The following is a 57,671-nucleotide window of genomic DNA, read 5'->3' on the forward strand; positions in this document are numbered from 1 at the left end:
TACGAGCAAGGCCATAATGATGCTCGCCTAGCAAAGAGGCCCTTGTGTCATTGATATTAAAAACATGAAGTTTATACTTTTCTTCCAGAACCAAAGCAAGTGATTTATTCTCTTTATTGAGGTTTTGATGAGTATAGTTTAAACCACTTTCTGTTTCAATCAAACCTGGTGCAGAGATACCAATGGCCCAGGGTTGATCATTTATTTTAAGAAGCTGATCTACCTCACGGATAATCTCTTTCAGGTAAGTTTCTTTCTCAAGATCTATCTCAAAAGAGGTTTTGGTAATGATTTCATTATTGAGGTTAATGAAAATGAAATTGGTCTCATAAAGGTTTATATCAAGAACCAAAGCAACTTTTTTTGACCCATTTATGCCATAATTAACCGGTCTTCTACCTGATTTGGTTTTTGAGGCTCCTTTCTCCCTGACCCACTCATGCTGTTTTAATTCGTCAAGCATTGCTGTAACCGACGGCACACTGGTATGAATTTCTTTAGCCAGTTTGGCAATAGAGTTACTCCCATGCTCAAAGAGGTGGTTTAAGATTCGTGTATAGCTTAGGATTTTTTTTCGGTCAACCAGTGATTCCTGGGAGTCAAAAAGAGGATCTGAGGGCATTATTTCAATAATCTTAAAAAGTGCAGTCCAAATCTACCGATGGAAGCTGATTAATACCCGATATTTTTAAAGTTTTTAAAGAAAAGCTAGTATTCCATGATAGCTTTTAAACTATGTGCCCCTCTTGGTACATAAATTTTACCTTTCTGAAGCTCTAAAACACTTTTAGCATTTGGATCAAACTTATAAAACTCAATTCCTCCGAAAGAGTAACCGAAGGTGAGGTATTGAAAAATAGAAACCGCAAGATTTTGCCCGTTTTTGTCAAAAATGGCTGAAGACGGTAATATGCCATCAATTTTCTGGGTTTTGATACTTTCAAGTATACCATCAAAACTCAGGCTTAAGACCGTCAAAGAAGATTCCCCGTCATCCATATAATGTTCCGGTGGCATAAATGAGTGCTCCAGATTGTTGACTACGATGTAGTTTCCGGAAGGGTGAATGTCAAAATTACATGGATTTTCGCCGACCTCAGCTTTTGAGATCAGGTAGTGATTAGTTTCTCTATCCTCAAGGTTAAGTTTGATAACAAAGAGCTCGCCTTTTGAGCGGTTCTCCATGTCGGTTTTATATTTCTTCTTGTCAAGGGCAATGAAATATTTTTCATCCGGTGTGAACTCTCCTTTGGTAGGCATACCGCCAATCTTTACCGGATCGCCGTATAATTCAAGTCTTATAATCTGCTGTGTTGGGCCATCTCTGTGAACTTCAATAATACCAAGATCAGCCTCATCCTGATTAAGGTAAATCAGGAAGTTGCCACTGGAGTGCCATTTGATTTCAACGATTCTTCCCGGAGGAAGTCCACTGGGCTTTTTAATAACTCTGACCGGCTTTCCACTGTTATCAAGTTCGTAAAGCTGAATTTCTTTGCCATACTCTTCAGTAGCAATAGCGAGGTATTTATCGGATGGGTCAATAGAGATGGAAGAAGGATTTCTCCCGACCGGAAAGCGGTATAAAGACTTCGGCTTTTTGAGGTCAGTAACGTCAATTACAGTTACATACCGTCCGGCAGGGAACTCCTCTTCAATGTCTTCATAACTGGTGTCATCATATGCCGTTTCACCTTTAGTTTCCAGAACATAGGCCAGTTTTTGATCAGAAGTGAAGCAGATGTTTTTTGCCTCTTTGAATATAGAGTTTGAGGCCTTGTCGGTTTTTATTTGCCCGGGATCTCCATAATCTAAAGGGAACTCCAGAGTAGAAATGACGTCTTTTGAGTCCTCCATTTTACGGAGGTTACCATCCATGATACTGAAAGCAGACATGTCTGCATCTGTCAAAAACAGAAGGCCTTTTGCATCAAAAATGATGTTTTGAGCCGAAGCGATAAAACCTGAAAAGAGAAAAAGGGAAAAGGCGAGTCTTTTAAGCATGATTAACTTTCGGCGTCGTAAACCAATACTTTCTGCCAGTATTGCGAACAATTGTCAATAAACTCAAGGTGCTTCGGGTGAGTTTGGTAAGCATCCTGATCTGCCTTGTTTTTGAAAATAAAAGTGATGGAAAAGTCATAAGAAGAGTCAATCACTTCTCTGTTTGTATCAGCTGGCTGGCCAACGAAACCAGTGGCTATCAATTCATTTTCGGCAAGTTTAAGTAATCCGGCGTGTAAGCCCTTTTGGTGATCTTCGTTATTTTTCTCTTTAAGCCAGAAAAAAACAGTGTGAACAAATCCTTTTTGTATTGACATGGTTTGGGTTTAAGTTTTCACAAAAATAACCAGTCTCAATGAATTACAAAGAACCCTAACCTTTGTTCACGGTAAAAAGCTCAAGGACTCCGAAAATATAGCTACCAATAGTGCTACCGTGTGTGCCGCCTTCTTCAGTGAAAAGTTGAATATTACTTCCCTTGAGTTTCATTTTTTGCTCGGCAGATACTGAGTTTGAATAAGGCACATACTGATCAGCATCACCATGATAAAGCCTGATTTGGGCGTTGGCTTTCCAATCATCCACGTCATTATCTGCAAGGGCGTCAATTAAATCAGTAAGCAATCCATTATTATAATCATTTATGAATTGCTCGGTTAAAATCGCATTTAAGCTGGTGTCTATTTGAGTAATATACCCCTGAGCTTTGATGGCTGATGCCCAGGGTTCTTTGAAGATATCGGAATAGTTCAAATTGAGATTGTAAGCTTTATTATAGGTGTCCAGAACCCATAAATACGACCTGTTATGCCCAATGTCTCCTGAGCTGGGTTCATTGATCAACAGATCAAAACTACCAGTTTTGTCGTAGGCTCCGGCACCACAAATGGAGATGGTAACGGGTAATTCATTGCTTAGGTTTTCCTGCAGGTACTTGTGGGTAGCCATAGTGGCATAACCACCTTCTGAGTAGCCGGCCAGCATAAGCTTGTTATTCCATTCCAGATTTTTCTCCCGCATAAACTCGCGAACGGCCTGAATGAAATCGGCATTAGCTTTCGCAAGTCCCTGACGGTGTTCGTAAGGGTGGTCAGAATCTTTTGATGCTCCATATCCGACGTAATCCGGCATTCCTATCAAAATGCCAGTTGATGCAAAAAAGGAGCCCATAAGCGACTCAGAGCCCGGGTTGAAATAAGAAGGAGCATCTTGTTCATTAAAAAGAGTACCATGCTGTATACTAGCCAAGGCTATTGCTCCGGAGATGTCAGTAGGTACTACCACCGCACCTGAGGCCAGAACTTGTTGTCCGTAGAGATCTTCTGTAAGGTATGTAATTTTGTACTGCTCTATACCTGACTGAGCGAAAATCAGAACCTGATCCGCATTTTGTCCAAAACTACTCGTTAAGAAGTTTTTCCATTCTTCAAGGCTGTAAGCGGCTTCCAGCGAACTTTCCTGAAGAAAAACGTTTTCCTGGTTTTCAATATTCTTATCCTCACATGAAATAAGGAAAAACCAGCTGAGAGAGAGAAGAATAAAAGGGCGAAATTTATGCATCATGATCAGAACATCTAAATCTGTCGAGTAGACTATTTAATTGTTCTAACTCACTTTCACTAAGGTTTGATATACTTTTCTCGTACTTTTCTACCTCTGACGTGACATTTTTGATAAACTCTAACCCTTCTTCTGTAATTGTTACATCACAGGCCCTACGGTCATCAGCCCTGTAAGTGCGGGCAACATATCCTTTTTGAAGAAGTTTATCAACCAATCTCGAAGCGTTTGACATTTTATCCAGCATTCGGTCTATGATCCCATTGATGGTAATGGGTTCAGGATGATGACCTTTGAGGATACGGAGAACGTTGTATTGTTGAATAGTGAGGCCGTGATTTTTTAATAGCTTGTATTGTCGATCACAAACCCAGTTGTTTGTGAACATAATATTTACCAAAGATCTTTCAATCTGTGACTTGAAAGGCTTGGTCTGTTTAATGTCCTTTTCTAATGTCATAACTTTGCAAAGATATTACTTATTTGTAATTACATTAATTGCACTTACAGATATTTAACGGTCGAAAATTTAAAAACGTTCTGAATATGATCATGTTAACCAAGCCATTAGTGCTGGGCTCGGGCTCTCCGAGAAGGAAGGAAATATTGGAAAAGGCTGGTTTTCAATTTAGTGTGGAGGTGAAACCAACAAATGAGTCTTTTTCAGAGTCCATGCCAGTAGGAGAGGTGGCTTCTTATATATCAGCTCAAAAGGTCAACGAATTCGGAGATGAATATAATGACAAAATCGTGCTTTGCTCTGATACCGTAGTGATTCTTAATGGCGAAATAATGAACAAACCGATCGATGTTTCGGAGGCGGCAATGATGCTTAAAACACTTTCCGGTAACCAACATAAAGTAATTACGGGAGTTTCGGTTAAAGTGAATGGTGAGGTCAATAGTTTTTCAGACGAGTGCTTTGTCAATTTTGAGGAATTAAGTGATGCGGAGATTGACTATTATATCAAAACTTGTAAACCTTTCGACAAGGCCGGGGCTTATGGTATTCAGGATTTCATTGGAATGGCGAAGATTTCAAAACTTGAGGGCTCTTTCTACACAGTGATGGGTTTGCCGGTTCATAAAGTGTATCAGGCCCTGCAACCTTATATTCGATGGAATTCCTAAAACCTTCTTGATTTCTGATGAACGCATTGCATCTTTGCGATGATGAACAGAAAAGACGATATCGTAATTTATCTCAATGAGGAGGACGCCAAGGTTTACGTAAAAGTACCCAAAGGACCAGAAACGCACTTTCAATTGCAAAACCTGCCTGGCAAAATTCTGCAGGAGGCTGTTCATGACAAGGGACTTCATGATTTTGACCTCGCCGGTCTGCCTGACGGCAATTATTTCGTGATTGTAAATCAAGACGATTATATCCGGTCAAAAAAGATAGTATTGGGTTACCAACCTTGATTTTTTATGCTAAGCCGCCTCCCACTTCTTTATCTATTACTGATTTCCCCTCTTGTTTTCTCACAGATACAGAATTCTAAACCTGAACCTAGATTTCTACTTAAAGCCGCGGCAACTTTCAATGCTGATTTTAATTTCGAAAGCAGTACAAGCGGTCTTTTTAATGCAGAAACGGAAATCCTGTTGAACTCAAAAAATGCCATTCGCTTGGGCATTGAGGCTTCTGCTGGCCAGACGATTAACGAAATGGAATTTAAGTTTCCTTTTTTAGCCTATCGCCGCTACTTTGAGCCAGTGACTGGCTCAGGTGTTCCCAATTTTACAGCGGCTTATCTCGGGGCAGTTGCGTATTTAAGTGGCCGTAGCGGTGTTCCAAAGGGAGAAGAGCCAACAGTCTGGAATACTGAGTTTTTTATTACCAATCGGCCATTTCTTCCGAATAATGGATTTGGTTTTGAATATGGTCGCCAGAGTTTCGGAATCGTTGATTTTGGTGTTTTTGCCGGTATAGAAAGCCTGGATGAGAAAGTTGCAGTCAATGGAAGCAGTATCCAACTGAAAAGTGTCTTCAGTCCAATGATCCGATCCTATAATCGGTTCACTATCCCAATTGCTTTGAGTACTGACTTTTATAAGAATATTCAGGCCTATTATAAACCATCTTTTGATCGAAATAAGTTACTGAGAATAGGTCTCGATGATGTTTTCGCTTTTTCAAAGAAAGGATTGTTTTTCCACCCCAAAATTGCTTACGAGCAAAACATCGGAAAATCATATTTCAGCGGTTTGGCAAAGGTTAGTGGCTTAATGTCTCGAGCAAAATACTATGATGTTAACGATTTTGATAGTGTAAGCGAGGTTTCTGAAAAGCCTTATTTGAATCAAATTGTAGCTTTTTTGGGTGCCGCCCAAATAAGATACTATGCTTCATCTGCTATAAAGAAAAATCAAAATTTCCTCAATGGAATCTATCTTTTCGGCGAAGCTTCAGTAGAGTCTGGTTCTATAGAGGTGAAACGTCAGTATTGGGAGTTCGAGAAGTTTTCAAATCATTTCTTAGGGGGTGGATTAGGCCTTCAGCAGCAATTATTTAACGATTTGCTGGTTGATGCCTACATCGCAAGCGGTTTGTCCACCGGCCCGGCCCTACTTAAAGCTGGACTTGAGCTTTATTGGGTCAAGTAACCTAGACTTCAGTCGGCTTTTCTTTGAGTTCTAGCTCTTCGTTGTTGAAGGAGTCGTAAAGCTTCTCCGCCTTTTCGAGTGATTCTTCCAGATTGTCATTGAGTAAAATGACATCAAACTGGTCTTTGAAAGTCATCTCAAATTTAACTTTGAAAAGTCTTTTTGAGAGACTGTCTTCGGTTTCGGTGCCGCGTTCTCTTAATCTTTTTTCGAGTTCTTCTTCAGAAGGTACTTTCACAAAAATGGCTAAGGCTTTGTCACCAAAGTATTTTTTGAGCTTTAAGCCACCTTTAACATCGACATCGAAAATGACGTTTTTACCCTCGTTCCAGAGTCGATTGACCTCAGACTTTAATGTGCCGTAATAGCCACCAGGGTATACTTCTTCCCATTCCACAAACTGGTCTTCGTCTATACGTCTTCTGAAGTCTTCAATACTCAGGAAGTAGTAATCTTTTCCATCAATCTCATTTCTACCCCTGCGATCTCTGGTACATGCAGAGATGGAGAACCCAAGGTCGTCACGGTTTGCCAAAAGGTGCTTTACGATAGTGGTTTTTCCTGATCCGGAAGGTGCCGAGAAAATAATGGCTTTACCCATGAGTACTTTTTTTGAGGTGCAAAAATAGAAAAATCCATCGAAACGGATTTCGATGGATTTCAGGAATTACCAAGTTCTATTTCAGAAATAAATGTCAATCAGCTTGATTTCGGCTACCAGCAATAGCAAAAGTAGCGAAGCCACTGAGAGCTTTGATTTAATTTGAGAGATCGTCTGCTCGGGGCAACACTTCTTCTCAATTTTAGCATTCAAAGCATGTTTTATACTTTTTTGAAGTTCTTCTCCTTCAATACACGGCAGGCATCGGTTCATTTCTGTTTTGTAATGCTGCATCTCTTCAGGGGTGGCTGATCCGTCTAAAACTGCCTGGATCATCTCCATACATCGCTCATGATTTTCACAATGATGTTTCAGGCCATCCTTTAATTCCTCACTCATTTCAAAAAAAAGTTAATCATTTAATCAAAGAACTACCGCAGCTCCTTGTATCCCATGTTTGTAGCGTAAGAACGCAACTTCTCTTTCAATAAGTTCCGAGCTCTGTGTAATCTGGACCTTACCGTTCCGATAGGGATGTCCAAAATCTTGGCCATCTCTTCATAGGTAAAACCTTCAATATCACAAAGGATGATCACCGTTCTAAAGTCTACCGGCAGCCCGTTAAGTGCCCGTGTTACTTCATCACCAATCAGGTCTTGAACCATTTCTGTTCTCAAATCCACCGTACCGTTGTATTGAGGCTCATCGGCGGAGTTGTAAATGGTCTCTACTTCCTGATAATCAACCTTTGCAGGCTCCTTACTCTTTTTACGATAGTCGTTAATGAAAGAGTTTTTCAGGATTCGGAACAGCCAAGCCTTCGCGTTGGTTCCTTTTTGAAATGAATTAATAAATCTAAATGCCTTTAAATAAGTATCCTGTACCAAGTCATTGGCGTCATCTTCGTCGTTTGTCAGGCGATAAGCGAAGTTGTACATCGAGTCAATGTGAGGCATAAATTCAGAATTAAATATGCCGTATCGTTCGGTGTCACTGTAGGTCGGTTTTTTCTCCAATACTGCTTCCATGTCGTTTCCTGTTTCTAAGTTAGTCACTTTTTCATCTAAACCTGCGGATGTTGATAAAGTGTATTTAATGTATCTACATCTAATTCTTATTCGAAGATAGTTACAAATGATTGTAAAACAAATGTATATACATCTATTTTCTACGAATGGCCTTTTTTTCATGATTAATGGCCTCAATTCCGCATCTTTGTAATTCTCAAAACGTCAAAAACAATACCTTATGAGTACAAAATGGTCTGATATGCCAGAATTGCCGAATTTCTTTGATCGCTACATCCGTAAAGTGGACGATATGCCACTTATGACGGCTTTAAGGCATTACAGCCCGGCTGTCATCTTGTCTGATTTGTCGGCTTTGAATGCTCTTGGTGATCAGGTTTATGCTCCCGGTAAATGGACAATCAAGGTGATCATACAACATATGATTGATACAGAAAGAATCATGACTTACAGAGCACTCTGCTTTGCCAGAAATGAAAAAGGTCAGTTGCCCGGCTTTGCAGAAGACGAGTATGCTGCCAGTTCAGATCCCTCAGTCAGAACATTGGATGAACTTCTTGAGGAATGGACGGTTCTGAGAAATTCTACGCTGCATCTTTTTGACTCTTTTTCGGATGAAATGTTACAGAAAAAGGGAAATGCAAATGGCATTGAAATTAGTGTAATGGCACTTGGCTTTGTGATTTGCGGTCATCCTATTCATCATCAACAGGTTGTAAAAGAACGTTATTACCCACTTTTGGGTAGTGCCTTAAATACGGAATTATAAGCTTATCGGTTGGTTATGACCAGAATAAATAAATATCTGAGTGAAATAGGCTACTGCTCTCGCCGTGAGGCCGATAAGTTAATAGAGCAGGGGAGAGTGACAATTAACGGAAAGGTGCCTGAAATGGGGACAAAAATCGCTGATGGAGATGAGGTGGCAGTTGACGGTAAGCTTGTTTCAAAACCGAAGGATGATTTCATTTATATTGCCTTGAATAAGCCTGTTGGTATTGTGTGTACTACTGATACTCGTGTTGAGAAAAACAATATTGTTGATTTTGTCAATCATCCTAAACGTATTTTTCCAATAGGAAGACTTGATAAGCCAAGCGAGGGTTTGATTTTTCTAACCAATGACGGCGATATGGTCAATAAGATTTTACGGGCCCGAAATAATCATGAGAAAGAATATCTGGTGACGGTCAATAAGCCGGTTACCCGCGAATTTATCTACAAAATGAGTAATGGTGTGCCTATACTGGATACCGTTACCCGAAAATGTAAGGTAGAAAAAATTGGGCCTTTCGAATTCAAAATTGTTTTGACTCAAGGATTGAATCGTCAGATACGGAGAATGTGCGAGTATCTTGATTACCGTGTTACTAGGCTCAAAAGAGTCAGAATTATGAATATCAAACTGGATATTCCCACAGGTAAGTGGCGGTATTTTACGAAAGAAGAACTGGCAGAGATTAACAGGCTAACGGCTGGGTCCGCCAAAACTTTTAATTAGTCATAAATATGCTTTGATGGAATTCTGATTAGTAGAGCGAAGCCGATAATAAATAGTACCAAAATCAGTAAAACTGAGTTTCTCATACTTCCGGTCTGTTGAATGATAAAACCAAAAAGGAATGTACCTAAAGCAGTTGCAAGACGCTCACTAACGTCGTAGAAACTAAAGTAAGAGGCTGTATCCGTTGTATTTTCAGGAATTAGCTTAGCGTAGGTTGACCTGGAAAGTGATTGAATTCCACCCATAACTAATCCAACCACTGCGGCAATTACATAAAACTGTTCTGCCGTGGTGCAAAAATAAGCAGCCAGTGGTACTGTAGCCCATATGGCAATTTCTATTCTCAGGGCGATGGTGTTTCCGAATTTTTTTGAGAAAAATGAGGCCAAAAAAGAACCTGGAATGGCAACTAATTGAATTAATAATATAGTAATGATCAGTCCCTGAGTAGGAATGTGTAGTTCTTTGTCAGCAAATAGAGCAGCAACATAAATAACGGTCATCACTCCCATGTCATAGACAAAAAAGGCTGCTAGAAAACGCTTCAAAAGAGGCATCGTTCTCACCTCTTTAAACACTGTCTTCAATTCTTTAAAGCCCTGTGCTATCCAGGAAAACTTGAATTTATTGGTCTTTTGATCTTTTGGTAAATAATAAAAGGGTATCTGAGCGAAAAGTGCCCACCAGACACCAACAGTAATAAAGGCGATTCTGGAGGTAAAGCCGGAGTCAGAATCTGCCTGAGTAAGACCGAACAGCTCAGGCTTCATAATCATGGCCAGATTGAAAATCAACAATAAAACCGAGCCCACGTAACCGTAGGAAAAGCCTTTGGCCGAGACTTTATCAAAACGATCCTCCGTAACTATATCCGGTAGAAAACTATTGTAAAAAACCACGGAACCACCCCAGCCAATCAGTGAAAGACCAAAGGCAATAACCGCCATGGTGATATTGTCTTTAGTGAAAAAGTAGAAATAAGCACAGCTGGCTGACCCTAGATAGCAGAAGAACTTCATGAAAAACTTTCTTCGGCCACTATAATCAGCGATGGAAGTCAGAATCGGGCTTAGCACAACTAAAATCAGTGTAGCTATTGAAAGTGTATAAGAATATACGACATCATTATTCACGTCAAAACCGAGAAAATTAATCATGTCACCACCGTCTTTATTAACCGCAGTAGCGTGATAATAGATGGGGAAAATGACTGAGGTGATTACCAGATTATGAACTGAGTTTGCCCAGTCATACATGCACCAGGCGTTAATCACTTTTTTCTGATTTTTCAGAAACTCCATGGGGTAGGGTTAGATTTGAAAAGGTCTGGCAAGATAAGGGATATTCTTTATAAACAACTTTATCTGGAAGGGCCAGATAATTTTAAAGGACAATCAAACGAAATGTAAAGAGTGTACGTTGGTTTGAAGATGCGTTTAAGTGTTATCCTTCTTCTAATTTTCAATTTTAGTTGTCAAAAGTTTGAAAACTTCCCCGAGGTTTTTACCGACGAAGGCCGGACTTTGCTTTTAGCTCACCGTGGCGGTGGAGATGGTCTGCACCCTGAAAACAGCTTTGCTGCAGCTCGTAAAGGTCTAAAGGTATTAGACGGGATTGAACTCGATATTCAGGTCAGTGCCGATGGTACACTTTGGATGGCTCATGATGCCGATTTGCCTGATTGTGAATTAGGGAAGTTTAATTGCTTTAGTCAGCATACTGACCAGGAAATAACCGATCTTTCTAAATGTCACGGGAAGGATTATGCACCGGGTCAATTGGAGGACGTTCTTGAGATCGCTACCCGAAATTATCCGGATGCGGTAATTTCTTTAGACGTAAAGCCATGGTTTCCCTGCTCGCTCGGAGACGTCTTTATACATGCTAAAATGAAAGAGCTGGCAGATGAATTAGCTTTATTGGCAAGTAGACATCAGTTGGGAAGTCAAATCTTTGTAGAATCTGAAAGTGTAACTTTTTTGAAATACATCAAAGAGGTTAGCTCTCAGATTGAATGTCATATTCTTGCCTTTTCTGATTTGGAAAAAGCAGGTTTGGAGGCTTTGAGAAATGGTTTGGACGGAGTTTCCTATAAGTTTGATCCGGATGAAGAAATCGATCTGGAACCTTTGAAGGCCAAGGGCTTGACCATCCAACTCTGGACGGTCAACACCCCGGAAAGTCTACAGAAAGCTTTGGCACTGGAGCCACGTACCATTCAAACCGATAATCTCCAATTGCAGGAATTTATGCCATAATACGTGTTCCTACTTCGAGACCGTGAACTATATCAAGAATGACGTTTTCGCGGTTTCCATTTGCAATAATCGTCGGGATATTCTTTTTGGCAGCGTTTTTTGCCACATTTAGTTTAGATGCCATACCCCCACGGCCTTCCCCTTCCTCTTTTTCTTTGTCATTTACAAATTTCTCAACGTCCTGACTAACGTGAACGGTTTTTATCAGGCGGGTGTGCTCATCTTCGGGGTCACCGTCATAAAGGCCATCAGTACTGGTCAGTAGAATGAGCATATCAGCATCAATAAGTTCGGCAACTAAACTTGCCAGTTCATCATTATCAGAGAACATTGATTTTGTGACCGAAACCGCATCATCTTCATTGGCTATAGGAATGACGCCTTCGGCCAGTAATCCTTCATAGCAGGTAATCATGTTTTCACGGTGGACTCCCGGGTTGAAGTCGTTTTTTGTAGCCAAAACCTGGGCACAGTTCAGACCATAATCCCTGAAGAAATTATAATAAAGACGCATCATCCGAGGCTGGCCCACGGCAGAGTAAACCTGTCTTTTTTGATCTTTATCTTTGATTTTAATTCGGCCAAGTACCTCTCTGCCGGCAATAACAGAACCGGATGAGACAAGAACGCAGATTACGTTTTCTTCAAAGAGCTCGGCAACTTGTTTTACTAAATTGTGGAGAATAGGCCTTACAATTCGATTGGCTTTGTTGGTCATCACGTTGGTGCCAACTTTAATAACGATTCGTTTGTCGTACATGATTTTAATATACTGATCACAGCAAGTTTTGGTTGAATTACTCAGTAGGGGGTGATCAAAAAGTTTTTGATGAAAAGAAAAAAGACGCCGTCCCCTGACGACGATCGGGAGTGATGGAATATCAGTCCCATTGTGAATAAAATGCAGAGAGGAAGGGATTCGAACCCTCGATACGCTTGCACGTATACACGCTTTCCAGGCGTGCTCCTTCAACCACTCGGACACCTCTCTGTATCGGGCTGCAAAGTAAACGCTTTCTTTTTACAACAGAAACTGATTGAAGAGCTTTAGTCAATAATTTTATTTGATTTGAGCCAGTTTCGACCTTCAAGGGATTTGAAAAATTGTTCTCGTTGATAAGCCTCTGATCGGGTAATGAATTCTTCTTTGTAATGGAGGGTGAAAGGCTTTCTAGCTTTTGTACTTTTCACTTTCCCGGCATTATGCTTTCTAATTCTTTCGTCCAGATTTTGAGTTTGTCCAAAATAGAATCCCTGATCTTTTTTTGATCTTAAGATGTAAGTGAAGTAAGGCAAGTGGGATAGTTTTTTAGGAGTTTCAAGGATTGCAACCCTCGATACGCTTGCACGTATACACGCTTTCCAGGCGTGCTCCTTTCCGCAGGATCCCGTGGACAACCACTCGGACACCTCTCTGTATCGGGCTGCAAAGTAAACGCTTTAGGATCGAATATGAAAGATTAATCTGCCATTTCGCCTCTCAGATTTTTCTGAAGAAGACTTTCTATTTCTGCTTTGGGCAGGTTTTGACCCAACAGGAACATTAGTTTTGTCAAAGCGGCCTCTGTAGTCAGGTCTTTTCCACTGATGACGCCAATATTTTGTAAACCGAGCCCTGTAGCATAGTCCTGTTGTCTCACGCTACCTCCCTGGCACTGAGAAACATTTAGAATAATGATGCCATCGTTTGAGGCTGCCTTTAGGACTCTTAGGAAACCCTCATTGCTACTTGCATTGCCTGAACCATAAGTTTCAAGTACAAGAGCTTTTAAGTCCTTGATTTTGAGCATTTCAGCTAGCATTTCATTGCTTAGGCCAGGGAAAAGTTTGATAATCAAAACCCTGGTGTCGAGCTGATGATAAACTGTGAAAGGGCCTGAGGGTTTTTGGAATAAATAGGGGTAGTTGTACTCACAATAAACACCCACTTCTGCCAGCATGGGATAGTTCTCCGATTGAAAAGCATCAAACTGTGAACTCTCTTGTTTTTTTGCCCGGTTACCTCTCAAAAGCCGCCCATTGAAATAGATACAAACTTCATGAAGGATCGGTTGATTCTCTTTTTGATCAGCGGCCAACTCTATAGCCGTAATCATGTTTTCACGGGCATCTGTTCGGGCAACGCCTAAAGAAAGTTGGGCACCAGTGAATATGACAGGTTTACCGAGGTTCTCAAATAAAAAGCTAAGGGCAGAGGCCGTGTAAGCCATAGTGTCAGTGCCATGCAGAATCACAAAGCCGTCATACTCGTCATATTTCTGCTCAATCAGAGAGGCGAGATCCAACCATATTTCTGGTCGCATGTCGGATGAGTCAATGGGCGGTTCAATGGGAATAACGGTAATCTCAGCCTGCACACGATTAAGCTCAGGAATGTGGCGGCTTAGCTGCTCAAAATTCATTGGAACTAGCGTATGATCTTCCTGATCATAAATCATTCCCAAGGTGCCACCCGTGTAAATCACCAGAATTTTTGCCGTGGCTAAACCTGAGATATTTTCAATATGATATTCCTTATGCCCCATGTTACCAGTCTTCAGCTTCGTCTTTCATTCGTTGAAATGCTCCTTTCAGCTCTTTGAGTATTTTATCATTTTCTTGTTTTGTTGCTAGAGAAATTCCCTCTAAATAGATTTTTTCAGCCTCTTCATAATTTTCATTCTCTGTGAGAATGCCGCCCAACTGATAGTATGTAGGCAGATAGTTAGAGTGCTCATTTTTAATATTTGTCAAAAGTGTTAGAGCTTCTGATTGGTCAATATTCATGTACTCCATGGCCAAAGCATATTTATTGAACGGCTCATTCGGCTCTTCTGCTACCAACTGCTTCAAAATTTTCAAACGGGCTTCTTGCATTGCTTTCGTCGCTTCCTTAGATTTGTAATGTTATGCATGCATAACAATTTTGATCATTTCAACGCTAACATAACATAAATATGAATATACTGGTTTGCATTTCGAGTGTTCCTGACACTACCGCGAAAATTACTTTTAAGGATGATAATACAACTTTTAATAAAGACGGTGTGACTCATATCATCGGGCCTTATGATGACTATGCTTTGGCAAGAGCCATTGAACTCAAAGAGGAATTGGGTGGTACGGTAACAGTTCTTAATGTAGGAACAGCCGAGACTGAGCCTCAAATAAGGAAGGCCTTGGCTATCGGGGCCGATGAGGCGATTCGTGTAGATGCTGAACCGACGGATTCGTTTTTTGTTGCGGAGCAAATCGCTGCAGTTGCCAAAGAAAATTCATATGATCTGATTATGATGGGTCGGGAGACCACCGATTATAATTCAGGAGTTGTTCATGGTATTGTAGGTCAATTGCTTGGTATGCCTTCACTTTCTCCGGTTATGGAACTTAATATTGATGGTAATACAGCTAAAATTTCAAGGGAAATTGAAGGTGGAAAGGAAAAGCTTGAAGCTACTTTACCTTTAATACTTGGCTGTCAAGAGCCTATTGCCGAATGGAAAATTGCCAGCATGCGAGGTATTATGACCGCTCGTAAAAAGCCTTTGAACGTAAGGCCAGCTGTGGGTGAAGGACTAACTTCGGTAAGTTCTTACAGTTTGCCCCCAGAAAAAGGCGATTGCAAAATGATACCGGCTGAAGAAGCCGAGAAGTTGATTGATTTGCTTCAGAATGAGGCAAAAGTGCTCTAAATCTTTATTCAACAAACCTAAAAAACGAAAACAATGTCAGTATTAATATTTGCAGAATTAGAAGAAGGGAAAATAAAGAAGACCTCTCTGGAGGCTATTTATTATGGTAGCAAAGTGGCGGAAATGACCGGTGGTGAAACGGTGGTCCTGGCCATCGGTGAAGCGGATTCCGCGGAGCTGGAAACTGCGGGAGCCTACGGTGCGGTTAAAGTCATGCATGCCGGCGGGCAAGAACTGAAAGAAGCCAATATAGTCGCTTATGCTGATACGCTGACTTCGGCTGCCACTCAAATTGGAGCCAAGGTGATAGTAACGGCTAAATCATCCCTGGCTGATGCGGTAACGGCAAGAACAGCTGGAGCTTTGAAGGCAGGTGTGGCAGGTAATGTGACAGAGTTGCCTGATCTTTCAAATGGTTTTGAGGTCATCAGAAGCGTGTTTACAGGAAAAGCTTTTGCAAAAACATCCATAAATTCGGAGGTAAAAGTTCTGGCGATAAAGAAAAACGCAATTACGCCGGAAATCTCAGGAAACAAAGCGGCTGTCGAAGACTTTATGGCTCCTGTAAGTGAAGAGGCTGGCAAAGCTAAAGTTATTAAAACATTGAAAGAAACCGGTACGGTATCACTACCTGAAGCCGACCTGGTGGTTTCTGGTGGACGAGGTATGAAGGGACCTGAGCATTGGCAGCCTTTACTTGACCTGGCCGAAGCCCTGGGAGCCACAACGGCCTGTTCAAAACCAGTTTCTGATATGGACTGGAGACCTCATCACGAGCATGTGGGTCAAACCGGTGTCAAGATTGCTCCAAATCTTTATATCGCCTGTGGTATCTCGGGTGCCATTCAACATTTGGCCGGAGTAAACTCATCGAAGGTTATTGTGGTAATAAACACTGACCCTGAAGCACCATTCTTTAAGGCGGCTGATTACGGAATTGTGGGCGATGCCTTTGAAGTTCTTCCAAAATTAACGGCGGCTGTTAAGGCTTTGAAGTAGAGTTAATTACACCGTTTAATCAATAAAAGCCCTCACCTTAGGTGAGGGCTTTTTCATCTTTGATTCCTTGAGTTCTTTCTGCAGGGGGTGTAGGTTTAGGTAAATTTTTAAGCCATTAAAGTGATGAAAATAAGACTATTCGTTCTCTCCTTCTTCCTAATGAACCTATTTGCCTGTTCAAAAGTAGAAGTAGCTCAGAATGATCCCGACAATAACAATTCGGATGAAACTGCAAATATGATCCCCGATAAATATGAATTATTTCTTTCAATAGGGACTCCTTCAGAAACAAATTTAGATAGTTTGGTGTTCGAGGAGTTTTTCTTTGATTTGGAAGCAAATCAAAGAAATGCTAAGCTTGGAAGCTTTTTTGAAGAAGAACTTCCAGAAATATTTCACTCCTATCTTGTGTATACAGATGATTGTGAATTTGTCGCTGCAGAGTTTTCTTTCGCTTTGAAGAAAACGGGAGGAGAATCTAATCAAATAGAGCTTTTTGGATTCAAAGTTCCCAATTTACCCTCTGATCTAGAGATCATTGATACCAAAACAAACCAACCAATAGTTCAGAACGAATATTATAACTTTGAAATCGATCCAAATGATTTGTCGCAATCAAATTATACAATCTCACTGAAACCGAAATGTGAGGTTGAGTTATCGAAAGATTCAATTGAGAAAATAAAGGAGGAACAGTTTAAGATGGAGCTTTGGAAAAACAATGAGAGAGAGCTGATTGATTTCTCCCAAAAGATTAAACTAGAGAAGTCCATACCAATAGCAAGATTTTCAATGGTTGAGTTTTCAAATTTTAAACAAGGTGTGAGAAATACAGATGATAAAGAAATAAGTTTTGAATTTTATGAGTCTAAAAGTCAAATTATCGTTGATAGAATACATACTTATTCAAAGGACCTTTGCTCGCAGCCACTTGCTGCGTTTAACTTCAGTCTGAGTAATGAATATCTCACTTCTCGTAAAACTAAAATACATTCTGTTGATTTGTCGTCAGTAAGAATTGCAATTGAGCCTGAAAAAAGAGGGACGATTGATATTGTTCATTATCCTATAGAAGGTGAGGAAGGAAGGACTGCCTTTCAGGTAGAAGTATCATTTAATTGTGGCTCAACCGATGATGTGGAGAAGGAATATAAAATAAATATCTATCGTACTGGGACCGAGCAGGATGGAGAAATAATTGAGCGTGGAGAACGACTTTTTTGTAGTATTCCATTGTTGGTTAAGCTAGATGTTCAAGGTGCTCCTGGAGGCTAATCATTCGTCTCCCTCCTCACATTCAAAATTCGCTGAAGTCCGCCTTTTAGAGGGCGGGCTTCTTTTTTGTCTGAATTTGGAAGAGCTAGATTTAAATTAAACGAAGAGAAGCTTCAAAAACGATAAAATATCTTATGCTGCTGAAGCAGTTGAAAAATAGAGTGTTATGCCATTAGATAAATTTGAACTCTCACCTTAGGTGAGGGCATATTATTTATAATATCCTTTTAGTTAGTCGCTTGTAAGTATAAGTTTGTCACAAAAGAAATACTTGCTTTATGAAAAAAGGAATAAAAATATTTCCGCTTTTGAGTCTGATCTTTTTGGTGGCCCTACTCTTTCAATGTGCTAAAGAAGAAGTGCCGGATAATGGTCAGAAGCCGAATGAAGATCCCACAGATGAGGTATACGAAATTGAAGTTCAGGCTACAGGTTTCTTCAGTGATTTTCCTGACTCGCTAACCACCAAATCATATCAGTTTGAGTGGAGGAATTCGGAGTTGACGAATAAGAGTCGAAGAGGACCAAACAATGAATCTTTGGAAGATGTTACTCAGAAGGTTTTATTTGGTTTTAAGCCTTGTGATGCTCCACCCGTGGAGTTTTATTGTAGTGTAAGGAAGGTTTCAGGTGAGAGCTTAACGCTTGATGACCTGGAAATAAACTTAAGCGGAATTTCTCAATATTGGGAAATATCCATAAACAATGCTGACTATATGATGCCAGAGGGATTGGTTCCACAGTTTATTGTCAATGGTGATTTGGCGGAGCTTAATATGAAACTGAGGCCATCCTGCTCTATGCCACCCCCTCTTGTAGATATTTTTCAAGAAGAAAATTCAGTGCAGCAGGATATTGCTATAAGTATCAGTAGTGCTAATGTGGATGAACTGGTTAGCTTTCGACAGAAAATAATACCTGAAGTTGAAAGTCCTACAGTTATTGTAAGCATGCTCAAATATAGTAATCGCTCTCAACCAGCGGAGGAAATCAGCCTTCCATTAGGTAATAAATTTGAGGTTAGGGCCGGGGAACTGGTAACAAATAATCAAATTTTAATTCTAGATAGAATACACCTAATTGGTAAGGATGCGTGTAGTCAAGGGCTAGGAGTGCTAAAATTTACCTACAAATTGCCTAAAGCCTTGGCAATAGGTGATGAAGACTCATATGAGCTATATGTTGACGTAGAAGGAGAGCATGAAAGTGTAGATGTTAATTTAAGTCAGGATGAGATGAGTGTTGAGTTCTCATTTAACTGTAGTGCACCTCTGGATGTCGATACTACGTTTGAGATTTATTTCGGAGCTGATTTAGCATTTGCTCAAATCCCATTGAATTTAGTAGTCGACGTTCAATAATCAATCATCCGCCTCACGTCTCACATTTAAAATTCGTTGAAGCCAGGCTTTTCGGAGCTCGGCTTCTTCGTTTTTGTCTTCTTCTGTTGACTGATAAGGGCTTGTATTGAGTAAATCGGGTTGACCGGCATCCACCCAGCAGGTGAACCAGAAATCACCAACCATTTTGACAGAGCCCCGCATACGACGTTCTACCTGATCATTCAGCATGCGGTGGTATTTTTCAGAGAATTCTTTTGAATAGTTTCTGATGGTTTGGCCATTTCTCTCAGTTATTGTGAATTTCTTGTCCTGTGGTAGTTTCTGGGTGAGTTCTTTTTCAAAATACAGGACAGAATCTAAAGCTGCATGCGACTCGCCGACGGCTTTCCAGATGCTTGAATGAATGTTTTCGATGTAATCGGCTCTTCCTAGCCAAAATGAATATTCATCTGAAAAGAGCTCGGGAAGGCGGCTTTCCCAAAAACCATGAATGCCGTATTGGTCAGTCATTTGACCGTTATAATTTTCAGTGGTGTGAAGCGGCACATGGGCATCGGCGATATAATGACCTGCATCTGCCGATAACCGAAGGATATTTCTAATATCTTTTTTTGCAAACGCTTCAGTCAATTGATACTTCATCCGAACCACCTGCCAGGGAACAATGCCATAGGCCATCAGAGTATCTTCCGTGTATTTTTCAACCGCCTGAGACCATGAAAGTGTTTTCAAATCTTCCTGAACATCAAGTGGGTAAACATCCAGATCAATATAGTGCCTTGGAGCCTCACCTTCCACAGCATATCTTCTTCGGTCAGGGTTTACAGCGTTCTCAGTGATGTAGACTATATTTTGTTTGTAAAAGCCAAGAAGCTCGTCAGGTAAAGTATAGACCGCTAGTCGATTAATCTTCTGATGACCGTAAAAGCCCCAAACAAACGAGCCCAGTAGTAGAATGATTACAGGGGTCAGGGCAAATGCAAATGATTTTTTCAAATTGTGTCAATTGTTGGCTTAATCTGCTAAGCTAACTTATTCGGCCTCAATTACTTCTAATGATTTGAAAAAATGACCTTTTTTTTGAGATAGGTTAGTAAAATGTTTTCAAACTTTTTATCTTTGCAGCCCGAAATAAGAGGAATCGAAAAAATATATAGGAATTAATGGCAAATCATAAGTCAGCTTTAAAGAGAATCAGATCATCAGAAGCTAAGCGTCTGAGAAACAAATATCAGCACAAAAGCACACGTACAGCTGTAAGAAAGCTACGTGCTATGGCTGATCAGAAAGAAGCAGGTGAGTTTTTCAAAACTGTTTCTTCTATGTTAGATAAACTAGCTCGCAAAAATGTTATTCACAAAAATAAAGCAGCAAACATCAAGTCTGCTTTGGCGAAGCACGTGAATAGCCTGGCTGCATAAGATATTCTCAAAATTTTTTTATGAATTACCACTCACTCAGAAGGTGAGTGGTTTTCTGTTTTTATCGCTGTGGTGATTCAATTTAGTTTGACTAAATTCGATGCATGAATCCGCCTCCACAGAAATCAACCATTACCACTTGGGCAGAAGAAGATCGCCCCAGAGAGAAACTTCTTCTTCACGGCCGTACTTTTCTGAGTGATTCAGAGATTATTGCCATTCTGATCGGGTCTGGTTCGCCAGATAAAACGGCAGTGGAGCTATCCAGAGAAATTCTTGGTCACTATAATAATAATCTTGGTACTCTGGCAAAAGCTGGTGTAAAAGAACTGATGCAATTCAAGGGTATAGGAGAGGCAAAGGCCATCTCCATTGTAGCTGCTCTGGAGTTAGGAAGAAGGCGTAAAAACACGGAGCCGCAAGTGAAAAAAGCCCTGAACGCAGCTTCTGATATTTATGAGCACCTTACACCTTATATGTTGGATTTGCCCCATGAAGAGTTTTGGGCTATTTTACTAGATAACTCTAACAAGCCAATTAAAACATTCAAAGTGGGAGTAGGTGGTGTATCGGCTGTGGTAGCTGATCCTAAACTGGTACTAAAACCTGCCATTGAGTATTTAGCTTCAGCTCTTGTAATTGCCCATAATCATCCCTCAGGAAAGAAAAAGCCCAGCGACGGAGATATATCGTTAACCAGGAAAATCTCAAGAGCGGTTTCTTTTATTGATGTCAGGTTAATAGATCATTTGATATTTACAGATGACGGCTACTTTAGCTTTGCAAATCACAATCTTTTATGAAGGAAGAAATTACAGAGATCGAGTTGTCAGAATTAGAAGAATTCCTTAAAGATCCTGAGGCTGCTCTTGTTGACGTGCGGGAGTCGTGGGAATTTAGAGACTTTAATATTGGCGGAATTAACGTTCCGGCTCATTTGCTTAATGAGCATATTCATATTCTTGAGGGCTATAAAAAACTGGTTATTGCATGCTCTAATGGCACGAGAAGCTCAATCTTAGCCCGGGTATTCAAGAAAAAGCTGCCTGAGGCAGCCATCTATCACTTAAGCGAAGGGGTGTTTTAGAAACCCTTGTAATTGCGATCTTTATTAACTAACCATTTGCCAGCTAAAAATGCACCTACAAGTAGAACTACAAAGAATACAATTGGAAGCCAGGTAGGAAACTGATAATTGAACATTTCGCGTTTTCTTTTACGTTATTACGGTGGCAAAAATACAAACAAATCAGGAAAAACCGAGTATTTTCTGATTTATGACTTCGATCAGATATTCTGACTGATTTGTATATGAATACATATCATTTGTCTATTTAAATCTGGCCTCTATCCATATATAAGAATTGTAATATTTTTAGGTACTACCTTTACTTACAAGAGTTATTTAAGTCTTTCATCAGCATTATTTTTATATGAAGCCACTAATTATCATCGGCTCAATTATCGCACTGCTCATTGTAGGCAAAGTGTTTTTTTGGAATTCTTCAGACGAAGGTCCCCAAATGGGAGGAGCCTCTGGTTCTGGTGGTCCGATGGCTGTTGAGGTATTGCCGGTTCAGATTGACGAGTCTGACCTGATCATTAATTCCTCAGGTACACTTTCTCCTAATGAAGAGGTGGAGTTAAGGGCAGAGCTTTCCGGACTTTTGGTTGGTCTCAATATCAATGAAGGTTCGTATGTCAATAAAGGGCAGTTAATCGCTAAAATTAAGGACGATGACTTAAAAGCCCAGTTAAAGCGTGTAAAAATTGAGGAAGAACTGGCTGATCAGATTGAAGCTCGTCAGAAAAAACTATTGGAGATTGAGGCTATCAGCAAAGAAGAGTACGAGATCTCAGTTAATAATGTAAGAAAACTCAACGCGGATAAGGAGTTGCTGCAGGTTCAGTTGGCTAAAACTGAGGTTAGAGCACCTTTCTCAGGTCGTATCGGTTTGAAATACATTTCTGAGGGTGCTTACGTAACGCCTACCACAGCCATTGCGACTTTGGTGCAAACCAATCCATTGAAAATTGATTTCTCGATTCCTGAGAAGTACCTTTCTAAGGTAAGAGTAGGGCAGGATGTTCAATTCAGAATTGATGGTTCTGAAGATGTCTTTGATTCTAAAATTGTTGCCATCTCTCCAAAAATAGATCAAACGCTAAGAACGCTGCAAATACGTGGGGTAACCAGTAATGCCGTGGGAAAATTGCTTCCCGGAATGTTCGTTAACGTTGACCTGGTTCTCGGTAGAGAAGAGTCTGTAAGTATTCCTTCAGAAACCATTATCCCAGTTCTGGAAGGGAAGAAAGTGTACGTCAAAAAAGACGGAAAAGTGAAAGAAGTAATGATTGAGACCGGCCTGAGAGACTCTAAGGTAGTTCAGGTGACTGAGGGCCTAAATCCGGGAGATTCATTGATTACTTCGGCTCTGATGACGCTTAAAGAAGGTATGCCTGTAAAAGCTAACCCGTAATTCTTATGTCAATATCAACCTTATCCATAAAGAGGCCCGTTTTGGCCATTGTCATGAACCTGATGATCTTGCTCTTCGGGTTTGTAAGCTTTCAGTTTTTGGGTGTACGCGAGTTCCCATCCGTCGACCCTCCGGTTGTAACTGTTTCTACGAGTTATCCCGGAGCGAATGCTGATATTATTGAATCTCAGATCACTGAACCGCTTGAAAAGGCTCTGAACAGTGTTGAGGGAATTAAATCGGTGAGTTCTTCCAGTAACCAGGGTTCAAGCCGTATTACGGTTGAGTTTAAACTTGGGGTAGATATGGAAAGGGCTGCCAATGATGTAAGAGATAAAGTTTCTCAGGCCGTTCGCCAGTTGCCTAATGATATTGATGGCTTGCCAAACGTACGTAAAGCCGATGCAGATGCAGAATTTATCATGTCGTTTACACTTCAAAGTGATAAACGTTCAATGCTTGAAATTTCTGACTTTGCCGAGAATGTAGTTTCTCCGCGATTTGAAACCATAGAGGGGGTTAGTAGCGTGCGAATCTGGGGTTTCAAAAGATACGCCATGCGTTTATGGATGGATCCGGCAAAAATGGCTTCTCAGGGTATCACTACACAGGATGTTAAAAGAGCTTTAGACCGTGAAAATATTGAATTGCCTTCAGGGAAACTTCAGGGGAATAATACCGAGCTCATCGTTAAGACTCGTGGTAAGTTTGAAGATGTTGACGATTTCAATAATATGATCGTCAGAAATGAGGGCGAGCAGATTGTCAGGTTCAAGGATATCGGCTTTGCAGAGCTGGGACCTGAAAATGAAGAGACCATTTTGAGATGGAATGGCATACCGATGGTGGGTATTGCTATCACGCCTCAGCCGGGCTCTAACTATCTGGATATTGCCGAAGAAGCTCACAAAAGAGCAGATCAGGTAAGAGCAATGCTTCCGCCCGATTATAGCATGGAAACCATCCTTGACAATACGGTTTTCATCAAAAACTCGGTAACGGAGGTGGCCGAAACCATCCTGATTGCCATCTGTCTGGTAGTAATCATTATTTTCTTGTTCTTTCGGGACTGGATAGTGGCGGTTAGACCTTTGATTGATATTCCGGTATCATTAGTCGGAACTTTCTTCGTGATGTGGCTTTTCGGATTTTCAATCAATGTGCTCACTCTTTTGGCCATAGTCTTAGCCACAGGTTTAGTGGTAGATGATGGAATTGTAGTTACTGAAAATATTTACAAGAAGATTGAAGCAGGGATGCACCCTGTGGAGGCTGCTATTAAGGGGGCCAACGAAATTCTTTTTGCGGTCCTGGCCACTTCAATTACACTGGCAGCTGTTTTCCTCCCAGTAATTTTTATGGAAGGATTTGTTGGACAGCTATTCCAGGAATTCGGGATTGTACTGGCGACTGCGGTAATTATTTCTGCTTTCGTTTCATTGACGTTAACGCCTGTTCTAAATGCCTATCTGAATAGGAAGACTTTGAAGAAAACAAAGTTTTGGTTAGCTACTGAGCCCTACTATTCTGCATTGGAAACCAATTATAAGAATAGCCTAAGTAATTTTCTTAACAGAAAGGTCATTTCTATTGGTATTCTTGCCATTACGTTGATCATGACATTCCTTATTGGTCGCGAGCTTGATTCTGAACTTGCTCCTCTGGATGACCGAAGCCAGCTTTCAGTAAGAATGACAGGCCCTGAAGGGGCTTCTTATGAGTATATGGATGCTTATATGCTTAGTCTATCAAAAATAATGGAAGACTCTGTTGGAGCAGATAAAAACGGTATTCTAACTGTAACATCTCCGGGTTTTGCCGGTTCAGGTAGTGCAAATTCAGGTTTTGGCAGGGTTTCTTTAAAACCTAAAGAAGAACGTAAATGGAGCCAGCACCAGTGGGCCGGATATCTCAACAAACAATTAAAAGAAATACCATACGGAAAAGCTTTTGTTAGTGAGCAGCAAACCATTGCTTTGAACAAAAGAGGGGGATTACCGGTGCAATATGTTATTCAGGCACCTGGTTTTGAGAAACTGAGAGAATACCTTCCAAAGTTCATGGAAAAAGTAGATCAGGATCCAACTTTTACCATCACAGATGTTGATTTGAAATTCAGTAAGCCGGAGCTGGCGATTCAGATTGATCGTGAGAAAGCTAAAAGTATGGATGTTGCTGTGGCTGATGTAGCTCAAACGATGCAATTGGCTTTTGCAGGGCAGCGTTTCAGCTATTTCAATATGAATGGGCGACAGTATCAGGTGATTGGTCAATTTGACCGCAGAAACAGAAATGAGCCGATTGACCTGAAAAGTATGTATGTTAAAAACAGTAGGGGAGAGCTGATTCAGCTTGATAATATTGTCAAAACTGAAGAACAGAGTAGTCCGCCCCAGCTATATCACTATGATAGATACATGTCAGCCACCGTTTCAGCCGATGTAGCCCCTGATAAAACAATTGCAGACGGTATAGAAGCCATGGACGCCATAAAGGCTGAATTGAATGATGAGGCGATTCTGACTTCCCTAACTGGTTCATCGCGAGATTTTCAGGAGAGTAGTTCAAACACGTTTTTCTCTTTTGTGCTGGCCCTTTTGTTAGTCTATCTCATTCTGGCAGCTCAGTTTGAAAGCTTTATTGATCCTTTCATCATCATGATCACTGTTCCGCTGGCTATTGCAGGTGCGGTACTTTCTTTATGGTTGTTTGATCAGACCTTGAATATCTTCAGCCAAATTGGCATCATCATGTTGGTAGGTCTTGTGACGAAAAACGGTATCCTGATCGTAGAGTTTGCAAATCAGTTACGAGAGGAGGGACTCTCAAAAGTGGAAGCAGCCCGTCAGGCGGCTACGCTGCGTCTGAGACCAATTTTAATGACAACACTCGCCACTTGTTTGGGTGCTCTGCCAATTGCTTTGGCACTAGGTGCGGCAGGCGAGAGCCGGAGATCAATGGGTATTGTGGTCATCGGCGGGCTCTTAATGTCACTTGTGTTAACACTCTATGTGATACCGGCCATGTATATCTATCTAAGTCGAAAAAAGAATGTGGAACGCCGTCAGGAAATTGAGGAAATGGCAGCTGAATACGCATGATAAAAATGAAGAAACTAATCCTTTTCTTATCTCTGAGTGGCTTTTCAATATCGGTTTCATCTCAGGAGATTTTAACTTTAGATCTGGCTATCTCTGAGGCCGTTGAGCGTAATTTCAGCGTAAAAGTTGCCGAAAAAAGAGTCGAAGCCGCTGAAAACCAGATTTACAAAGGAAATGCCGGAATGAGTCCTCAGCTCGACTGGATTACCAACATTAATGGTAGCGTGAATCAGGTGAACCAGGTTTTTGTGGATGATCGAAAAATCAATAGACTGGGACAAGGCTTTTCACCGAACACCAACCTTAATTTAAGCTGGACGCTTTATGATGGTCGGAGAATGCAGGTCATTTATAATCGATTGCAGACACAGGGACAGGAAAGCCTTCTTCAGAAAAAGCTGGTAGTGCAGAATGTTATCTCAAATGTGATGCAGGTTTATTATGAGATTTTGAGACAGAAGAAATCGGTGGAGTATCTCGGGCAAATCATTAAGTATTATGAAGAACGTCTTAATATCACGGAAGAGCGTTGGCAGATCGGCCGGGGCTCTAAACTGGACTATCTTCAATCAAAAACAGACCTTACCACACAGCAGGTGGAGTTAGTATCAGCCGAGAATCAGTTGAGAACTTCAAAAGTAAGATTAAATAACCTTTTAGGAACTCCCGCTGATAGGAGCTTTGAAGCTGAGTACATTTCTGACGAGGCCCCGATTTACAATCTTAATACCTTACTTGATCAGGCGAGATCTTCAAACAGAGATTTGCTTCTTTTGAACAAGGGGATTGAGTTAAGTCTTTTGGCAGAGCAGGAGGCTTTTTCCTTTAAAAAGCCTCGTATCGCTTTAAATTCAGGTTTTGGGTATTCCTTCAATCGAAATAACGCCGGTTTTCTGGCTCTTAACCAAAGTGTGGGATTAACTGCAGGTGTCAGTGCTGTTTGGAATATTTTCAACGGACATCAAACCCAACGGGATATTCAATTTGCCAGAATCAATACAGAGGTTATTCAAACTCAGAAGCAGGAATTGCTGAACCAATTGGAAGCTGACCTTACCGCTTCTTATTATCAGTTTGAGGCGGATAGAGAATTGCTGAATCTTGAACAAGCCAACAAAGAAGTGGCCGAGGAAAACCTTAATATTTCACTGGAAAAGTTTCGTCTGGGAGCTAGTACAATCCTCGAACTGAATGAAGCTCAGCGGAGGTATGACTTATCGCTTAATAGGTTGGTGAATGCTCAGTACAATCTCCGAATCTCTGAGCTGGAATTGCTCAGAATGAGTGGAACCTTGGTGGAGTAATTGTTATCTCAAATTTTGAAGCCTTTGAGCGATTTCAAGGGCTTTTGAGCCGTCTCCATGAATACAAAAGGTTTTGGCCTTTAGGTCTATTCTGATGTTATTATTACTCATCACATTCCCTTTTTCTAGAATATCTTTTACCTGATTATAGGCTTTTTCCGGGTCTTCAATTAAGGCTCCTTTTTCAGATCGTGGTGTAAGTGCCCCTTTATCAGTATAGGTTCTGTCTGCAAAAGCTTCAGGCCAAAAGGGTTGATTCTGATTTTTAGCTACTTTTGCGGTTTGGCTTTTTGGGAGGCCAAAGACAATCCAGTTCGGGTTATATCCTCGTATTACCTGAAGATAAACTAAAGAAAGCTCAGCGTCTCTGGCCAGTAAATTATACAAAGCTCCATGGGCCTTTATATGGTTAATGATAGCTCCTTCTTCATCAGACCATTTCAAAAATCTGTCAAATTGTTTTTTTATCAGGTCACTCAGTGAATCTGAAGAAAGGGGGAGTTCCTTTCTTCCAAAGTTCTCTGGATCATCAAAACCCGGATGAATACCAATATTGAGTTTTAGCTCAACAGCTTTTGAGATGGTTTGACGAATCAACCGTTCATTACCGGCATGAAAACCGCAAGAGATATTAATGGAGTCCAGATAAGTCATTAACTCCTGATCCCGTCCGTTTAACCAGGTTTCCTCCACCTCACCCATGTCGCAGTTGAGGTCCACCATAGATCAGGAGTACAGTTTTACAGAAGCTTTGAATTTCTTGATTTCTTTTTCTTGTTTCAGTACAATCTTTTCTGCTACATCAATGCTTATTTCTCTGAATGTAATGTGTTGACCTACAGAAAGTTGAGCTAAAAAAGGAAGATCCGTTGAAATGACATTCCCAATTTTTGGGTAGCCCCCGGTAGTTTGATGATCCGCCATTAGAATAACCAATTGCCCGTCAGGCAAAAGTTGGATGGTGCCAAAGGCAACAGAAGACGAAATAATCTCGCTTTCACTGTTTCTATTGATACAATCACCCTCCAATCTGTAACCCATGCGGTCTGAGTGACCAGAAACAATAAAACGCTGGCCAAATATTTTATTCCGGCTATCCTGATCAAGACTATCCAGCTCTGCTCCACCAATGATTCTGATTTCCTGCTCGTTTTTGATGTATGGTCTGAGAGCCACATTGACCGTTTTCGGGGCCAACGCTATTTTCTTACTCGCTTCAAAGAGTGTCCCATTTTTGAGATTAAGGTCAAGGCTCATGCCTTTGATAATCTTCAGACCTCCGAAACCCGCTCTTAAGTTTGTACTTGAAGAGCCTAAAACTTTTGGAAGTTTAAAACCACCTTTCACCGAGAGGTACGCTCTTTCTCCTTTCTGTTTCTTACCGAAGGTAAGCATATCGCCAGGAGCAGCCGTATGGATTTTCCAATTGGCAACAGGTTTCCGGTTCAGGGAAGGAGAAAAATCTGCTCCGCCAATCGAAAAAATAGCGTGCTCCTCAAAAGTAATTGTAGGCGTAGGATAATGAAACTCGATAACAGCTTCATTCTCATCATTGCCGAGCAAAATATTGATGAGACGCATCGAAATGTGGTCCATTGCCCCGGTAGGATTTACACCTTTAGCCTGATGGCCAAATCTGCCTAAGTCCTGAACGGTGGTCAATATTCCTGACTTTAAAAATATCAAAATGATCCGGTATTGGTTAGGTCACTCAGTGATATAAACTCAGGTCAAGGTAGAACGAAAACCCTAGAAAACAAAACTTCACCGATTTGTGATTAAACGGCTTTGAATTTTACATAGTCTCCTGTACTAAGCAGACTAAGTTTTCGGTCTGATGGGTCAAAAAGCTTTTTGTCGGTATGCCCGATCAACTGCCAGCCCCCGGGGCTTTCTAGAGGATATATGCCAGTTTGAGCACCGGCGATACCAACACTGCCTGCGGGTACTTTTAGCCTTGGTTTCTTTTTACGAGGAGTGGCTAGTTTTTGATTTAAACCTCCCATGTAAGCAAATCCAGGTAAAAATCCCATCATGTACACCCGGTATTCGGGCTCGGTATGTAGTTTAATGATTTCCTTTTCACTCAGTTTGGAATGCCTACCTACTATCTGAAGGTCTTCGCCCGAGTATTCTACCGGGATTTCAATTAAGTTTTTCGGTTTATTCCCTGTTTTAAGGCTTTCGAAAGGTATCTCCTGCATTTTGGATTTGACGAATAAAAAAGGACTCTTATAGCCTTGATTTATCAATTCAACCAAATCATAAAATACAGTTAGTGAGGCATAGGCAGGAACCACCTCTATAAATCCGGGAAAACTATTTTCTTCAATCCACAGGCAAGATGCAATAACCAGATCATTGATCTCCGGACTTATTTTCTGTTCAAAATAAAGGGTGATAGCGTTTTCAGAAAGTGGATGAATTCTATAGTTCATTGATCTGTTCCAGTGCGTCGTTTACATCGGTAACCGGTAATTGGCAGGCTTGGTTCTCGCAAACATAAATATAGGTCTTTCTATCATTCTTAAACCTTTCCTGAAGTAGTGGTAGGGAAGACCCCTCCTTTGCTCCGCAGAAATAAACTTCTTTTTTGAGCTCTTTGGCTAGTTTTTGCTTTACTTCGAGATAGTCAGGCCCTGCAATAGCTACTTCAATAACCTGTTTCTGTAACTTTAACCCTACTGACGCCCAGTTGGTCATAAAGCCGGGTTCGGCCATTGTCATTTTCTTTACCTTCGCAAACATTGAATCTGCGAGTTCTTTATAATCCTCTTTTGAAAGTAAAACGCCTAAATCAAAAAGAGCATTGGCCAAAATTGAATTAGATGCCGGAATGACATTGTCATAAACCTCCTTTTTTCGTGCAATTAATTCTTCAGCCTGACTGTCGGTATAATAAAACAAGCCTTCTTCAGGGTCAAAGAAATTATGCAAAACGTAATCGGCCAGTGAGTCGGCCCTGTGAAGCCACTTTTTTTTAAAAGTCAATTGATAGAGTTCAGTGAAGGCTTTGATTACCGTGGCGTAATCATCAAGAAAACCGAAGATCTCTGATGGCTTCCCCTCAAATTTCAAATGATTGAGGCATAAGACTCCTTCTTCTGATTCCTGAATAAAGGCGTCAGCAATAAAATCACCGAGTTCACTGGACATTTGAGTATATTCAGTTCGAAAGGTTACCCGAGCTGCATTTATGAGACCGGAGAGCAAAAGGGCATTCCATGAACAAATCAGTTTGTTGTCTAGACCGGGTTTGATCCTTTGAGAACGGACAGGTTTGAGTAATTGCCAGGATTCTTCTAATAATTGCCATTCTTCTTCAGAAGGAAGAGTTTCCAGATGAAGAACGTTATTGCCATGCTCCCAATTTCCATGAAATGAAAACTCATAGAGGTTCGAGAACTTATGCGACTTATCAGCCAGTATGGAATCAATTTCTGCTGATTGCCAGATATAATATTTACCTTCTTCTCCCTCAGAATCGGCGTCAAGGGCAGCAAAGTATCCTCCCTCATTACTTTTCATTTCTTCCTGAAGCCAATCAATTGATTTCTCAACAGCCCATAAGTAGAGCTTTTGATTTTCTGCTGAGCCTCCATTTTTTTGAAGAAACTCAATCATACCTGAGTATAGCTCTATCAATTGACCATTATCATACAGCATTTTCTCAAAATGAGGCACTTTCCATTGAGCATCCGTGCTATACCTTGTCCAGCCGCCGGCGATATGGTCGAAAATTCCACCCAGTGCAATTCTATTGAGCGTATGCTCCAATTGTAATTGCATTTGAGGGTCTTTCGTATCTTTCAATGCATTTAAGATAAACTGCCATACAGAAGGCATCGGGAATTTTGGAGCTCTGTTAAAACCACCATCCTCTGGGTCTAATTGAGCATAAAGATTCTCAAAAATAGCTTCAGTTTCTTCCGGGTTTAGCCCACCTGATTTTTTTGTGGACAAATCGAAAAGTGGTGTTTTCTGTGACACAGTAGCATTTATGCCCTGAGCAAATTTATCTGCTGACTCCTGAAGTTTCTCCCGGTCAGTTTTAAAGGCGTTTTGAATTCCCAGGAGGATATTCTGCCAGTTTTTAGGCGGGAAATACGTGCCCCCATAAAAGGGTTTGGCATCGGGCATCAAAAAAACATTGAGCGGCCAGCCGCCTCGAATACCCATTGCATGCAAGGCATCCATGTAAATGGAGTCGATATCTGGACGCTCTTCACGATCAATTTTAATATTTACAAAATGCTCATTCATTATAGTCGCCAGCTGCTCATTCTCAAAGCATTCATGAGCCATCACATGACACCAGTGACAGGAAGAATAACCAATGCTGACCAAAATGACCTTGTCCTCATTTCGGGCTTTTTGAAGAGCCTCTTCGCCCCATGGATACCAGTCTACAGGGTTGTTTTCGTGCTGTTTCAGGTATGGGCTGCTTTGGTATTGAAGTCTATTCAAGACGGATGATTTTTTTTGTAAAACGTTTGTCGTCGTATTTCAGATCCACGAAAAAGGAGGTCACTGAAAGTTCATTGACATTAATTTCGATAAGATTGTTTCCCTTTATTAAAGTTTTATCGAAGGTCTTAAGAAGCTTACCTGATTCTGAAAGGAGTCTTATTTCCGTGTCCTGTGTTTTCTTGGCAGTGAATTGTAGCTTCAAATTGTCTTTTACAGGATTAGGGAAAGCCACTTCTTCGGCTTCTTTCTGTGAAGAAAGAATTGACATGTCAAAAACACAGAGCTTAGTCTCATAACCTGAAAGTGTAACTGTGGTGGACCAATTTTGATATTTTACGCCAATAGTTACTTCTTCGTTTTCATCGGAAGCGAAAGGGTTATGGGCCGCAATTAATATTTGATCTCCTTTTACGACTCCTCGCCAGATAGGCTCTCTATTTTCATTATAATCTCTGGCAGAAGTTTCTATAACCAGCTGATGTTCTCCTTCAAAAAAGTCTTTGACCAGACTTAGCCGATATAATCCTTTTAGAAAATAGCTGTAAGTGACAAATGAGGTCTCGGATTGAAATAAAGCCGGATTTTCCCAAAGCCAAAGTCCGTCAGCACCGGAAAAAAATGGGAAAATGGCTGTGGCCTCAGCCATCCAGGGCTTGATGTATTGATTAACTACATTTTCATTGAAGCTGTATCTCATCCAAACAAAAGGAATGACAGGTTTATCCGTCCAGGCCTTATTGGCCTCAATCTGGAATAGTAAATAAGAAAGATACTCGCCGGCAAAAGGGTGGGGGTAGTCATAATAATAATAGGCGGACGGCGTGGCAATATCCATTTGATCATAAAACGGGCCGCCGATATCACCGTTTTCATCAGTACAGATGTAATTCAGAACCGATTTGTCAGTTTGCCACTCCTGCCAGGTTTTTCCCTGAATATTCTGAAAAGTATTGACAATTGGAGTGTCAGAATAGGAGGCAATTCTGGGCTGATTTGAGCCTCCTTTTGAAAGAAATGAGCTCACTGATCTGGCATAAAGGTTTCTCAAATCTGATTTATACTTACTGAGAAATTCGGCATCGCTTAAATTACGATACTCGGCAGGAATGGCCGGATTGCTTTTTAACTGAAGTATTTCGAAATCGAAACGGAAAGTTCGTTCAATATCAAAACAGAAAATATCTGAACTCAGGATGCCTTGACTGCCTGTCTGAGCTGATAGGAAGTTAAAATCATTTTGCCATTTATTTTCATAAATGCTAAGATCATTTCCCCACGGGCTTCGCAACTCTTCCCACGGCTGATTTTGATCCGCATAGGCCGTGCCGTAATATATCTGAGCTTTTTGATCGTTTTGTAGACCGGAGTATGAATTTGGGTCTGCAGCTAAAGTAAAACCATGTTTCAGTGCGGCCGGAATATCCTGATTGCGATTTGGTAAACCATAGACCAGCTCAAAAGGCAGTTCAAATTCAGGAAACTGAGACCATTCAATTACTCCTTTTTCAGAGTCATCGAATGTGCTGAATTCAATACAGTTCTGTCCTTGCAATATCAAGGATAGTCCTAAAAATAGGCTTAATAGCACTGAAGTCGATCTCAAAAAAAAGGCTAATTTTGTAGAGTAAAGTCGCATTAAAACCGTTTTATACAAAAGTATCGATTATGATGGTTAAAAAGTTTCTGTTGGTCTTATTTCTCGGAGTCCTGTTTATTTCCTGTAAGAATAGTGGTGGCGTGGATCCTGATAAAACGGCCCTGGAGCTCATTTCTCTAAATCTTTGGGAACTACAACGCTATACTGATGCCACCGGTCAGCCTATCTCAAACGCCTCTTTAAATACCGAAGCCTTGCTTTTGTATGCCATGCAGTTTGAATTCAAAGATGACGGAGTGGTGAGAGGCTTGGATAAAACTTCAAAAAACATCATTGATAAGGGCGTCTGGTCTTTTATCGATAATGAAAACTCTGTCAATGTAAAATTGACAGGTCTTGACTATGATTTCAGAATAGTAACGCTCAAAACCGGGCAAATGACACTTCAGGCACCTACCGGTAATTTTCTTTCAGGTGTTGGCGATCAGATTAATCTTGAATTTACCTCAGTAAACCAATAGCACTTGAAAAACGAACATATACGTCTGATTTTTGGTCTTAAACTGAAGCAAATCCGACAGGAGAAAAACTTATCATTACAGGCACTTTCAAAAGTATCAGGTATTTCTCAGTCCTATTTAAATGAAATAGAGAAAGGGAAAAAGTATCCTAAGACTGATAAGATTTCTGCTCTTGCGGCTGCTTTAGAGGTGGAATATGACACTTTAGTTTCGCTCAAATTGAGTAAAAAGCTAGAGCCGATGGCCAAGCTGCTGAAGTCAAACATGCTCACTGAGATTCCTTTCGACTTTTTTGGACTTGATACAGCTCAGATTCTCGATTTATTTTCTGCAGCTCCTGCGAAGTTAAGTGCCTTTGTGAATGCCATTTTTGAGATTGGTAAGAACTATAACCTAACGGTAGAGAAATTCTATTTTGCTGCCTTAAGATCGTATCAGGAGATGCATCAGAACTATTTTCCTGAGATTGAGGAAGAGGCCGTTCGTTTTCTGAAAGATCAGGTAAAAGGTTCTGAGGAAACCTTAAACGAAAATATTCTAGCCGGCATTCTAAAGTCAATGTACGGTATTGAGATTTCTTATTTTGATGAGGAAGATCAACCGATCATTGCAAATATGCGATCTGTTTTCAGGCCGGAGAGCAAAATTTTAATGATCAATAAAAGGATTTCTGAGGATCAGCGTGCTTTTACGATGGCTAAAGAGTTGGGTTTTCAATACATGGGACTTAAAGAAAGGCCGTTTACCAGTTCATCCATAGAGGTACAGTCATTTGAGGAGGTTTTAAATAATTTTAAGGCATCCTATTTTGCGGGGGCTATTTTGATCAGACAGGAGTTAATTATTGAGGCTCTAAAAGATTGGTTTGCTCAAAAAACATGGAAGCCTGAAGTGGTGACCGAAATGGCCGAGCGTTTTCATGCAACTCCGGAAACGTTATTTCACCGAATAAGTAACGTGTTGCCAAAGCATTTCGGAATAGATAAGTTTCTCTTCATGAGATTTGATGCATTGCCGGGTAGCCAGCAATATTTTCTCACTAAAGAAATGCACCTTTCGAAACGGCTGGGGCCGCAGGAGAATAAAGAGGAGCATTATTGCAGAAGATGGGTTTCTATTGAAATTCTGGATCATCTATCTTCAAAACAGGAGGCTGGTAAGTACACTGGTCCTATCGTGGATGGCCAGTTTTCTTATTTAAAGAACAGAAAGCATGATTTCTTTGTGCTGGCTATGGCCAGGCCGCTAAATATCAAAAGACAACTTAATATCTCTGTCAGCCTTGGTTTTGAGGTTAATGATCAACTCAAATCAAAGATTAAATTCCTTAACGACAAGCAGATTGATAAACGCGAAGTGAATCAAACCTGTGAGCGTTGCGGAATTTTTGATTGTAAGGAGCGTGTTGCCGCACCTACAATCCTTCAAAAGAAAAGACATCAGGAAGAAATCAGAAAGGTATTAGAAAGGCTGAACTGATTACATCGCTTCAGCCACCACTTCTTTTACGCCCGGAACCATATTGGTGAGTAGTCTTTCGATGCCGTCTTTGAGGGTTACTGTGGCAGATGGGCAGCCGCTGCATGAGCCCTGCAACATAACAGTTACTCTACCACTTTCTTCATCATAGTCTGCAAAGTTGATGGCTCCACCGTCCGACTCAACAGCTGGTCTGACGTATTGATCGAGAGCAGCTTTGATCTTACCAACGGCTTCAGAGTCATTCGCGTCAACAATCAGTGTATTCTTTTCAACCGTTTTTTTGTCAAATACCTCATTCTCGTCATCGAAGAATATTTTGAGGAATCTCCTCAAATCGCCTAAAACCTCTTCCCACTGAGTTTCATCATCTTTCGTAATGGTGATAAAGTTGGACGCTATGAATACCCTTTGTACAAAAGGAAACTGAAAAAGATCCGCAGCCAAAGGTGAGGCTTTTGATTCCTCACGAGTGCTGCCCATGTCAGGGTAATCGAAAGAAAGCCCTTCAGGTACGAGTTCGTAATTGAGAACAAACTTCATCGAGTTAGGATTTGGACTTAACTCAGTATAGATCATCGTACTTCTTTTCAGCATCTTTATCGGTATTTTAAAAATCTGGTGTTCTTAAGAGAGAGAACATCGGACTATGGAAAAAGGTTTAAACAAAACAGCCGAATTCTCTTTCGAAAATCCGGCTGAAATATCAGTGATTTTGTCTGTTACGCCTGAGCAGCTTCAGCTGGCAAAACGTGAACAAAAGATTTTCCGTCTCTTCCTTTCTTGAAAGTTACGACACCATCTTTTAATGCAAACAAAGTATGATCACGACCAAGGCCTACATTCTGACCAGGGTTGTGCTTCGTACCACGCTGACGAACGATGATGTTACCAGCAACAGCGGCTTCGCCACCAAATAATTTCACTCCCAGACGCTTACTTTCCGATTCACGTCCGTTTTTGGAACTACCTACACCTTTCTTATGTGCCATGTTTGATAAATATTTTAAGTTATTGAACCTTTGGGTTCAGTAAAATTAATGTCTTATGCTACAATATCGTCAATCATCACTTTGGTCAGGTACTGACGGTGACCATTGCTCTTTTGGTAGCTTTTTCTACGCTTCTTTTTGAAAACGATAACTTTATCGCCTCTCAAATGTTCTAAAATAGTGCCTTTTACTTTAGCACCCTTAACGGTTGGAGCACCCACACTCACAGTACCGTCGTTGTCAACAAGAAGTACCTTGTCGAACTCAAGCTCAGCGTTCGCATCACCCTCCAAACGATGTGTGAAGACGTGGCGACCCTTCTCTACTTTAAACTGCTGGCCTGCTATCTCTACGATTGCGTACATGTTATTAAAATTAATTTATTTATAAATCGGGCTGCAAAGGTAATGAATAAGATTCTAAATTAAAATGCTGTTTCCAAAATAAATAATCTTCTCAAAAGGCTGATTCGCAGTGGCTTGACTTAAGCTGGCTCATTTTCTTCAACAAGACCCATAATAATCAGAAATTGCCCTAAACCATAGGTACTCATCACCCAAACCGGAGCGTGAGCTACTTTATGCATAAAAACATCGAGGGCAATAATGGAATCTGAAAGCATGAAAAGTACAGATCCCGAAAGTACCAGTCCGTAGCTTTCAGGCTTTGCTATTCTCGTACTGGCCATAAAAGTCATAAGGGAAATAGCACCGATATAAATGTAAACAGGGATTCTCATTTCCGAAGGAATAGCATCCTGAAGAATCAAAATGGAGAACATTAATGCATAGGCTGTAATAGGTGGCAAGCCAATCAACCGGAATTTTGAGTTTTGACTGAAAATGTAAGAATAAGTTAAATGACCAATAAGAAATGCCGAAAGACCAAGCAAGAAGAAGTTTTGGCCACTGAACATTAAAAATATATCTCCTAGCCAGGCAAAAAGAAGGGCAATGAAAACGGATTTATGAGTTTTTGATTTGTCAGCCCTGTAATAAATGTAAGCGAGTAAGGGCATAAGTAGTGGTTTGGTGAATTGTTTTAATTCACTGATGTCCATAACTGCTGCCAAAATATTTATCACAAGGACAGCAAAATAGGCAATTGCGTATGTTCTTACTCTTCGATACAATTCTGAATCTCTGCTTTAAACGGTTTTGTTGTATTCGTTGAAAATCCAGGATTTAGGGTTATTGAATTCTCTGCCTGATAAGTGGTGATATCATTGACAGTACCAATGGAAACAATGACATCAGAAGATTTGATTAGGCCGTAATGGCTGACTTCTAAAATGTTTACATTTGAAAGGCAAGGACTCGGATCAAAAGTGACTTCTATATTGCCAGAGGAGGTACCTTGACAAAATTCATTGTAAACGTTACTTACCGAAAAAACTCCTGAGGAGGAAGGCGTCAGACTGACAGAAGTTGAAGCCGAAGTCCCAGAAAGTAATTCTCCGGCAAGTGAGAAGTTGACTGTTGACTCTCCAGTGATTTCGACGGGTACTGTTATTGACTGACCGTTCTCAATAATGAAATTTCCCCCAACCGCAACAGTCGGTTGTGCATGAAGAGTGAAATTTCCTGACTCAGGTCCGGTGGTGCCGGAATTGGAGGATAGTACTCTAATTCGGTATTGGCTACTTGAAACAATTTCAGCGGGGATAGTTAGGGAGTTAAATGACGTATCGGTAACCACGCCTAAGACAACAGGGTTAGTAAAGATTCCATTTTCGTCAGAAAGCTGGATTGTAAATTGATTATCTGCAGCCCAATACCCCTGGGTATTTATTCTGAAATTGAATGTTTCATTCGCACAGAAATTATCCTTAATCCCGTCGTAAGAAAGAACTTCGGGTGTTATAAACTGAACTATAACCTGAGACACACAAGTGCTTTTATTGCCTGATGGATCAATTGCTGTAAGGATAACGTTATTGCTTCCGGTGTCGGAGAGAGTAAAAGAACCTGGATCGACACTCAGGGTAAATCCATTAGCATCAAAGGTGCCGTTGTTGAGGCTATCTGCAATAAGAGTTGCGGTGCTGTCAGGGCCCAACGTGAGCGTAAAGGCTTTGCAGGCAATATCAGGATGTGTAATGTCTTCTAAATCAAAGCTTCTCCAAACAATGCCATATTCATCACCATCCTGTGTATTGGTAGAATCCTTCATTCCGGATTGCCAAAGGGCGTAAAGGGGACCTTCATCACCTAGGAGCGAAAGTGCCGAAAAAGACTGAAAAAAGTCTGTGGTCGAATTTAGTCTGGTTTCGTTGGTTTGTATGTTATGGTTATTGTCAAGGACTCTCGAGTAAATCCCGTCGTAAGATGCGTCCTGGTTAAACGAATTCCATGACACTACCGTTATGCCATTTACAGATGTAGCTATGGACGGAAAGTTCTGAAAACCTGAAGTAGTTTTGTTAATGCGTTTGTTGTTTTGGCCCTGAGAGCCTAGTGTCTGGGAGAGAACACTGAGGTAGATACCCTCATTGCTTCCATCACTTCCCTTATCGGTCCATACGACATAAACATTCCCTAACGTATCTGAGCTTACAGCCGGAGAAATTTGTTGAAATGTACTGTTGTTGGAGATATTAATGATGGAAGACGAAGTGCCGTTTGATGAGTCAAAGACCTGTCCTTTAATTTCAGAATCATTTAAAGTGTCTGTTTCCTGCCAAACCACAGTGAAGCCGTTGTTAGTCAGGCCCGCGACTACAGGTACTAACTGAGCTACTCCCGAAGAATCTATCTGAAAGTTAGCAGAGAAGGAAGAGGTGTTTGAAATATATCTGGTCCCGCTTACTTGTGTGTTATTTTGCCAAACTAGAATGAGGTCTCCGTTTGGTGTAGAAGCCAAATTAGGGAATTTCTGATTTCCTGTCAGATCGGCATGAAGGATGGTTTCTCCTACTAAAACATTACCACTGGTATCAAAGACTTTTCCGTAAACATCCCAATCTCCATTGGTTCCAATGCCCATCCAGGTTACAAAAACGAATCCTTGATTAGAATACTTTATTTTTGGATATCTCTGATCTTCGTTGGTGGTGGTATTCACGGTGAATTCTGCGACAAGAGCATTGCCAAGGGAGTCGGTAAATTTCGCCTTGATTTCGTAGTCCAGATTACTCCCGTCCCATGATTCCCAAACTGCATACACGTTTCCATTCGAATCGGAAGTAACAGAAGTATTTTGCTGTTGATTAGCTGTGCCGGTGTTAAGAACAAGTTCAGAACTTTCGTTCATTAACTGAGCATAGCCCAAGGAAGTCCAGCACAATAGAAAAATTACAGATATTAACTTTTTCATCAGTCTTTATTTTGCTGATGAGAGAATCACATCATTTGTTTTTACTTCATTTTTTGTTGCAGTTTTAATTTCCAGTAAAGATTTCTGAATAGCTGCAAGTGTCTCATTTTGCGATTGAATCTGTTTTTGCAATGAAGCAATAATGTTAGCCTGATTCTCCAGAAGTTCTTTTTGCTGACGATCATTCTCGCTCAACTCCTGTACGGCCTTTACTAAAGGCACCACAAATTCGGCATATCTTAATCCATAGGCTCTATTGGATTCATCAGGAGTTTTCACCCCGCTGAAATCATAACCAATTTCCTCAGCGACTTTTTCTACTTCCTGTGCTAAAAATCCTGAATAGACCTGTTGATCTTTGTCAATATTGACATCACAATCGTTCTGAAGAACCTCACTCATTTTCTGAGTGTCGAAATTGTAGGATACCGGACGTAGTTTATTTACAAAATCAAGTCCCGGGATGTTTTCCTTTACATTTTTCTTAAAACGGGCGTCTGAAGTCGCTGTCCAATTGACTGTACCTCCAATACTTGCCGTGAGAGCATTCCCAAGGAAAACTTCATTATTAGCGGCAAGATTGATCGACCTCCCTACAGCAACTGAATTGCTGCCTGTGACAGAATTGCCCTCCCCAACTGAGATACTTCCATCACCCTGAATGATAGTATTGGCACCAATTCCGACCGCTGCTGTGTTGTCAATATCAATTAAATGCCCTATACCAACGGCATATGATTGAGATATGTTTGATTGATAGCCCAAACCTACAGAGTAGTCAGAATCAGAGTTACCATTCGTTTGCTGGCCCATCATAATGGCACCAGTTCCCCTGACATCATGCTCTTGCCCTATACTGATGGAGTACTGAGCGTTATTATATCCACTGTATCCCATCATGATGAGATCATTGTTGTCAACATCGCAATAGGCCCCGAAGAAATTTGTTCTTTGCCTTACAGTACTATTGTAATTTGAGAAGGCCCCCATTCCCACATTCCACTCTCCGTCTCTGTTATTGAAACCAGTGTAAAAACCAACATAGGTATTTCCATTGGCATTTGAAAGGCTGTTCGTTCTGTTATTGTCCCAACCCGACATCGCACCCACGAATGTATTGAAATCGGCATATTCTGTTGCAGGACCAGCAGCAGCACCGATCATGGTATTGTAAATACCATCTCCTATGTCTATCCCTGAGGAGTCTCCAACAGCCGTATTGTGATGTCCATCATCGACATCCGATAGTGATTCTGCACCAATTCCGGTATTTCTATAGCCAACATTTGCACTAATTCCTGCTTCGTTACCAACAAAGGTGTTCTTGAAACCCGTGGTGTTTGAATAGCCTGCATCTTCTCCAATGAAAGTATTTTCATAGCCGGTGGTGTTCAAGGTGCCCGATTCCTCACCTACGAAAGTATTGTCATAACCCGAGGTGTTGTTTTCACCGGACTCTGTACCAATAAATGTATTATCACCTGCTGTGACATTTGACTTTCCGGCTTCCATTCCGATAAATGTATTGTCAAAACCGGTAGTATTGGAAGAACCAGCCATATAGCCTATGAAAGTCGATTCAGAAGTTGTATTACTCCGTCCTGCTTGATAGCCCATAAAAGTAGTGAAAGAGCCGCTGCTAAGGGAAGAACCTGTGCTATCTCCGTACATAGTATTATAGTCACCAGACGTTATACTAACCCCAGAACCAGTTCCTGAGGTTTCATTTAGGGTTTGGCTGAAACCTGAAAGTGCTGCAAGGCTAAAGGCTAAAACGAAGATAAGATTAAGGAATAAGTTTTTCATGACTTAAATTTGATGTGGTGCAATAATACAACTTCAATAATTCAATGTCAATTTGATGAGAGTACAGTGGGCTGGAATAGATTTAGATCTTTTGAACTTTTTTTTAATTGTTTTATCCTTTTTGGTATGCTTTTACTATCCCTATGAATCTTTCATATTGGCGTATTCTATTTTGGGTCCGTTGCATTATTTGACGGAGACAAATTGGTTGAAAAAAAAGGAAAAAGAGTATTCCAGATGGTTTTGGGTTGCAATTGTCTTTTCTCTGCTTATTGTTTTGCCCAAGTGGTTTATTGAATTGGGGGGCAAAAATTCCTTAGTCTTTCCGAAGCTTGTAAGCTTTTTTGATGAGGTAAGCAATGTCTTCATCTTTCTGCCTTTTTTTCTATCAGGGTTTTTATTTTATGGCAATTTGAATTTTAAGAAAATCCTTCTTTTCGTCTTATTGACTCTGTCTGGTTATTTTCTGTTTACTAAGCCATTTTTTGGGACCTTCTTTGGGCTTTTGATCCCCACCTTAATACATGTGTACCTCTTTACCATTTTTTTTATGGCTTCGGGGACTATTAGAAACAAAGGGAGGTTTGGGGTTCTGAATTTGATTTTAATGTTTATTGCTCCCGTGGTCATTTGGGTGTTACCTGTCTCGCTTGGAGATTACAGTGTAGAGCCTAAACTTAAAGGTATTTTTATTGATACCCACTATCACTATACCAATGTTCTTTTTAGCAAGTTCCTGGGCTTATCGGATGGTACTAGTTTCTTCTTTTACGAAGAACTGGAGCTAAAGATGCAACGCTTTATTTCGTTTGCTTACTTGTATCACTATTTAAATTGGTTTAGTAAAACGAATGTTATCTATTGGCATAGAGCGATAAATAAACAGTCAGCCATACTCATTGGAGTTTCGTGGATTGTGATGCTGGTTTTATTTTTCCAGAATTACCGACTGGGATTTATGGTAGCCCTGCTGTTTAGTTTTATACATCTGTTGATGGAGTTTCCTTTGAATATTGCAAACTTTAAGTTTATTCTGAGGTCAATTTCAGGAAAATCAAAGTAATTCTCTGGCAATTTCTTTCCAGCTTTTAACTCTTTGATATCCCTCGAGAGATTGATTATGGATAGCGTCAAAAAGCAAGGTCTGACCCTCAAAAACTTTCAAGTTTTTCTCATGATCATCAATCATGACATCCCCTTTAACGATTGATTTATCTCCGCATAAGACAAGGTTTTTCCAGTGAATAAACGGGAAATGTTCCTCAAGCCATTCGTGTTTTTCCTTCAAAGAGTTCGGGAATTCTGTGGCGGCTGAAACGATGAAGACTTCATGCTGCTCATGAAGTTTTTTTACTACCTCGATGGCGTCCGGCATAACCGTAACATTTCTAAAGAAACCCGGCTCATATAGTTTGTGTCTTACAGTAAGGTAATTTTCTTTGAGTCCGTCATCCCAAAGGTTGTTTCCCCAAAACTGCTCTTTGTGATAAGAGGTATTGAACTCTGAATTGTAAAGATTGAGGATAGATTGACTGGTGTCAGCCATCACATCGTCCATATCAATGATCAGTCGTTTGCTTTCCCGCATTTATTCTTTTTGTTCAAAGGTATGTTTTTGAGAAATGATATTCAAAAGCTCTAAGTTTCGGTATTTAGGGATGTTTTGACAATTTTGCCTCCACAATTATTGAAGCATGAAGATAGGATTGTTTTTCGGGTCTTTTAATCCCATACACATGGGGCATCTGATTATTGGTAATACGATGGCCTACAATACTGACCTTGATGAGGTGTGGTATATCGTTTCCCCTCAAAACCCCTTTAAAAAAAATAAAAGTCTGCTTCATGAGTTTGATCGTCTCGAGATGGTTGAGAAAGCAATTGCTGACAATTTTAAGCTTAAGGCTTCTGACATTGAGTTCTCGATGCCCAAACCGAGTTATACCATAGATACATTGACTGTTCTTTCTGAAAAATTTTCGCAGCATGAATTCGTTTTGATAATGGGAGAGGATAATCTGGTGCAGTTCAGGAATTGGAAAAACTATGAGAAAATTCTTGAGTATTATCAATTATACGTGTACCCAAGACCCAATACTGACCCTCATGAATTTGAGAATCATACGTCCGTAAAATTTGAAGAAGCTCCCTTGTTGGATATTTCAGCAACCTACATTCGAAATGCCATCAAAAACGGAAAGTCTATCCGTTACATGGTCAAAGAGGAGGTTGAGAAGTTTATTGAGCTGAAAGGCTTTTACCTATAATATACAGACCTTTTAAGGTAAGGTCGATGTCTATCTCATCAAACAAGGCTTTGTTGCCCGGGAGAATGGATGAAAGGCCACCTGTGGCGAAAACCTTGATCTCATTTTCATTCATTTCTTTTTTAAATTTCTCGATAATATTACTTACCAATCCCTCGTATCCATTCAAAATTCCGGATTGAATGGAGCTCACAGTGTTTCTGCCTATGGCATTTAAGGGAAGCTCAAGGGGTACTTCTGGTAGTTGAGCAGTTTTAGAGAATAAAGAATTAATCGCCGTTTTTAAACCGGGAGTGATGGCTACCCCGAGAACTTCGCCGATAGAACTAACGGCGGTAAAAGTTAGAGCTGTACCAAAATCAACAATGATACATGCACAATGACAATGATGATAAGCTGAGACCGCATTGGTGTAAAGGTCGGTGCCTAGTTGGTCAGGATTTTCAATTTTTACTTTAACCAAGGGGTGAATACCTGGTTTTACCTCAATGACCTCTGATTTGTTTAATTGTGTTAATATATCCAATAGAACCGGACTTAATTCAGGAACCACGGAACTCAGCACTTTTACACCTAAAGAATCAGCTGTCAAATTGTTTTCAAGAAGAAAATTGGCGAGAGCAGTTTGGAAAAAGATCTTGTCCTCCTGTTTTTTTGAAGGAACTCTGAATGTTTGAGTGAGGTTGTCGTTTTCAAAGACGCCAAAAACAATGTCGGTATTACCAATATCTACAGTAAGCATATCAGGGTTTTGAGGTTAGCTAAATTAGTAAAACCTTTGAGGCTCGGTTGAGAAAAAAGTAAATTAGTTTAATTTAGGCAGTCTCTATGAGTACGCTCCCGTTTAGATGAAGATCTAAATATTTTGGTAAAACTTTAGTATGAACAAAAAAGGTTGTAATTTTGCAGCCTTTCTGACAAAACGTGAAGAAGCACTTAGCTCAATACGAAATAAACATACTGGGTCTTGATGAAAAAAGACATCAGTTTGACTTTGAGGGAGGAGCTGAGTTTTTTGAATCTTTTGATCAGGATATCGTCGAAAACGGGCGTTTTAAGCTAAATTTAGAGTTAGATAAAACGGCCACCATGATGAGGCTTCATTTTGACTTAAACGGCTCTGTAGAGTTGGTTTGCGATAGAAGTCTTGAAGTTTTTGAAGAACCGATACAGGTAGAAGAAAAGTATATCTACAAGTTTGGTGACAGAAACGAGGTGGTTTCAGAAGATGTTGAGATTATCCCCTTCGGGGCCAGTGAGATCAATATTGCGAACCTGATTTTTGATTTTATCTGTCTGGCGGTGCCAATGAAAAAGTTACACCCCAGGTACAGAGACGAATCAGATGATGACGATGGTTTTTATTACTCGGATAGTATTGAAGAGAAAATAAAGCCAAAAGAAGAAAGAAACGAAGAGGTTGATCCGAGATGGGAAGCTCTGAAATCTTTGAAAAAGAAATTGTAACAATTTAAATAAACAGGTAGTAATGGCACATCCGAAACGAAAAATTTCGAAAACCAGAAGAGACAAGCGTAGAACTCACGATAATCTTGCCACTAAAGCCCTTTCTGTAGATGCAACTACAGGTGAAATTCATGTGCGTCACAAAGCTCACGTATATGAGGGTAACCTTTATTACAAAGGTCAGTTAGTAGTAGAAGACTATAAGTAAGTCAGGCGTCTCTCACCAAAATCTGATTTAATTTGAAGCCAATGAAAATAGCCCTAGATGCTATGGGTGGCGATTTCGCTCCTAAAGTAGCTGTTGAAGGTGCTTTGCTCGCTCTTACTGAGCTTTCGAAGGACACCTCGGTTATTTTGGTTGGTAAAGAAAATGAAATCAGGGATTGGCTGATAGGTCAGGAGTATCCTGAAGAGAGACTGATCATACAAAACGCTGAGGAGGTAGTAGGTATGCACGAGCATCCTGCTAAATCTTTCTCTCAAAAGCCCGATTCCAGTATATCTGTCGGGTTCAAGTTATTAAAAACAAAAGAAGCGAATGCCTTTTGTAGTGCAGGTAACACTGGTGCTATGATGGTGCATTCGCTTTTTGTTTTGAAAACACACGGGAGCATCCAGCGGCCACCTATCGCTGGTTTTTTTCCGCTTCGTAACGGCAAGTTCAATATCATGCTTGATATTGGGGCCAATGCCGACTGTAAACCTGAATTGCTGCAGCAGTTTGCAGAACTAGGTTCTATTTACGCTTCACTAACCCTTGATATTCAAAAGCCGAGAGTAGCTCTGCTGAATATTGGAGAGGAAGAAACAAAAGGGTCACAGGTAGTTCAGGCTACTTACCAGTTATTGAAAAATGACCCGCGGGTCAACTTTGTTGGTAATATTGAAGGTCGTGATCTTTTTGAAGATAAAGCTGATGTGGTTGTCACTGAAGGCTTTACCGGAAACGTCATCTTCAAAATGGGTGAATCTTTATACGAATACGCTAATGATCAGGGTATTGACGATCGCCTCATCAACAGAATGAACTATGAAGTAGTGGGTGGAAGTCCCATTATTGGTGTCAAAGGAAACGTCATAGTGGGCCATGGCATTTCTTCAGCCCTGGCCATAAAGAATATGATTTTACTAGCTGAAAAGCAGGTAGATTCAGGAGTTAATGCTAAAATTGCAGAAGTTTTTGGTGAGTAATCGCCATTAAAACCAAGACTTTAAAACCTTATATGAGTATCAAAGCCGCTATTACGGGAGTAAGTGCTTACCTTCCGGAAGATGTTTTAACGAACGCTGATCTGGAAAAAATTGTCGAAACTAACGACGAATGGATCACCTCCCGAACCGGTATAAAAGAAAGAAGAATTCTCAAAGGTGAAGGCCTTGGGACCTCTTTTATGGCAGCAGAAGCTGTCAAATCTCTCTTAAAAAAGACAAATACTAAGCCTGAAGAGGTTGATTTAGTTATCGTAGCTACAGTTACGCCCGATTATCTTTTTCCGTCAACAGCAAATCTTGTGTGTACACAAGCAGGAATACCGGCAATCGGTAGTTTTGATATTCTTGCTGCCTGCTCAGGCTTTATTTATGCCTTGTCTACCGGAAGCCAGTTCATTGAGTCTGGTCGTTATAAAAAAGTTGTGGTGGTAGGAGCAGATAAAATGTCTTCCATCATTGATTGGACAGACCGTACGACCTGTATCCTTTTTGGTGACGGAGCTGGTGCGGTAATGCTTGAAGCCAATGAGGAAGGTCTGGGCCTTCAGGATTTCAGAATGCATTCAGACGGAACCGGTGAAGATCACCTGAATATGAGAGGTGGAGGAAGCAAGTTTCCTGCAAGTCATGAAACGGTAGACCAGCGTTTGCATTATATTCGTCAGGAAGGTCAGGCTGTATTTAAATTTGCTGTAACCAAAATGGCAGATACGGCAGAGGAAATAATGAAGGCGAACAATCTGACCGGTGATGATATTGCTTATCTTGTACCGCATCAGGCCAACAAACGTATTATAGATGCGACTGCTCGCAGAATGGGCGTTGGTGAAGACAAAGTAATGCTCAATATTAACAAATATGGCAATACCACGGCGGCTACGATTCCGCTTTGTCTTTTTGACTATGAATCTAAACTGAAGAAAGGTGATAACCTTATTCTTGCAGCCTTTGGTGGTGGTTTCACCTGGGCCTCGGCCTATTTAAAATGGGCTTACTAAACCGAAAATAATTTATTCTATACTATGGCAACTACAGCTGATTTCAGAAACGGGTTGTGTATTGAGTACAATAATGATTTGTATATCATCACCGAGTTTCAACATGTAAAGCCTGGCAAAGGACCAGCTTTTGTTAGAACCAAACTTAAGAATATCAAAACCGGAAGAGTACTTGACAACACGTTCACGGCTGGTGTAAGTGTCAATACTGCCCGTGTGGAGCGTAGGGAGTTTCAATATATCTACAATGATGACATTGGTTTTCATTTCATGAATAATGAGACTTTTGAACAGATTAATCTGCCAAAAGACATGGTGCCTGCCAATGATCTCCTCAAAGAAGGTCAAAATGTAGATATTCTTATTCATGCAGAAGAGGAAACTCCGTTAACGGTAGAGATGCCGATGTATGTAGAATTAAGAGTAACATACACAGAGCCTGGTGTTAAAGGCGATACTGCAAATAATCCCTCAAAGCCGGCAACGGTAGAAACAGGTGCTACCATTAAGGTGCCTCTGTTTATTGAGAATGATGAACTTATTAAGGTCAATACGCAGACCTACGAATACGATTCAAGAGTCAAAGAAAAATAGAACAGGTCGCTCCTTGACGGGGCGACCTCCTTTTTTTGATGGCAACCTTTTCTTTATACATTTGTAATAACTCTAATTACTTACCCTTGATTTAGATGGAAACAAAAGACATTCAGAAATTAATCGACTATATATCCAAGTCTGATCTTGATGAAATCAATATTGAGACAGCGGACCTTAAACTAAGTATTAAAAGAAATGTGGGAGCGACTGTGATTCAGGCTGCAGCTCCTGTGGCGGCAGCACCAGCTCCGGCGGCGGCTCCTTCAGTTGCCCCGGCTCCTGCAGCGGAGGTAGCCCCTGTGGCAGCCCCGGTGGCAGAAAGTGCACCTTCACACCTTATCGAGGTTAAATCTCCGATGATTGGTACATTCTATCGTGCGGCAGGCCCTGATAAGCCAAACTTTAAGGAAGTAGGTGACAGCGTAGCAGAAGGTGACGTGATTTGCATTGTAGAAGCAATGAAACTTTTCAATGAGATCGAATCTGAAGTAAAAGGTAAAATTGTGAAGATATTGGTAGAAGATGCTACACCGGTTGAGTTTGATCAGCCATTGTTCCTGGTAGACCCTTCTTAATCAATCACTCTAAAGTCTTATTATGTTTACGAAAATACTGATTGCAAACCGTGGGGAAATTGCCCTGAGAATCATGCGTACTTGTCGCGAGATGGGCATTAAAACTGTGGCCGTATATTCAACTGCGGATAAGGACAGCCTCCACGTGCGTTTTGCTGATGAGGCCGTTTGTATCGGCCCTCCTCAAAGTATAAAATCATATCTAAACATCCCTAATATTTTATCGGCGGCAGAAATCACGAATGCCGATGCCATTCATCCGGGATATGGATTTCTTTCTGAGAATGCTGAATTCTCAAAGATTTGTGAAGACTATGGTATCAAATTTATAGGTGCTACGGCTGAGCAGATCAATAAAATGGGTGACAAGGCAACGGCTAAGGACACTATGAAGAAGGCCGGAGTGCCTGTTATTCCTGGTTCAGAGGGTCTTTTGTCTTCAGTAGAAGAAGGAAAAGGACTAGCAAAAGAGATTGGTTATCCTGTTATTATTAAGGCTACTGCCGGCGGTGGTGGTCGTGGGATGAGAATCATCAAAGAAGAGTCAGAGTTTCAGAAAATGTGGGATGACGCCAAAATGGAGTCGGGTGCCGCATTCGGAAATGACGGCCTTTATCTTGAGAAGTTCGTTGAGGAGCCAAGACATATTGAAATACAAATCGTAGGAGATCAGGAAGGCCGTGTTTGTCACCTCTCAGAGCGTGATTGCTCAATTCAGAGAAGGCATCAGAAGCTTGTAGAAGAAACTCCTTCGCCGATTGTAACTGATGATCTTCGGAAAAGAATGGGAGAGGCGGCCATTGCAGGTGCACAGGCCATCAAATATGAAGGTGCAGGTACTGTTGAGTTTCTGGTTGACAAAAACGGTGATTTCTATTTCATGGAAATGAATACCCGTATTCAGGTTGAGCATCCAATCACTGAAGAAGTTACAAGCTTTGACCTGATTAAGGAACAAATTAAAGTTGCTGCTGGTATCCCGATTTCGGGAAATAGTTATTTCCCTAAAAAGTACTCCATGGAGTGCAGAATAAATGCCGAAGATCCTAGAAATGGTTTTAGACCATCGCCGGGAACCATCACTTCAATGCATTTTCCGGGCGGCCATGGTGTTAGAATAGATAGCCATGTGTATGCTGGTTATACTATTCCGCCGCATTATGACTCGATGATCGCAAAAGTGATTGTGACTGCTCAAAGTCGTGAGGAAGTGATCGTGAGAATGAAGCGAGCTTTGGAGGAGTTTTATATTGAGGGAATTAAAACCACTATTCCTTTCCATTTGAAACTCATGGATGATGAAACATTCAGGTCGGGTCATTTTACCACCAAGTTTCTTGAGAGTTTTGATTTTTCAGATTTATAGTCAAAGGGTTGCGAAAGCAACCCTTTTTCATTTTAACTTCGTGATCTAAACGCATCTTGATTGAAGACAAGACATTTAGCCATACTGCTTTTACTTCCACTTCTTGCAAATTCACAGTCGAATCTGGGCAATGAGTGGATTCGTCCGAATCAAAATTATATAAAGATTTTGACGACTGAGGATGGAATTTACCGGGTCTACGGTTCAGAAATTATTACTGCGGGTTGGGAGCTTTCTCAGATTACACCGGACAACCTACAGTTGTTTTTTTTGGGTAAGGAAATGGCCATTGAGGTTAGTGTCGGCAACGATGGTAGGTTTGATGAACAAGACTTTATTGCATTTTACGGCCAAAGAAATAAAGGCTTTTTAGATAGTCTGGTGTACAGACCATTTTCAGCAAGAATGAATGCTGAACAGTCTCTTTTTTCTGATGAAAGTGCTTACTTTTTGACGGAGGGAACTCAAACAGGAAAGAGGGTTGAGAAAGAATCGTTAGAAGACTACCCGGTAAGAAGTTATCATATCGGACAAACTTCTTTAAATTTTAAGGAACAGTATTCCTTTAATAATATCATTGGTTTGCTGCCAAATCTCCAGCAAAGCTATTATGAAGAAGGTGAGGGCTGGACGGGAGAGTTTCTAAGTGCCGATTCGGTAAGTATTACCAAAACGATTCCCTTTTCCGGTTTTGTGAATAACACCGGGGAGAAGGTAAACTTAATGCTTCAATTAAACGGTCGCTCCGGCAATGTTCATAGGCTCTCCTGGGATATTGATGGAATAAGTCAGGATACACTGGTTTTTGATCATTTTGACAAGCATGTTGTCCGCATAGAAGTCCCTGAAAACTTAATTATTGATGGTAAACTTAACTTGACTTTCTATCCCATCAAAAATGCCGAGTACGATTGGTTTTCTATTACTCAGATAAAACTGACTTATCCTCAGCAAATCACAGCCTCTGACGAATATCTGAATACCAATCAGGCAACAGAGATTTTCTGGGGTGGAGGTGAGCTCTTGAATGTAAAAGACCCTTGGTCGGTTTCAAAACCTGCTTTAAGAAATACGAATCAATATGCACTGGTAGGACAATCGTCATATCTGATCAATAAGGGTCATAAAACTCCTGATCGGATTGAACCCTTTGAATTTAGGAATATCAATTCTTTAGCAAACTATTATATATTGACTGCTCCGGAGTTGAAAAGTGGAGCGGAAGCCTTTTCAGGATACCGTTCTTCTGCAGCTGGAGGTAGCTATGATACTGAAATTCTTTACACGCAAGAGCTTTATGATCTTTTTACTTACGGATTTCGCAACCCACTGGCTATTAACAGGTTTTCGGAGTATGTTGCCAGCCAGAATGAAACTAAATTCCTCTTTCTACTTGGCAGGCCTGTAACTTTTCCTGATGTTTTGAAAGAATGGCAGGATCAGGATTTGGTTCCTTCATTGGGATATCCCGGTTCAGATGTTTTGCTTACTGCGGGTACGGGTGGAAAGGGGCCTAACGTTCAGGACATGGCCACGGGAAGAATGAATGTTACCACCAATGCTGAAATTATAAATTACCTCAATAAGGTAAAAGAAACTGAGGCACAGGGCATAGCTCAGGAGTGGAAAAAGAATGTTCTTCACCTTTCGGGAGGGAAAAGCACTTTTGAAATTGAATCTCTGGCTTCGATGTTGAAAAATATCAAACCACAGGCCGAAAATGGCTTTCTAGGTGGAGAGGTGAAGGAATTCAGGAAAAAGACTTTTGCTGAAGTAGAGCCGGTTGATATAACCAATGAAGTGAATAGAGGTGTTGGCTTGATTACTTTTGCCGGGCATGGTTCATCGAATGTAATTGATTTGAACATTGGATATTCTTCAAAGAATGCCGCCTATGATAACAAGGGCAAATACCCGGTCATGTACTTCAATGGATGTGGTGTGGGCAATGTGTTTTATCGATATGATCCGTTAACAACAGATTGGTTGATCACGCCTGACAAAGGGGCCATTGCTGTTTTTGCTAATTCATTCTGGAGTTATCTTTTCTCTACTCAGGTTTTTCTCAATTCTTTCTATGAGAATTTGTTCGTTAATCCGGAGGCGGCGAGTCTGACACTGGGCGAACTTCATATGAAGGTAAATGAGGATTTATCTATCCTGGAGACGAACCCATTCATCAAAGCTAATATGCATCAGGTGGTTTTACAGGGTGATCCTGCTATACGAATGTTTCCGTTAGACGCACCGGATTATGTACTATATAAGGATCAGGATATTATTCTTAAAGCAACTGATACCTCAAAACCTTTAAGTCAAAATGATGAGATTCTGTTTGAAACCATTTTAGGCAATTTTGGGAAGTATGATAGCACGGCTGTGGTGGACGTGGAACTTGAAATACAAACGAGTGAGTCAACAGATCGCTATATTCAAACCATTTTAGATTTCAAAAGGTGGGATACTTTACAGTTTTCAGTGCCTGCTAGTGGAGTTCTGGAAAAGGTGACTTTTACTGCAAATCCTCAGCAGACTGTTCAAGAGATTTCATTGGAGAATAATACAGCGGAGCTGGTCATAAATAATTGGGATGAAATGGGTGCAGGTACCAGTTTTCCGGCTAACCTGATCCCGGATATTGTTGCTCCTCTTTTAAGTGTCAAATTGGATGGACGTCAGGTCGTGAACAAAGACAATGTAGGAAAAACTGCTGTTTTAGCAATTTCTTTGATTGATGAGAATAGCTTTGACAATACCAATGTACTTAGAGCATCGATCTCGGCTGACGCCGGTAACCTATTCATTCCGCTGCAGCTGAATGTTGTTTTTGGTGAAACTTCGAATATTCTTTTAGGAACCTCCAACCTGAATCTGGAACCCGGATATTATATTTTGAGAATTCAGGGAGAAGATGCTTCTGGAAATACTTTGGCAAATCCATATTTTATTGAATTCTCTGTTTCAGCCGAACGAAGTCAAACTGAGATGACTATTTCCCCATCACCATTGATAACTAACCAGAGGGATGGGTTGCTCACCTTTAAACTTGTTGATATTCAGAAACCACGGCAGGTTGATTACTCTATTGTTGATATTTTGGGCAGGGTTGTTATCCATGAGGAGGTCGAAGCCCATATCGGTCAAAATGAGGTCAGCTTTTCAACGAAACTGATGCCGCCGGGTACTTATTTTCTGAAATTGATGGTCGATTGGAGAGATGAGACAGAGGTTTTAAATCGGATGTTCTTTGTCCATTGATTATTCAATGCCGGAACGAATCAATTTCCAAACCTCTGAACGACCTGAGTCAATGAGGTTCTGACCGATGCATTCGCTACTACCTTGACAATATTCCACTTCAGTACGCTCCCTGTAAACCGGGCCGATGCCATCTGCATAAATGGAATAAACAGCATTTTTATGGATTAATGAGGAATCAAGCTTTTCGACAACTTTCAGCGTAAAGGGAAAGGCATCATAGGGCTCTCTTTTTTCTTCGACCGTGAGATTAGCAATTTCAGAGGTATTAAGGTTGTTTTTGTCCCAGCTATCACCATTATTCAGCCCTGTCTTTAGGACGATCTCACTTCTTCCGTCGGTGGTTTTAACGATCTTTCCATTCTCTTTTTTAATTCCGACAACTTTAAAAAACTGCCAACTGGTGGTGGCGTCGTTTCTTTTAAAAACCTCAATTTTGAAATTATTTTCTGAAAGCTCAGAAAGCCTTTCTTTAATCTGGTAAATCTCTATTTTCGGATCCTCGGTTACTGAATAAACTATTTCCCTGACTTCATATTCAAGAGCAAGTCCATTTACCAAAGGGTAATAATCCTCTATCGTCTGTTCATAAGGATCAGGCTCTGAGCAGGCCGAAAACAGACCGCCGATCAGGAGGAATAAAACTCGTTTAACCATATGCCCAAATATAGCACTCTGCTACATTGAATAATTGCCTTTGACTTTTTGTTTAACGGAATTTCAGACTTGAACGTGTACTCACATAGACTTTTGAAAGATGAGTAATCTACAAAACTCCATAGTTGATGATCATTCGGGAATGAAGTCAGAGTCTGCTCATGAAGTCTGTTGAAGCACTCATAACTGTAATCAGTGAATGCCGCTTTGTCTGTCCGGTCTCGGATAATATCAGGTAAAATACCACTCATGGCATCGCGAAGTAGGCCACGAAGTCTGGCATCATCAAAATTTAGTTCATCCTTTACAGAGGCTGAGCTTAATAGAGTCTCTTTTGACAGGAAAGGGTAAACCGAGGTGATCTGTTTTTGAGCCCCGATGGCGTCAAGCGTTTCCAGGCTTTGAATACTTAATCCACTTAGACAGCTTTCCATGATTCTGCCCGTCTTTCCTTTTGGGATTTCCCTTTTCAGTTCGTTGTATTTCTTTGAACTTCTGGTTTTGAGAATCAGAGTGGGGGATAGTTTTCCTTTTTGGTTGAGTTTGCTTTTGATGAAGTGAAAAGCTTTTGATTTGTCTACTTCGGGGATCAGAAAGAGCTGAGTTGCTTTTAATAAAGCATTCCCTTTCAGATATGGGGTTAATTGTTCAATAAAATAGATTTCAAAGTCTTCTACCTTGCTTTTGAGCTGCCATTGCTTTCTTAACTCAGCTTTTAGCCTTTTGAAATTTCGCTTTTTGAAAAGGTGATCTAACCATGCTCTTCCTGATTCAATGATATTATCGCCTCCGTGTCCTGAAAATAGAAGCGGTGCTTTGAGAGCTTTTGTTTTTTCAAAAATCGGAAGAAAAATAGTCGAAGGTACCACCATTCTTTCAGGTTGACCTGTAACGGCGGTCATGTATCTGATATCTTTCAAGAGGTCGTCGTTTGATTTTACCTTATGCAGATCAAAATCATTTTCAACAGATACCGCATGAGCATAATTAGACTCTGAAGCTGATTCAAGGCCGGTATCGAAAAAGATTCCATTTAGGTTGGCAGAAGTCTTTTGAGAGATCATCGAACAAATGCTTGAGCTGTCAAGCCCACCGCTCAAATTAGCGGCTACATGGGAATTTTGATTGAGTTTAAATTGAACGGAATTAATAAAAGCCGTTTTAAAAGTTCCGGTTTCTTCACTGTTTTGAGTTACCTCGGGTGGTTTCCAGAAAAACTGTTTTTCTACACCCTGCATGCTGAATCTGACTTTTTGCCCTGGCAAAACTCTTTTGATGCCCTCGAAAAAGGTGTCTTCTTCAATAAAATCAGCCGTATCTGAGAGGTTTAAGTACTTATGTATTACCGCTTCGTTTGGTGCTGGTGTTTTGGGTAAACAGGCCAGAACAGAAAGTAGGTCATTGGAGCAAATAAGCAGTTCATCCTGGTACCAGTAATACAATTGTTTCACACCAAAAACATCCCGGAATAACTCGGCCGAAAAACGCATTTTATGCAAATGTACCCCGGAAAAATCAGCGGTGAGTTTGGGTAAGGTGTCAATAGTAAGCAGTTGCTGAACAGGATACATGTCCATCAGCCAGGCCTCAGAGGGGAAATTCTTGAATACGGCCCTAATGCTATATTGCTGATAGGTTTGTCCATTACTCAGCATCGTGTAACCCAATTGGCTAAGCATGTTCTGAAGCTCAGGCCCATAGGTTAATGGTTTGCCAAATTGTTGTATATGAAGAAACTTCGAAATAGCCTTTGATTTGTCTGGCCGAAGTTATCCAATTTCCTCTGAAAACCCTTTTGTGTGCTTATCTTTGTCTTTTGTGAAGTAGGCAGAATGGTCTGCCGGAAAAGTGCTGAATCAGTGAATTATTTAAAAGAATTAAACCCACCCCAACATCAGGCTGTAACACACCCAAAAGGGCCTTTGATGATCATTGCCGGTGCCGGATCAGGTAAAACGAGAGTCTTGACTTACCGCATAGCCTGGTTGATTGATCAGGGGATTGATCCCTTCAACATTCTGGCCCTGACTTTTACCAATAAGGCTGCTCAGGAGATGCGGGAGCGTATTGAACGCATCATCGGACCTGATGCCCGAAACCTTTGGATGGGTACTTTTCACTCGGTTTTTGCCAAAATTTTGAGATATGAAGGGAAGGCTTTGGGCTATACGTCAAATTTCTCCATCTACGATACTGACGACTCCAAGTCCTTGATCAAAACTATTATCAAGGAGTTTTCGCTTGATGATAAAGTATACAAGCCTAACTATGTGCTGAATCGTATCTCCAATGCGAAAAATTCGCTGGTTTCCTGGGAAATGTATAACGAGAATCCGCTCTTCAGAGAAGAGGATGCTGGTGCCCGGATGCCTGAGATTGGCAGAATTTACAAGACTTACGCCCAGCGTTGCTTTGCCGCCAATGCCATGGATTTTGATGATTTGCTGTACAATACCAATATCCTTTTTAGAGATCATCTGGATGTACTAAATAAGTATCAGCATAAATTCAAGCATGTACTGGTGGATGAGTTTCAGGATACCAACGTTTCTCAATATCTGATTACAAGAAAGCTGGCGGCGGTACATCAAAACATTTGTGTGGTAGGTGATGATGCTCAAAGTATCTATGCTTTCCGTGGAGCCAATATTCAAAATATTCTCAATTTCAAAAAGGACTACCCTGAGCTGATTACGGTGAAGCTGGAGCAGAATTACCGCTCAACTCAGAATATTGTAAATGCCGCTAACTCGCTGATTAAGAAGAATAAAGATCAGTTGGAGAAGAATGTTTTTTCTGAAAATGATGAGGGTAAAAAGATAGAAGTACTGAAATCTTCAAGTGATAATGAGGAGGGCAGAGCTATCGCCAATATGATTTTCGAGGAGAAGGTGCGTGACGGTCTGCATAACAGCGATTTTGCGATTCTTTATCGAACTAACGCCCAGTCTAGAGCTTTTGAGGAGGCTTTGCGAAAGCTCAATATCAAATACCGTATCATCGGAGGGCTTTCTTTCTACCAACGCAAAGAAATCAAAGACCTTTTAGCTTATCTACGTTTCACGGTCAATCAGCAGGATGAAGAGGCTTTTAAACGAATCATCAATCTGCCGAAAAGAGGAATCGGAGCTCAAACGGTGGCTAAGATTGTAGTATTGGCGAATGAGCATCGGGTATCCATCTGGGAGATTGTTAGCCATATCAAACAGTACATAGATGGTCGGGCGGCGAATGCCATCGCTGCCTTTGCCGAGTTGATTCAGAGCTATATGATAGAGCTGGAGGCTGGCAAAGATGCCCACGAAATGGCTACGCACATCGCCAAAACGACTGGAATTTTGCGTGAGCTTTATGCCGACAAAACTGTAGAGGGGCTGGCTCGTTATGAGAATATTCAGGAGTTACTGAACTCCATCAAACAATTCACGGATAATGAGGAGGTAGAGGATAAAACTCTGCCAGCTTTTCTGCAGACAGTTTCACTGCTCACCACGGCTGATCAGGAAGACGAGGATGGCGATCATGATCGCGTGACCATGATGACCATTCACGGCTCAAAAGGACTGGAATTTAACCATGTATTTGTGGTGGGGCTTGAGGAAAATCTTTTTCCGTCGCAAATGATGCTCAATAACCGGGCAGATCTGGAAGAAGAGCGTCGATTATTTTATGTGGCCATTACCCGTGCAGAGCAAAATCTGACACTCAGTTATGCAGAGCAGCGGTATAACTGGGGCCGACTGACTTTCTGTGAGCCGAGTCGATTCCTGCTGGAGATTGACGAGCAATTTTTGAAGCTGCCAAAGGCAAATAAACCTGTTCGCAAAAGCTTTGATGATGATAACGACGTGATCAGTTCGTTTGGTGGTGCCCGAAAATCTACTTTTCAATCTACTTCAAAAGCAGCTCCCGCACCTCCGAGTGCTAAACAACGT

Annotated in this window: 58 protein-coding genes and 1 tRNA gene (2 of these 59 running past the window's edge); 29 read left to right on the forward strand and 30 right to left on the reverse strand. The window is 40.8% G+C overall.

Annotation, left to right across the window (positions count from 1 at the left end; translation table 11 throughout):
* The 5 genes from AFM12_RS17170 to AFM12_RS17190 all read right to left on the reverse strand — a co-directional run.
* Positions 1-622 carry the 5' portion of an ROK family transcriptional regulator gene (locus AFM12_RS17170; protein ID WP_055150840.1) on the reverse strand. The gene continues 581 nt to the left of window position 1, outside the view, so 622 of the gene's 1,203 nt are visible here — the first part of the coding sequence; the start codon lies at positions 620-622; its stop codon lies beyond the left edge, outside the window.
* Positions 623-708: 86 nt separating this feature from the next.
* Positions 709-2,004 carry a YncE family protein gene (locus tag AFM12_RS17175; RefSeq protein ID WP_055150843.1) on the reverse strand — a complete coding sequence of 432 codons (1,296 nt, stop codon included), beginning with the start codon at positions 2,002-2,004 and terminating at the stop codon, positions 709-711.
* 2 nt (positions 2,005-2,006) lie between these two features.
* A complete protein-coding gene (locus tag AFM12_RS17180) occupies positions 2,007-2,321 on the reverse strand; it encodes a Dabb family protein (RefSeq protein WP_055150846.1) in 315 nt (104 codons plus the stop codon).
* Positions 2,322-2,376: 55 nt separating this feature from the next.
* Positions 2,377-3,567 carry a lipase family protein gene (locus AFM12_RS17185; RefSeq protein WP_131458441.1) on the reverse strand — a complete coding sequence of 397 codons (1,191 nt, stop codon included), beginning with the start codon at positions 3,565-3,567 and terminating at the stop codon, positions 2,377-2,379.
* Entirely contained in the window at positions 3,557-4,024 is a 468-nt protein-coding gene (locus tag AFM12_RS17190; protein ID WP_055150852.1) for a MarR family winged helix-turn-helix transcriptional regulator, read from the reverse strand. Before AFM12_RS17190 ends, AFM12_RS17185 begins: the two co-directional genes overlap by 11 nt.
* A gap of 86 nt (positions 4,025-4,110) precedes the next feature.
* Between AFM12_RS17190 and AFM12_RS17195 the strand changes: the two genes are divergently transcribed.
* The 3 genes from AFM12_RS17195 to AFM12_RS17205 are packed head-to-tail and all read left to right on the forward strand — an operon-like array spanning position 4,111 to position 6,174.
* On the forward strand, positions 4,111-4,695 hold the full coding sequence (locus tag AFM12_RS17195) for a Maf family protein (protein ID WP_055151244.1): 585 nt from the start codon (positions 4,111-4,113) through the stop codon (positions 4,693-4,695).
* Positions 4,696-4,734: 39 nt separating this feature from the next.
* Complete coding sequence (locus AFM12_RS17200) at positions 4,735-4,989, forward strand: T9SS type A sorting domain-containing protein (RefSeq protein ID WP_229308528.1); 255 nt, start codon at positions 4,735-4,737, stop codon at positions 4,987-4,989.
* A 6-nt stretch (positions 4,990-4,995) separates the two neighbouring features.
* Positions 4,996-6,174 (forward strand): hypothetical protein, encoded by a 1,179-nt coding sequence (locus AFM12_RS17205; RefSeq protein ID WP_055150858.1) that lies wholly within the window; start codon positions 4,996-4,998, stop codon positions 6,172-6,174.
* A 1-nt stretch (position 6,175) separates the two neighbouring features.
* On the opposite strand, the gene gmk is transcribed toward AFM12_RS17205, so the two are convergent.
* The 3 genes from gmk to AFM12_RS17220 all read right to left on the reverse strand — a co-directional run bounded on the left by gmk (position 6,176) and on the right by AFM12_RS17220 (position 7,803).
* A complete protein-coding gene (gene gmk, locus AFM12_RS17210; RefSeq protein ID WP_055150861.1) occupies positions 6,176-6,775 on the reverse strand; it encodes a guanylate kinase in 600 nt (199 codons plus the stop codon).
* Between the two features lie 81 nt (positions 6,776-6,856).
* Entirely contained in the window at positions 6,857-7,174 is a 318-nt protein-coding gene (locus tag AFM12_RS17215; RefSeq protein ID WP_055150864.1) for a hypothetical protein, read from the reverse strand.
* Between the two features lie 32 nt (positions 7,175-7,206).
* A complete protein-coding gene (locus tag AFM12_RS17220) occupies positions 7,207-7,803 on the reverse strand; it encodes a sigma-70 family RNA polymerase sigma factor (protein WP_055151247.1) in 597 nt (198 codons plus the stop codon).
* A gap of 220 nt (positions 7,804-8,023) precedes the next feature.
* Here AFM12_RS17220 and AFM12_RS17225 point away from each other — a divergent pair, with 220 nt between their 5' ends.
* Complete coding sequence (locus AFM12_RS17225) at positions 8,024-8,572, forward strand: DinB family protein (RefSeq protein ID WP_055150867.1); 549 nt, start codon at positions 8,024-8,026, stop codon at positions 8,570-8,572.
* A gap of 15 nt (positions 8,573-8,587) precedes the next feature.
* Positions 8,588-9,304 carry a 23S rRNA pseudouridine(2604) synthase RluF gene (gene rluF / locus AFM12_RS17230; RefSeq protein ID WP_055150870.1) on the forward strand — a complete coding sequence of 239 codons (717 nt, stop codon included), beginning with the start codon at positions 8,588-8,590 and terminating at the stop codon, positions 9,302-9,304.
* Here the strand turns inward: rluF and AFM12_RS17235 are convergent.
* Entirely contained in the window at positions 9,301-10,608 is a 1,308-nt protein-coding gene (locus AFM12_RS17235; protein WP_055150873.1) for an MFS transporter, read from the reverse strand. The two genes, rluF and AFM12_RS17235, sit on opposite strands and share 4 nt — an antisense overlap.
* Before the next feature lie 129 nt (positions 10,609-10,737).
* Here AFM12_RS17235 and AFM12_RS17240 point away from each other — a divergent pair, with 129 nt between their 5' ends.
* Complete coding sequence (locus AFM12_RS17240) at positions 10,738-11,565, forward strand: glycerophosphodiester phosphodiesterase (protein ID WP_055150876.1); 828 nt, start codon at positions 10,738-10,740, stop codon at positions 11,563-11,565.
* Here AFM12_RS17240 and proB read toward each other — a convergent pair.
* From proB to AFM12_RS17265, 5 genes are all read right to left on the reverse strand, one after another.
* Entirely contained in the window at positions 11,555-12,325 is a 771-nt protein-coding gene (proB, locus tag AFM12_RS17245; protein ID WP_055151250.1) for a glutamate 5-kinase, read from the reverse strand. The genes AFM12_RS17240 and proB overlap by 11 nt on opposite strands.
* A 144-nt stretch (positions 12,326-12,469) precedes the next feature.
* A tRNA-Ser gene (locus AFM12_RS17250) sits at positions 12,470-12,556 on the reverse strand.
* A gap of 56 nt (positions 12,557-12,612) precedes the next feature.
* A complete protein-coding gene (locus AFM12_RS17255) occupies positions 12,613-12,861 on the reverse strand; it encodes a GIY-YIG nuclease family protein (RefSeq protein ID WP_055150879.1) in 249 nt (82 codons plus the stop codon).
* Between the two features lie 164 nt (positions 12,862-13,025).
* Positions 13,026-14,090 carry an asparaginase gene (locus AFM12_RS17260; protein ID WP_055150882.1) on the reverse strand — a complete coding sequence of 355 codons (1,065 nt, stop codon included), beginning with the start codon at positions 14,088-14,090 and terminating at the stop codon, positions 13,026-13,028.
* Position 14,091: 1 nt separating this feature from the next.
* On the reverse strand, positions 14,092-14,421 hold the full coding sequence (locus tag AFM12_RS17265; protein WP_055150885.1) for a hypothetical protein: 330 nt from the start codon (positions 14,419-14,421) through the stop codon (positions 14,092-14,094).
* Between the two features lie 80 nt (positions 14,422-14,501).
* On the opposite strand from AFM12_RS17265, the gene AFM12_RS17270 reads away from it, so the two are divergent.
* The 4 genes from AFM12_RS17270 to AFM12_RS17285 all read left to right on the forward strand — a co-directional run bounded on the left by AFM12_RS17270 (position 14,502) and on the right by AFM12_RS17285 (position 18,871).
* A complete protein-coding gene (locus AFM12_RS17270) occupies positions 14,502-15,236 on the forward strand; it encodes an electron transfer flavoprotein subunit beta/FixA family protein (RefSeq protein WP_055150888.1) in 735 nt (244 codons plus the stop codon).
* Between the two features lie 33 nt (positions 15,237-15,269).
* Positions 15,270-16,235 carry an electron transfer flavoprotein subunit alpha/FixB family protein gene (locus AFM12_RS17275; RefSeq protein WP_055150891.1) on the forward strand — a complete coding sequence of 322 codons (966 nt, stop codon included), beginning with the start codon at positions 15,270-15,272 and terminating at the stop codon, positions 16,233-16,235.
* A gap of 123 nt (positions 16,236-16,358) precedes the next feature.
* Positions 16,359-17,510, forward strand: a complete 1,152-nt coding sequence (locus AFM12_RS17280) for a hypothetical protein (protein ID WP_131458443.1) — start codon at positions 16,359-16,361, stop codon at positions 17,508-17,510.
* 278 nt (positions 17,511-17,788) lie between these two features.
* The gene (locus tag AFM12_RS17285; RefSeq protein WP_055150897.1) at positions 17,789-18,871 is read left to right on the forward strand and encodes a hypothetical protein; all 1,083 of its coding nucleotides are present in this window, start codon (positions 17,789-17,791) and stop codon (positions 18,869-18,871) included.
* On the opposite strand, the gene AFM12_RS17290 is transcribed toward AFM12_RS17285, so the two are convergent.
* Entirely contained in the window at positions 18,872-19,849 is a 978-nt protein-coding gene (locus tag AFM12_RS17290; protein ID WP_055150900.1) for a zinc dependent phospholipase C family protein, read from the reverse strand.
* Positions 19,850-20,016: 167 nt separating this feature from the next.
* Between AFM12_RS17290 and rpsT the strand changes: the two genes are divergently transcribed.
* The 6 genes from rpsT (at position 20,017) to AFM12_RS17320 (ending at position 27,159) form a co-directional block, all read left to right on the forward strand.
* Positions 20,017-20,274, forward strand: coding sequence for a 30S ribosomal protein S20 (gene rpsT, locus AFM12_RS17295; protein ID WP_055150903.1), 258 nt, complete (start codon positions 20,017-20,019; stop codon positions 20,272-20,274).
* 104 nt (positions 20,275-20,378) lie between these two features.
* Positions 20,379-21,077 carry a RadC family protein gene (gene radC / locus AFM12_RS17300; RefSeq protein ID WP_055150906.1) on the forward strand — a complete coding sequence of 233 codons (699 nt, stop codon included), beginning with the start codon at positions 20,379-20,381 and terminating at the stop codon, positions 21,075-21,077.
* On the forward strand, positions 21,074-21,361 hold the full coding sequence (locus tag AFM12_RS17305; protein ID WP_055150909.1) for a rhodanese-like domain-containing protein: 288 nt from the start codon (positions 21,074-21,076) through the stop codon (positions 21,359-21,361). Before radC ends, AFM12_RS17305 begins: the two co-directional genes overlap by 4 nt.
* Before the next feature lie 346 nt (positions 21,362-21,707).
* A complete protein-coding gene (locus tag AFM12_RS17310) occupies positions 21,708-22,754 on the forward strand; it encodes an efflux RND transporter periplasmic adaptor subunit (protein ID WP_055150912.1) in 1,047 nt (348 codons plus the stop codon).
* A 5-nt stretch (positions 22,755-22,759) separates the two neighbouring features.
* On the forward strand, positions 22,760-25,855 hold the full coding sequence (locus AFM12_RS17315) for an efflux RND transporter permease subunit (RefSeq protein ID WP_055150915.1): 3,096 nt from the start codon (positions 22,760-22,762) through the stop codon (positions 25,853-25,855).
* Between the two features lie 5 nt (positions 25,856-25,860).
* On the forward strand, positions 25,861-27,159 hold the full coding sequence (locus AFM12_RS17320) for a TolC family protein (RefSeq protein ID WP_165492360.1): 1,299 nt from the start codon (positions 25,861-25,863) through the stop codon (positions 27,157-27,159).
* 3 nt (positions 27,160-27,162) lie between these two features.
* Here the strand turns inward: AFM12_RS17320 and AFM12_RS17325 are convergent, their stop codons facing one another.
* The 5 genes from AFM12_RS17325 to AFM12_RS17345 form a co-directional block, all read right to left on the reverse strand.
* Positions 27,163-27,882: a 5-oxoprolinase subunit PxpA gene (locus AFM12_RS17325; protein ID WP_055150921.1), complete on the reverse strand. Its 720-nt coding sequence runs from the start codon at positions 27,880-27,882 to the stop codon at positions 27,163-27,165.
* A 3-nt stretch (positions 27,883-27,885) separates the two neighbouring features.
* Entirely contained in the window at positions 27,886-28,845 is a 960-nt protein-coding gene (locus tag AFM12_RS17330) for a 5-oxoprolinase subunit C family protein (RefSeq protein WP_157687457.1), read from the reverse strand.
* 92 nt (positions 28,846-28,937) lie between these two features.
* A complete protein-coding gene (gene pxpB, locus AFM12_RS17335) occupies positions 28,938-29,597 on the reverse strand; it encodes a 5-oxoprolinase subunit PxpB (RefSeq protein WP_055150927.1) in 660 nt (219 codons plus the stop codon).
* Positions 29,587-31,626, reverse strand: coding sequence for a thioredoxin domain-containing protein (locus AFM12_RS17340; RefSeq protein WP_055150930.1), 2,040 nt, complete (start codon positions 31,624-31,626; stop codon positions 29,587-29,589). The genes pxpB and AFM12_RS17340 overlap by 11 nt, the downstream gene beginning before the upstream one ends.
* Entirely contained in the window at positions 31,619-33,181 is a 1,563-nt protein-coding gene (locus tag AFM12_RS17345; protein ID WP_055150933.1) for a T9SS type A sorting domain-containing protein, read from the reverse strand. Before AFM12_RS17345 ends, AFM12_RS17340 begins: the two co-directional genes overlap by 8 nt.
* Before the next feature lie 113 nt (positions 33,182-33,294).
* Between AFM12_RS17345 and AFM12_RS17350 the strand changes: the two genes are divergently transcribed.
* On the forward strand, positions 33,295-33,747 hold the full coding sequence (locus tag AFM12_RS17350; protein ID WP_055150936.1) for a hypothetical protein: 453 nt from the start codon (positions 33,295-33,297) through the stop codon (positions 33,745-33,747).
* Between the two features lie 3 nt (positions 33,748-33,750).
* Complete coding sequence (locus AFM12_RS17355; protein WP_055150939.1) at positions 33,751-35,226, forward strand: helix-turn-helix domain-containing protein; 1,476 nt, start codon at positions 33,751-33,753, stop codon at positions 35,224-35,226.
* Here the strand turns inward: AFM12_RS17355 and AFM12_RS17360 are convergent, their stop codons facing one another.
* The 6 genes from AFM12_RS17360 to AFM12_RS17385 all read right to left on the reverse strand — a co-directional run bounded on the left by AFM12_RS17360 (position 35,227) and on the right by AFM12_RS17385 (position 41,339).
* Complete coding sequence (locus AFM12_RS17360) at positions 35,227-35,823, reverse strand: NifU family protein (RefSeq protein ID WP_055150942.1); 597 nt, start codon at positions 35,821-35,823, stop codon at positions 35,227-35,229.
* Between the two features lie 125 nt (positions 35,824-35,948).
* Positions 35,949-36,218 carry a 50S ribosomal protein L27 gene (gene rpmA / locus AFM12_RS17365; RefSeq protein WP_055150945.1) on the reverse strand — a complete coding sequence of 90 codons (270 nt, stop codon included), beginning with the start codon at positions 36,216-36,218 and terminating at the stop codon, positions 35,949-35,951.
* 53 nt (positions 36,219-36,271) lie between these two features.
* Positions 36,272-36,583: a 50S ribosomal protein L21 gene (gene rplU, locus AFM12_RS17370; RefSeq protein WP_055150948.1), complete on the reverse strand. Its 312-nt coding sequence runs from the start codon at positions 36,581-36,583 to the stop codon at positions 36,272-36,274.
* Between the two features lie 119 nt (positions 36,584-36,702).
* Complete coding sequence (locus AFM12_RS17375) at positions 36,703-37,278, reverse strand: lysoplasmalogenase (RefSeq protein WP_055150951.1); 576 nt, start codon at positions 37,276-37,278, stop codon at positions 36,703-36,705.
* A gap of 56 nt (positions 37,279-37,334) precedes the next feature.
* Positions 37,335-39,533, reverse strand: a complete 2,199-nt coding sequence (locus AFM12_RS17380) for a 3-coathanger stack domain-containing protein (RefSeq protein WP_131458449.1) — start codon at positions 39,531-39,533, stop codon at positions 37,335-37,337.
* 6 nt (positions 39,534-39,539) lie between these two features.
* On the reverse strand, positions 39,540-41,339 hold the full coding sequence (locus tag AFM12_RS17385; RefSeq protein WP_055150957.1) for a tail fiber domain-containing protein: 1,800 nt from the start codon (positions 41,337-41,339) through the stop codon (positions 39,540-39,542).
* A 550-nt stretch (positions 41,340-41,889) separates the two neighbouring features.
* Here AFM12_RS17385 and AFM12_RS19750 point away from each other — a divergent pair.
* Positions 41,890-42,402, forward strand: coding sequence for a hypothetical protein (locus AFM12_RS19750; RefSeq protein WP_165492361.1), 513 nt, complete (start codon positions 41,890-41,892; stop codon positions 42,400-42,402).
* On the opposite strand, the gene AFM12_RS17395 is transcribed toward AFM12_RS19750, so the two are convergent.
* Positions 42,394-42,927 (reverse strand): 5' nucleotidase, NT5C type, encoded by a 534-nt coding sequence (locus AFM12_RS17395; RefSeq protein ID WP_055150963.1) that lies wholly within the window; start codon positions 42,925-42,927, stop codon positions 42,394-42,396. The genes AFM12_RS19750 and AFM12_RS17395 overlap by 9 nt on opposite strands.
* 106 nt (positions 42,928-43,033) lie before the next feature.
* Between AFM12_RS17395 and nadD the strand changes: the two genes are divergently transcribed.
* Positions 43,034-43,606, forward strand: coding sequence for a nicotinate (nicotinamide) nucleotide adenylyltransferase (gene nadD / locus AFM12_RS17400; protein ID WP_055150966.1), 573 nt, complete (start codon positions 43,034-43,036; stop codon positions 43,604-43,606).
* On the opposite strand, the gene AFM12_RS17405 is transcribed toward nadD, so the two are convergent.
* On the reverse strand, positions 43,578-44,348 hold the full coding sequence (locus AFM12_RS17405) for a type III pantothenate kinase (RefSeq protein ID WP_055150969.1): 771 nt from the start codon (positions 44,346-44,348) through the stop codon (positions 43,578-43,580). The genes nadD and AFM12_RS17405 overlap by 29 nt on opposite strands.
* Positions 44,349-44,530: 182 nt before the next feature.
* Between AFM12_RS17405 and AFM12_RS17410 the strand changes: the two genes are divergently transcribed.
* The 8 genes from AFM12_RS17410 (at position 44,531) to porU2 (ending at position 53,079) form a co-directional block, all read left to right on the forward strand.
* Complete coding sequence (locus tag AFM12_RS17410) at positions 44,531-45,073, forward strand: YceD family protein (RefSeq protein WP_055150972.1); 543 nt, start codon at positions 44,531-44,533, stop codon at positions 45,071-45,073.
* Positions 45,074-45,095: 22 nt separating this feature from the next.
* Positions 45,096-45,281 (forward strand): 50S ribosomal protein L32, encoded by a 186-nt coding sequence (rpmF, locus tag AFM12_RS17415; protein ID WP_055150975.1) that lies wholly within the window; start codon positions 45,096-45,098, stop codon positions 45,279-45,281.
* A 41-nt stretch (positions 45,282-45,322) separates the two neighbouring features.
* Complete coding sequence (gene plsX / locus AFM12_RS17420; protein WP_055150978.1) at positions 45,323-46,264, forward strand: phosphate acyltransferase PlsX; 942 nt, start codon at positions 45,323-45,325, stop codon at positions 46,262-46,264.
* Positions 46,265-46,296: 32 nt separating this feature from the next.
* Positions 46,297-47,283: a beta-ketoacyl-ACP synthase III gene (locus AFM12_RS17425; protein WP_055150981.1), complete on the forward strand. Its 987-nt coding sequence runs from the start codon at positions 46,297-46,299 to the stop codon at positions 47,281-47,283.
* A 24-nt stretch (positions 47,284-47,307) separates the two neighbouring features.
* Positions 47,308-47,877, forward strand: coding sequence for an elongation factor P (gene efp, locus AFM12_RS17430; RefSeq protein ID WP_055150984.1), 570 nt, complete (start codon positions 47,308-47,310; stop codon positions 47,875-47,877).
* 95 nt (positions 47,878-47,972) lie between these two features.
* A complete protein-coding gene (gene accB / locus AFM12_RS17435; RefSeq protein WP_055150986.1) occupies positions 47,973-48,455 on the forward strand; it encodes an acetyl-CoA carboxylase biotin carboxyl carrier protein in 483 nt (160 codons plus the stop codon).
* 22 nt (positions 48,456-48,477) lie between these two features.
* Positions 48,478-49,821, forward strand: a complete 1,344-nt coding sequence (accC, locus tag AFM12_RS17440) for an acetyl-CoA carboxylase biotin carboxylase subunit (RefSeq protein WP_055150989.1) — start codon at positions 48,478-48,480, stop codon at positions 49,819-49,821.
* A gap of 60 nt (positions 49,822-49,881) precedes the next feature.
* Entirely contained in the window at positions 49,882-53,079 is a 3,198-nt protein-coding gene (gene porU2, locus AFM12_RS17445; protein ID WP_055150992.1) for a putative type IX secretion system sortase PorU2, read from the forward strand.
* Here porU2 and AFM12_RS17450 read toward each other — a convergent pair whose 3' ends face one another.
* Positions 53,080-53,736 (reverse strand): hypothetical protein, encoded by a 657-nt coding sequence (locus tag AFM12_RS17450; protein ID WP_055150995.1) that lies wholly within the window; start codon positions 53,734-53,736, stop codon positions 53,080-53,082.
* Positions 53,709-55,415: an asparagine synthase-related protein gene (locus AFM12_RS17455; protein WP_055150998.1), complete on the reverse strand. Its 1,707-nt coding sequence runs from the start codon at positions 55,413-55,415 to the stop codon at positions 53,709-53,711. Before AFM12_RS17455 ends, AFM12_RS17450 begins: the two co-directional genes overlap by 28 nt.
* Before the next feature lie 153 nt (positions 55,416-55,568).
* Between AFM12_RS17455 and AFM12_RS17460 the strand changes: the two genes are divergently transcribed.
* Positions 55,569-57,671, forward strand: the 5' portion of a protein-coding gene (locus tag AFM12_RS17460) for an ATP-dependent helicase (protein ID WP_055151001.1). 249 nt of this gene lie beyond the right edge of the window; only the first 2,103 of its 2,352 coding nucleotides appear in the window; its start codon is at positions 55,569-55,571; its stop codon lies off the right edge, out of view.

The organism is Jiulongibacter sediminis (assembly GCF_001306455.1).
GTDB lineage: Bacteria > Bacteroidota > Bacteroidia > Cytophagales > Spirosomataceae > Jiulongibacter > Jiulongibacter sediminis.

What these genes read in the sequence shown, in the direction of transcription:
- AFM12_RS17240 (WP_055150876.1), top strand. Translation starts at nt 10,738, where the DNA reads ATGCGTTTAAGTGTTATCCTTCTTCTAATTTTCAATTTTAGTTGTCAA.
- AFM12_RS17185 (WP_131458441.1), bottom strand. Translation starts at nt 3,567, where the DNA reads ATGATGCATAAATTTCGCCCTTTTATTCTTCTCTCTCTCAGCTGGTTT.
- AFM12_RS17385 (WP_055150957.1), bottom strand. Translation starts at nt 41,339, where the DNA reads ATGAAAAACTTATTCCTTAATCTTATCTTCGTTTTAGCCTTTAGCCTT.
- AFM12_RS17215 (WP_055150864.1), bottom strand. Translation starts at nt 7,174, where the DNA reads ATGAGTGAGGAATTAAAGGATGGCCTGAAACATCATTGTGAAAATCAT.
- AFM12_RS17275 (WP_055150891.1), top strand. Translation starts at nt 15,270, where the DNA reads ATGTCAGTATTAATATTTGCAGAATTAGAAGAAGGGAAAATAAAGAAG.
- AFM12_RS19750 (WP_165492361.1), top strand. Translation starts at nt 41,890, where the DNA reads ATGGCTTCGGGGACTATTAGAAACAAAGGGAGGTTTGGGGTTCTGAAT.
- AFM12_RS17450 (WP_055150995.1), bottom strand. Translation starts at nt 53,736, where the DNA reads ATGGTTAAACGAGTTTTATTCCTCCTGATCGGCGGTCTGTTTTCGGCC.
- AFM12_RS17270 (WP_055150888.1), top strand. Translation starts at nt 14,502, where the DNA reads ATGAATATACTGGTTTGCATTTCGAGTGTTCCTGACACTACCGCGAAA.
- AFM12_RS17265 (WP_055150885.1), bottom strand. Translation starts at nt 14,421, where the DNA reads ATGCAAGAAGCCCGTTTGAAAATTTTGAAGCAGTTGGTAGCAGAAGAG.
- rpsT (WP_055150903.1), top strand. Translation starts at nt 20,017, where the DNA reads ATGGCAAATCATAAGTCAGCTTTAAAGAGAATCAGATCATCAGAAGCT.
- efp (WP_055150984.1), top strand. Translation starts at nt 47,308, where the DNA reads ATGGCAACTACAGCTGATTTCAGAAACGGGTTGTGTATTGAGTACAAT.
- AFM12_RS17285 (WP_055150897.1), top strand. Translation starts at nt 17,789, where the DNA reads ATGAAAAAAGGAATAAAAATATTTCCGCTTTTGAGTCTGATCTTTTTG.
- AFM12_RS17360 (WP_055150942.1), bottom strand. Translation starts at nt 35,823, where the DNA reads ATGCTGAAAAGAAGTACGATGATCTATACTGAGTTAAGTCCAAATCCT.
- AFM12_RS17455 (WP_055150998.1), bottom strand. Translation starts at nt 55,415, where the DNA reads ATGCTTAGCCAATTGGGTTACACGATGCTGAGTAATGGACAAACCTAT.
- AFM12_RS17225 (WP_055150867.1), top strand. Translation starts at nt 8,024, where the DNA reads ATGAGTACAAAATGGTCTGATATGCCAGAATTGCCGAATTTCTTTGAT.
- AFM12_RS17320 (WP_165492360.1), top strand. Translation starts at nt 25,861, where the DNA reads ATGAAGAAACTAATCCTTTTCTTATCTCTGAGTGGCTTTTCAATATCG.
- AFM12_RS17195 (WP_055151244.1), top strand. Translation starts at nt 4,111, where the DNA reads ATGATCATGTTAACCAAGCCATTAGTGCTGGGCTCGGGCTCTCCGAGA.
- AFM12_RS17200 (WP_229308528.1), top strand. Translation starts at nt 4,735, where the DNA reads ATGATGAACAGAAAAGACGATATCGTAATTTATCTCAATGAGGAGGAC.
- AFM12_RS17310 (WP_055150912.1), top strand. Translation starts at nt 21,708, where the DNA reads ATGAAGCCACTAATTATCATCGGCTCAATTATCGCACTGCTCATTGTA.
- rluF (WP_055150870.1), top strand. Translation starts at nt 8,588, where the DNA reads ATGACCAGAATAAATAAATATCTGAGTGAAATAGGCTACTGCTCTCGC.
- AFM12_RS17405 (WP_055150969.1), bottom strand. Translation starts at nt 44,348, where the DNA reads ATGCTTACTGTAGATATTGGTAATACCGACATTGTTTTTGGCGTCTTT.
- AFM12_RS17280 (WP_131458443.1), top strand. Translation starts at nt 16,359, where the DNA reads ATGAAAATAAGACTATTCGTTCTCTCCTTCTTCCTAATGAACCTATTT.
- AFM12_RS17175 (WP_055150843.1), bottom strand. Translation starts at nt 2,004, where the DNA reads ATGCTTAAAAGACTCGCCTTTTCCCTTTTTCTCTTTTCAGGTTTTATC.
- accB (WP_055150986.1), top strand. Translation starts at nt 47,973, where the DNA reads ATGGAAACAAAAGACATTCAGAAATTAATCGACTATATATCCAAGTCT.
- AFM12_RS17315 (WP_055150915.1), top strand. Translation starts at nt 22,760, where the DNA reads ATGTCAATATCAACCTTATCCATAAAGAGGCCCGTTTTGGCCATTGTC.
- AFM12_RS17190 (WP_055150852.1), bottom strand. Translation starts at nt 4,024, where the DNA reads ATGACATTAGAAAAGGACATTAAACAGACCAAGCCTTTCAAGTCACAG.
- rpmF (WP_055150975.1), top strand. Translation starts at nt 45,096, where the DNA reads ATGGCACATCCGAAACGAAAAATTTCGAAAACCAGAAGAGACAAGCGT.
- AFM12_RS17205 (WP_055150858.1), top strand. Translation starts at nt 4,996, where the DNA reads ATGCTAAGCCGCCTCCCACTTCTTTATCTATTACTGATTTCCCCTCTT.
- AFM12_RS17260 (WP_055150882.1), bottom strand. Translation starts at nt 14,090, where the DNA reads ATGGGGCATAAGGAATATCATATTGAAAATATCTCAGGTTTAGCCACG.
- gmk (WP_055150861.1), bottom strand. Translation starts at nt 6,775, where the DNA reads ATGGGTAAAGCCATTATTTTCTCGGCACCTTCCGGATCAGGAAAAACC.
- rplU (WP_055150948.1), bottom strand. Translation starts at nt 36,583, where the DNA reads ATGTACGCAATCGTAGAGATAGCAGGCCAGCAGTTTAAAGTAGAGAAG.
- nadD (WP_055150966.1), top strand. Translation starts at nt 43,034, where the DNA reads ATGAAGATAGGATTGTTTTTCGGGTCTTTTAATCCCATACACATGGGG.
- plsX (WP_055150978.1), top strand. Translation starts at nt 45,323, where the DNA reads ATGAAAATAGCCCTAGATGCTATGGGTGGCGATTTCGCTCCTAAAGTA.
- AFM12_RS17220 (WP_055151247.1), bottom strand. Translation starts at nt 7,803, where the DNA reads ATGGAAGCAGTATTGGAGAAAAAACCGACCTACAGTGACACCGAACGA.
- pxpB (WP_055150927.1), bottom strand. Translation starts at nt 29,597, where the DNA reads ATGAACTATAGAATTCATCCACTTTCTGAAAACGCTATCACCCTTTAT.
- proB (WP_055151250.1), bottom strand. Translation starts at nt 12,325, where the DNA reads ATGTACGACAAACGAATCGTTATTAAAGTTGGCACCAACGTGATGACC.
- AFM12_RS17180 (WP_055150846.1), bottom strand. Translation starts at nt 2,321, where the DNA reads ATGTCAATACAAAAAGGATTTGTTCACACTGTTTTTTTCTGGCTTAAA.
- AFM12_RS17395 (WP_055150963.1), bottom strand. Translation starts at nt 42,927, where the DNA reads ATGCGGGAAAGCAAACGACTGATCATTGATATGGACGATGTGATGGCT.
- AFM12_RS17375 (WP_055150951.1), bottom strand. Translation starts at nt 37,278, where the DNA reads ATGGACATCAGTGAATTAAAACAATTCACCAAACCACTACTTATGCCC.
- radC (WP_055150906.1), top strand. Translation starts at nt 20,379, where the DNA reads ATGAATCCGCCTCCACAGAAATCAACCATTACCACTTGGGCAGAAGAA.
- AFM12_RS17350 (WP_055150936.1), top strand. Translation starts at nt 33,295, where the DNA reads ATGATGGTTAAAAAGTTTCTGTTGGTCTTATTTCTCGGAGTCCTGTTT.
- accC (WP_055150989.1), top strand. Translation starts at nt 48,478, where the DNA reads ATGTTTACGAAAATACTGATTGCAAACCGTGGGGAAATTGCCCTGAGA.
- AFM12_RS17305 (WP_055150909.1), top strand. Translation starts at nt 21,074, where the DNA reads ATGAAGGAAGAAATTACAGAGATCGAGTTGTCAGAATTAGAAGAATTC.
- AFM12_RS17380 (WP_131458449.1), bottom strand. Translation starts at nt 39,533, where the DNA reads ATGAAAAAGTTAATATCTGTAATTTTTCTATTGTGCTGGACTTCCTTG.
- AFM12_RS17325 (WP_055150921.1), bottom strand. Translation starts at nt 27,882, where the DNA reads ATGGTGGACCTCAACTGCGACATGGGTGAGGTGGAGGAAACCTGGTTA.
- AFM12_RS17425 (WP_055150981.1), top strand. Translation starts at nt 46,297, where the DNA reads ATGAGTATCAAAGCCGCTATTACGGGAGTAAGTGCTTACCTTCCGGAA.
- AFM12_RS17235 (WP_055150873.1), bottom strand. Translation starts at nt 10,608, where the DNA reads ATGGAGTTTCTGAAAAATCAGAAAAAAGTGATTAACGCCTGGTGCATG.
- rpmA (WP_055150945.1), bottom strand. Translation starts at nt 36,218, where the DNA reads ATGGCACATAAGAAAGGTGTAGGTAGTTCCAAAAACGGACGTGAATCG.